Annotated in this window: 60 protein-coding genes, 3 pseudogenes and 1 riboswitch (2 of these 64 only partly in view); of the genes and pseudogenes, 23 read left to right on the top strand and 40 right to left on the bottom strand. The window is 34.9% G+C overall.

Annotated features, from left to right (window positions below; genetic code table 11):
* The 6 genes from C2I06_RS24780 to C2I06_RS24765 all read left to right on the top strand — a co-directional run.
* Positions 1 to 283: the end of a YheC/YheD family endospore coat-associated protein gene (locus tag C2I06_RS24780; RefSeq protein WP_095330121.1), read on the top strand. It extends 1082 nt beyond the left edge of the window; only the last 283 of its 1365 coding nucleotides appear in the window; its start codon lies beyond the left edge, outside the window; its stop codon occupies positions 281 to 283.
* A 74-nt stretch (positions 284 to 357) separates the two neighbouring features.
* Complete coding sequence (locus tag C2I06_RS24775) at positions 358 to 1494, top strand: YheC/YheD family endospore coat-associated protein (protein ID WP_164463784.1); 1137 nt, start codon at positions 358 to 360, stop codon at positions 1492 to 1494.
* A gap of 11 nt (positions 1495 to 1505) precedes the next feature.
* Positions 1506 to 1682: a hypothetical protein gene (locus C2I06_RS25290; protein ID WP_164463783.1), complete on the top strand. Its 177-nt coding sequence runs from the start codon at positions 1506 to 1508 to the stop codon at positions 1680 to 1682.
* Between the two features lie 22 nt (positions 1683 to 1704).
* Complete coding sequence (locus tag C2I06_RS25285; RefSeq protein ID WP_164463782.1) at positions 1705 to 2547, top strand: hypothetical protein; 843 nt, start codon at positions 1705 to 1707, stop codon at positions 2545 to 2547.
* Positions 2548 to 2584: 37 nt separating this feature from the next.
* The gene (locus tag C2I06_RS24770) at positions 2585 to 3487 is read left to right on the top strand and encodes a PucR family transcriptional regulator (RefSeq protein ID WP_095330125.1); all 903 of its coding nucleotides are present in this window, start codon (positions 2585 to 2587) and stop codon (positions 3485 to 3487) included.
* A gap of 174 nt (positions 3488 to 3661) precedes the next feature.
* Positions 3662 to 4759, top strand: coding sequence for an ABC transporter ATP-binding protein (locus C2I06_RS24765; RefSeq protein ID WP_095330126.1), 1098 nt, complete (start codon positions 3662 to 3664; stop codon positions 4757 to 4759).
* 64 nt (positions 4760 to 4823) lie between these two features.
* On the opposite strand, the gene C2I06_RS24760 is transcribed toward C2I06_RS24765, so the two are convergent.
* The gene (locus C2I06_RS24760; RefSeq protein ID WP_095330127.1) at positions 4824 to 5066 is read right to left on the bottom strand and encodes a hypothetical protein; all 243 of its coding nucleotides are present in this window, start codon (positions 5064 to 5066) and stop codon (positions 4824 to 4826) included.
* Between the two features lie 322 nt (positions 5067 to 5388).
* On the opposite strand from C2I06_RS24760, the gene C2I06_RS24750 reads away from it, so the two are divergent.
* Entirely contained in the window at positions 5389 to 5592 is a 204-nt protein-coding gene (locus C2I06_RS24750; RefSeq protein WP_123259080.1) for an alpha/beta-type small acid-soluble spore protein, read from the top strand.
* A gap of 51 nt (positions 5593 to 5643) precedes the next feature.
* On the opposite strand, the gene C2I06_RS24745 is transcribed toward C2I06_RS24750, so the two are convergent.
* From C2I06_RS24745 to C2I06_RS24725, 5 genes are all read right to left on the bottom strand, one after another.
* Positions 5644 to 6405, bottom strand: a complete 762-nt coding sequence (locus C2I06_RS24745) for an alpha/beta hydrolase (RefSeq protein ID WP_123259079.1) — start codon at positions 6403 to 6405, stop codon at positions 5644 to 5646.
* Positions 6406 to 6415: 10 nt separating this feature from the next.
* A complete protein-coding gene (locus tag C2I06_RS24740) occupies positions 6416 to 7408 on the bottom strand; it encodes a FecCD family ABC transporter permease (protein WP_123259216.1) in 993 nt (330 codons plus the stop codon).
* Positions 7409 to 7433: 25 nt separating this feature from the next.
* Entirely contained in the window at positions 7434 to 8456 is a 1023-nt protein-coding gene (locus tag C2I06_RS24735) for a FecCD family ABC transporter permease (RefSeq protein ID WP_095330131.1), read from the bottom strand.
* Between the two features lie 297 nt (positions 8457 to 8753).
* A complete protein-coding gene (locus C2I06_RS24730; RefSeq protein WP_123259078.1) occupies positions 8754 to 9710 on the bottom strand; it encodes an iron-hydroxamate ABC transporter substrate-binding protein in 957 nt (318 codons plus the stop codon).
* Positions 9711 to 9813: 103 nt separating this feature from the next.
* A complete protein-coding gene (locus C2I06_RS24725) occupies positions 9814 to 11433 on the bottom strand; it encodes an ABC transporter substrate-binding protein (protein WP_123259077.1) in 1620 nt (539 codons plus the stop codon).
* Positions 11434 to 11560: 127 nt separating this feature from the next.
* Here C2I06_RS24725 and C2I06_RS24720 point away from each other — a divergent pair, with 127 nt between their 5' ends.
* The gene (locus tag C2I06_RS24720; RefSeq protein WP_123259815.1) at positions 11561 to 12370 is read left to right on the top strand and encodes an alpha/beta hydrolase; all 810 of its coding nucleotides are present in this window, start codon (positions 11561 to 11563) and stop codon (positions 12368 to 12370) included.
* A 150-nt stretch (positions 12371 to 12520) separates the two neighbouring features.
* On the top strand, positions 12521 to 12643 hold the full coding sequence (locus C2I06_RS25905; RefSeq protein ID WP_268926828.1) for a hypothetical protein: 123 nt from the start codon (positions 12521 to 12523) through the stop codon (positions 12641 to 12643).
* Between the two features lie 182 nt (positions 12644 to 12825).
* On the opposite strand, the gene C2I06_RS24715 is transcribed toward C2I06_RS25905, so the two are convergent.
* The 6 genes from C2I06_RS24715 to C2I06_RS24690 all read right to left on the bottom strand — a co-directional run bounded on the left by C2I06_RS24715 (position 12826) and on the right by C2I06_RS24690 (position 20717).
* A complete protein-coding gene (locus C2I06_RS24715) occupies positions 12826 to 14838 on the bottom strand; it encodes an ABC transporter ATP-binding protein (protein WP_123259075.1) in 2013 nt (670 codons plus the stop codon).
* Entirely contained in the window at positions 14835 to 16595 is a 1761-nt protein-coding gene (locus C2I06_RS24710; RefSeq protein WP_095330137.1) for an ABC transporter ATP-binding protein, read from the bottom strand. The genes C2I06_RS24715 and C2I06_RS24710 overlap by 4 nt, the downstream gene beginning before the upstream one ends.
* Positions 16596 to 17015: 420 nt before the next feature.
* Positions 17016 to 18305 (bottom strand): MFS transporter, encoded by a 1290-nt coding sequence (locus tag C2I06_RS24705; RefSeq protein WP_095330138.1) that lies wholly within the window; start codon positions 18303 to 18305, stop codon positions 17016 to 17018.
* 110 nt (positions 18306 to 18415) lie between these two features.
* On the bottom strand, positions 18416 to 18646 hold the full coding sequence (locus C2I06_RS25280; protein ID WP_095330139.1) for a hypothetical protein: 231 nt from the start codon (positions 18644 to 18646) through the stop codon (positions 18416 to 18418).
* Positions 18647 to 18728: 82 nt separating this feature from the next.
* Positions 18729 to 19181, bottom strand: a complete 453-nt coding sequence (locus C2I06_RS24695) for a helix-turn-helix transcriptional regulator (RefSeq protein ID WP_095330140.1) — start codon at positions 19179 to 19181, stop codon at positions 18729 to 18731.
* A 237-nt stretch (positions 19182 to 19418) separates the two neighbouring features.
* On the bottom strand, positions 19419 to 20717 hold the full coding sequence (locus C2I06_RS24690; protein WP_164463781.1) for a methyl-accepting chemotaxis protein: 1299 nt from the start codon (positions 20715 to 20717) through the stop codon (positions 19419 to 19421).
* 311 nt (positions 20718 to 21028) lie between these two features.
* Here C2I06_RS24690 and C2I06_RS24685 point away from each other — a divergent pair, with 311 nt between their 5' ends.
* The 3 genes from C2I06_RS24685 (at position 21029) to C2I06_RS24675 (ending at position 25099) form a co-directional block, all read left to right on the top strand.
* A complete protein-coding gene (locus C2I06_RS24685) occupies positions 21029 to 21577 on the top strand; it encodes a GNAT family N-acetyltransferase (protein WP_095330142.1) in 549 nt (182 codons plus the stop codon).
* 307 nt (positions 21578 to 21884) lie between these two features.
* Positions 21885 to 23216 (top strand): hemolysin family protein, encoded by a 1332-nt coding sequence (locus tag C2I06_RS24680; protein ID WP_235850264.1) that lies wholly within the window; start codon positions 21885 to 21887, stop codon positions 23214 to 23216.
* 506 nt (positions 23217 to 23722) lie between these two features.
* Positions 23723 to 25099: a hemolysin family protein gene (locus tag C2I06_RS24675; protein WP_123259072.1), complete on the top strand. Its 1377-nt coding sequence runs from the start codon at positions 23723 to 23725 to the stop codon at positions 25097 to 25099.
* A 196-nt stretch (positions 25100 to 25295) separates the two neighbouring features.
* Here C2I06_RS24675 and C2I06_RS24670 read toward each other — a convergent pair whose 3' ends face one another.
* Positions 25296 to 25994 (bottom strand): response regulator transcription factor, encoded by a 699-nt coding sequence (locus tag C2I06_RS24670; protein ID WP_047945011.1) that lies wholly within the window; start codon positions 25992 to 25994, stop codon positions 25296 to 25298.
* Between the two features lie 219 nt (positions 25995 to 26213).
* On the opposite strand from C2I06_RS24670, the gene corA reads away from it, so the two are divergent.
* The 5 genes from corA (at position 26214) to C2I06_RS24645 (ending at position 31058) form a co-directional block, all read left to right on the top strand.
* Positions 26214 to 27161, top strand: coding sequence for a magnesium/cobalt transporter CorA (corA, locus tag C2I06_RS24665; RefSeq protein WP_095330145.1), 948 nt, complete (start codon positions 26214 to 26216; stop codon positions 27159 to 27161).
* A gap of 175 nt (positions 27162 to 27336) precedes the next feature.
* Positions 27337 to 28182 carry a YitT family protein gene (locus C2I06_RS24660; RefSeq protein ID WP_371000152.1) on the top strand — a complete coding sequence of 282 codons (846 nt, stop codon included), beginning with the start codon at positions 27337 to 27339 and terminating at the stop codon, positions 28180 to 28182.
* 201 nt (positions 28183 to 28383) lie between these two features.
* Positions 28384 to 29178 (top strand): GDSL-type esterase/lipase family protein, encoded by a 795-nt coding sequence (locus tag C2I06_RS24655; RefSeq protein WP_095330147.1) that lies wholly within the window; start codon positions 28384 to 28386, stop codon positions 29176 to 29178.
* Positions 29171 to 30085 (top strand): ABC transporter ATP-binding protein, encoded by a 915-nt coding sequence (locus tag C2I06_RS24650; protein WP_123259071.1) that lies wholly within the window; start codon positions 29171 to 29173, stop codon positions 30083 to 30085. The genes C2I06_RS24655 and C2I06_RS24650 overlap by 8 nt, the downstream gene beginning before the upstream one ends.
* The gene (locus tag C2I06_RS24645) at positions 30078 to 31058 is read left to right on the top strand and encodes an ABC transporter permease (protein WP_095330149.1); all 981 of its coding nucleotides are present in this window, start codon (positions 30078 to 30080) and stop codon (positions 31056 to 31058) included. The genes C2I06_RS24650 and C2I06_RS24645 overlap by 8 nt, the downstream gene beginning before the upstream one ends.
* 331 nt (positions 31059 to 31389) lie before the next feature.
* On the opposite strand, the gene C2I06_RS24640 is transcribed toward C2I06_RS24645, so the two are convergent.
* The 9 genes and pseudogenes from C2I06_RS24640 to C2I06_RS25700 form a co-directional block, all read right to left on the bottom strand.
* The gene (locus C2I06_RS24640; RefSeq protein WP_095330150.1) at positions 31390 to 32070 is read right to left on the bottom strand and encodes a DUF554 domain-containing protein; all 681 of its coding nucleotides are present in this window, start codon (positions 32068 to 32070) and stop codon (positions 31390 to 31392) included.
* 48 nt (positions 32071 to 32118) lie between these two features.
* Complete coding sequence (locus C2I06_RS24635) at positions 32119 to 32940, bottom strand: MerR family transcriptional regulator (RefSeq protein WP_095330151.1); 822 nt, start codon at positions 32938 to 32940, stop codon at positions 32119 to 32121.
* A gap of 252 nt (positions 32941 to 33192) precedes the next feature.
* Positions 33193 to 33330 carry a hypothetical protein gene (locus C2I06_RS25275; protein ID WP_164463780.1) on the bottom strand — a complete coding sequence of 46 codons (138 nt, stop codon included), beginning with the start codon at positions 33328 to 33330 and terminating at the stop codon, positions 33193 to 33195.
* Positions 33331 to 33585: 255 nt separating this feature from the next.
* On the bottom strand, positions 33586 to 33906 hold the full coding sequence (locus C2I06_RS24630; protein ID WP_095330152.1) for a MazG nucleotide pyrophosphohydrolase domain-containing protein: 321 nt from the start codon (positions 33904 to 33906) through the stop codon (positions 33586 to 33588).
* A 379-nt stretch (positions 33907 to 34285) separates the two neighbouring features.
* Complete coding sequence (locus C2I06_RS24625; RefSeq protein WP_235850266.1) at positions 34286 to 35341, bottom strand: alpha/beta hydrolase family protein; 1056 nt, start codon at positions 35339 to 35341, stop codon at positions 34286 to 34288.
* Positions 35277 to 35882, bottom strand: a complete 606-nt coding sequence (locus C2I06_RS24620; RefSeq protein ID WP_123259070.1) for a GNAT family N-acetyltransferase — start codon at positions 35880 to 35882, stop codon at positions 35277 to 35279. Before C2I06_RS24620 ends, C2I06_RS24625 begins: the two co-directional genes overlap by 65 nt.
* Complete coding sequence (locus C2I06_RS24615; RefSeq protein ID WP_164463779.1) at positions 35875 to 36627, bottom strand: MerR family transcriptional regulator; 753 nt, start codon at positions 36625 to 36627, stop codon at positions 35875 to 35877. Before C2I06_RS24615 ends, C2I06_RS24620 begins: the two co-directional genes overlap by 8 nt.
* 324 nt (positions 36628 to 36951) lie before the next feature.
* A pseudogene (locus C2I06_RS24610) lies at positions 36952 to 37213 on the bottom strand (isochorismatase family protein); the annotation flags it as partial.
* 28 nt (positions 37214 to 37241) lie between these two features.
* The gene (locus tag C2I06_RS25700) at positions 37242 to 37412 is read right to left on the bottom strand and encodes a DUF1272 domain-containing protein (RefSeq protein WP_123259069.1); all 171 of its coding nucleotides are present in this window, start codon (positions 37410 to 37412) and stop codon (positions 37242 to 37244) included.
* Between C2I06_RS25700 and C2I06_RS25695 the strand changes: the two genes are divergently transcribed.
* Positions 37344 to 37562 carry an Lrp/AsnC ligand binding domain-containing protein gene (locus C2I06_RS25695; protein ID WP_338134294.1) on the top strand — a complete coding sequence of 73 codons (219 nt, stop codon included), beginning with the start codon at positions 37344 to 37346 and terminating at the stop codon, positions 37560 to 37562. The genes C2I06_RS25700 and C2I06_RS25695 overlap by 69 nt on opposite strands.
* Before the next feature lie 352 nt (positions 37563 to 37914).
* Here C2I06_RS25695 and C2I06_RS24595 read toward each other — a convergent pair whose 3' ends face one another.
* The 10 genes and pseudogenes from C2I06_RS24595 to C2I06_RS24545 all read right to left on the bottom strand — a co-directional run bounded on the left by C2I06_RS24595 (position 37915) and on the right by C2I06_RS24545 (position 46439).
* Positions 37915 to 38874 (bottom strand): serine hydrolase domain-containing protein, encoded by a 960-nt coding sequence (locus C2I06_RS24595; protein ID WP_235850268.1) that lies wholly within the window; start codon positions 38872 to 38874, stop codon positions 37915 to 37917.
* Between the two features lie 339 nt (positions 38875 to 39213).
* Positions 39214 to 39753 (bottom strand): DinB family protein, encoded by a 540-nt coding sequence (locus C2I06_RS24590; protein WP_095330158.1) that lies wholly within the window; start codon positions 39751 to 39753, stop codon positions 39214 to 39216.
* A 67-nt stretch (positions 39754 to 39820) separates the two neighbouring features.
* Complete coding sequence (locus tag C2I06_RS24585) at positions 39821 to 40768, bottom strand: helix-turn-helix transcriptional regulator (protein ID WP_095330159.1); 948 nt, start codon at positions 40766 to 40768, stop codon at positions 39821 to 39823.
* Between the two features lie 389 nt (positions 40769 to 41157).
* Positions 41158 to 42162 (bottom strand): DUF3231 family protein, encoded by a 1005-nt coding sequence (locus C2I06_RS24580; RefSeq protein ID WP_123259067.1) that lies wholly within the window; start codon positions 42160 to 42162, stop codon positions 41158 to 41160.
* Positions 42163 to 43028: 866 nt separating this feature from the next.
* Positions 43029 to 43280, bottom strand: a pseudogene (locus C2I06_RS24570) (alpha/beta fold hydrolase); the annotation flags it as partial.
* Positions 43281 to 43427: 147 nt separating this feature from the next.
* Positions 43428 to 43615, bottom strand: a pseudogene (locus C2I06_RS24565) (IS1595 family transposase); the annotation flags it as partial.
* An 11-nt stretch (positions 43616 to 43626) separates the two neighbouring features.
* Entirely contained in the window at positions 43627 to 44052 is a 426-nt protein-coding gene (locus C2I06_RS24560) for a YvaD family protein (RefSeq protein ID WP_047942734.1), read from the bottom strand.
* A gap of 122 nt (positions 44053 to 44174) precedes the next feature.
* Positions 44175 to 44540 carry a DMT family transporter gene (locus C2I06_RS24555; RefSeq protein ID WP_123259215.1) on the bottom strand — a complete coding sequence of 122 codons (366 nt, stop codon included), beginning with the start codon at positions 44538 to 44540 and terminating at the stop codon, positions 44175 to 44177.
* A 1-nt stretch (position 44541) separates the two neighbouring features.
* The gene (locus C2I06_RS24550) at positions 44542 to 45096 is read right to left on the bottom strand and encodes a TetR/AcrR family transcriptional regulator (RefSeq protein WP_095330163.1); all 555 of its coding nucleotides are present in this window, start codon (positions 45094 to 45096) and stop codon (positions 44542 to 44544) included.
* A 461-nt stretch (positions 45097 to 45557) separates the two neighbouring features.
* On the bottom strand, positions 45558 to 46439 hold the full coding sequence (locus C2I06_RS24545; protein WP_047942737.1) for a LysR family transcriptional regulator: 882 nt from the start codon (positions 46437 to 46439) through the stop codon (positions 45558 to 45560).
* A gap of 110 nt (positions 46440 to 46549) precedes the next feature.
* Here C2I06_RS24545 and C2I06_RS25995 point away from each other — a divergent pair, with 110 nt between their 5' ends.
* A complete protein-coding gene (locus C2I06_RS25995; protein WP_338134263.1) occupies positions 46550 to 47299 on the top strand; it encodes a tautomerase family protein in 750 nt (249 codons plus the stop codon).
* A 294-nt stretch (positions 47300 to 47593) separates the two neighbouring features.
* Here the strand turns inward: C2I06_RS25995 and C2I06_RS24535 are convergent, their stop codons facing one another.
* The 4 genes from C2I06_RS24535 to C2I06_RS24520 all read right to left on the bottom strand — a co-directional run bounded on the left by C2I06_RS24535 (position 47594) and on the right by C2I06_RS24520 (position 51694).
* The gene (locus C2I06_RS24535; protein ID WP_123259064.1) at positions 47594 to 48391 is read right to left on the bottom strand and encodes an aminoglycoside adenylyltransferase domain-containing protein; all 798 of its coding nucleotides are present in this window, start codon (positions 48389 to 48391) and stop codon (positions 47594 to 47596) included.
* A gap of 245 nt (positions 48392 to 48636) precedes the next feature.
* Positions 48637 to 49932, bottom strand: coding sequence for an NCS2 family permease (locus tag C2I06_RS24530; RefSeq protein WP_123259063.1), 1296 nt, complete (start codon positions 49930 to 49932; stop codon positions 48637 to 48639).
* A 152-nt stretch (positions 49933 to 50084) separates the two neighbouring features.
* Positions 50085 to 50186, bottom strand: a riboswitch (purine riboswitch).
* Between the two features lie 146 nt (positions 50187 to 50332).
* Entirely contained in the window at positions 50333 to 50665 is a 333-nt protein-coding gene (locus C2I06_RS24525) for a DUF3889 domain-containing protein (protein ID WP_123259062.1), read from the bottom strand.
* Between the two features lie 24 nt (positions 50666 to 50689).
* Positions 50690 to 51694, bottom strand: coding sequence for a M14 family zinc carboxypeptidase (locus tag C2I06_RS24520; RefSeq protein ID WP_095330168.1), 1005 nt, complete (start codon positions 51692 to 51694; stop codon positions 50690 to 50692).
* A 205-nt stretch (positions 51695 to 51899) separates the two neighbouring features.
* Here C2I06_RS24520 and C2I06_RS24515 point away from each other — a divergent pair, with 205 nt between their 5' ends.
* Complete coding sequence (locus C2I06_RS24515) at positions 51900 to 52145, top strand: YhdB family protein (RefSeq protein ID WP_061797721.1); 246 nt, start codon at positions 51900 to 51902, stop codon at positions 52143 to 52145.
* Positions 52146 to 52465: 320 nt separating this feature from the next.
* Here the strand turns inward: C2I06_RS24515 and C2I06_RS24510 are convergent, their stop codons facing one another.
* Positions 52466 to 54004 carry a bifunctional GNAT family N-acetyltransferase/carbon-nitrogen hydrolase family protein gene (locus C2I06_RS24510; RefSeq protein WP_095330169.1) on the bottom strand — a complete coding sequence of 513 codons (1539 nt, stop codon included), beginning with the start codon at positions 54002 to 54004 and terminating at the stop codon, positions 52466 to 52468.
* A gap of 210 nt (positions 54005 to 54214) precedes the next feature.
* Between C2I06_RS24510 and C2I06_RS24505 the strand changes: the two genes are divergently transcribed.
* Positions 54215 to 54661 (top strand): disulfide oxidoreductase, encoded by a 447-nt coding sequence (locus C2I06_RS24505; protein WP_095330170.1) that lies wholly within the window; start codon positions 54215 to 54217, stop codon positions 54659 to 54661.
* Positions 54658 to 55131 carry a thioredoxin family protein gene (locus C2I06_RS24500; RefSeq protein WP_095330171.1) on the top strand — a complete coding sequence of 158 codons (474 nt, stop codon included), beginning with the start codon at positions 54658 to 54660 and terminating at the stop codon, positions 55129 to 55131. The genes C2I06_RS24505 and C2I06_RS24500 overlap by 4 nt, the downstream gene beginning before the upstream one ends.
* A gap of 101 nt (positions 55132 to 55232) precedes the next feature.
* Here C2I06_RS24500 and C2I06_RS24495 read toward each other — a convergent pair whose 3' ends face one another.
* Positions 55233 to 55640: a DUF5365 family protein gene (locus tag C2I06_RS24495; protein ID WP_095330172.1), complete on the bottom strand. Its 408-nt coding sequence runs from the start codon at positions 55638 to 55640 to the stop codon at positions 55233 to 55235.
* Positions 55641 to 55814: 174 nt separating this feature from the next.
* On the opposite strand from C2I06_RS24495, the gene C2I06_RS24490 reads away from it, so the two are divergent.
* On the top strand, positions 55815 to 56738 hold the full coding sequence (locus C2I06_RS24490) for an RluA family pseudouridine synthase (RefSeq protein WP_095330173.1): 924 nt from the start codon (positions 55815 to 55817) through the stop codon (positions 56736 to 56738).
* 65 nt (positions 56739 to 56803) lie between these two features.
* On the opposite strand, the gene C2I06_RS24485 is transcribed toward C2I06_RS24490, so the two are convergent.
* Both C2I06_RS24485 and C2I06_RS24480 read right to left on the bottom strand, forming a co-directional pair.
* Positions 56804 to 57058 (bottom strand): GlsB/YeaQ/YmgE family stress response membrane protein, encoded by a 255-nt coding sequence (locus C2I06_RS24485; RefSeq protein WP_061797736.1) that lies wholly within the window; start codon positions 57056 to 57058, stop codon positions 56804 to 56806.
* A 259-nt stretch (positions 57059 to 57317) separates the two neighbouring features.
* Positions 57318 to 57671, bottom strand: the 3' portion of a protein-coding gene (locus C2I06_RS24480) for an aldo/keto reductase (RefSeq protein ID WP_095330174.1). 477 nt of this gene lie beyond the right edge of the window; 354 of the gene's 831 nt are visible here — the last part of the coding sequence; its start codon lies beyond the right edge, outside the window — the gene reads right to left on this strand; its stop codon occupies positions 57318 to 57320.

Genomic DNA, 57671 nt, shown 5'->3' with positions numbered 1-57671 from the left:
TCATTGCGAAGAAATAAGCAATAAACTATCGAAGGCGTCCTTGCAAATAAGTAAGGCCATGGAAAAACAAATGGAAGGATATATAGGAGAAATCGGCTTTGATTTAGGATTGGACCGAAAAGGACGCGTATGGTTATTCGAAGCCAATGCAAAGCCGGGAAGAAGTATTTTTAAGCATCCTTCTCTTAAAAAATTTGATTTAGAGACTCGCAGAAAATCGCTCGAATACGCAGTCTTCCTAATGGATCAAAGTATTAAAAATCTTGAGGATATCTACCAATGAATATTTATTATGATTCCGAAAAAGAATGTTGGTATACGGCCTCGCGGGATACTTACCTTTTTGGGGCATCTAACATGTGCTTAGCTAATTTAATGCCAGCTGCCAACCATGCAGCTTTCCCAATTGTCCCACATGAAGATAAGGTTGGTCCATTAATCGGAATTATGATTGCAAGAAATAAACATAATAAATTAATTGGAAATGGCGAGCTCTTTAAACAGCTACAGGAAAAACTTCAACAACATGCGGGAGGAATTATCGTTATCTTTCCTCCTGAAAACTTACAGACAGAAAAACTAACGGGATATATATTTTGTTCCAGCAGAAACAGTTGGATAAAAGCGATTACTCCGTTACCAAACATTGTCTATAATCGTGTTCCTTTTCGAAAAACAGAGAAGCAGGAACCCTTTCAGACTGCCGTGTCCTTTTTAAAAGAACAAGGAATCCCCTTTTTTAACGCTTCATTTATTAATAAATGGGAGCTTCATCAATTGTTTCGTGATTCCCCTTTCTTAAAAGAGCATTTGCCTAAAACAACTCTTTTAAAGCAGAAGGAAGACTTTGCTGATTTTCTGCTTACGTATAAAAATATTTACTTAAAACCAGTAGAAGGCTTTAAGGGGAAAAATATTTACCGTATCAGATTAAAACAAAACGATTCTATCCATGTCAGTACAACCGAGGAGACCAAATACTACTCAAGTTTAAATCAAGTCTGGGAACAGTATCAGCAAGATTGGCTCCAAAGAGAGTACTTGCTCCAAGAAGAAATTGACGGAGCCTTATATAATGGAAATCGCTATGATTTTCGCCTATTAGTTACCTTTGAAAATCGCTATGTCCTTACTGGAGTGGGAGTGAGACAATCAACCCAGCAGAATGTCACAACCCATATACCTTCCGGCGGAAAATTGCTTTCTTATCAGGAAGTACAACAAAAAGAGCATGACTTATTTTTCAAAAAAATAGTTGATCACTGTGGAATCTTGTTAACCCAAAAATATGGTTTTACGGGTGAGTTTTCCATCGATGCCTGTGTCGATAAGAATGGCCAGTATTATCTTTTCGAGGTTAATGCCAAACCGATGTTATTTGACGAAAAAGAAATTGAAGAAAAACGATGCCAGCAGCTAATAAAGCTTTTTTATTCATTAACTAATTTCCCCTTTCAGAATAAATCGCAGGAGATGACCCATCCTAAAACTTAGGAGGGATTATCATGAAAAAAGCTAAAAAAGATCTCCCATACGAGGGAAAAGAAAAAGCTTATTTAGATATTGATCGAATCATAAATGAAGGGTTAGCAGGTGGAACAGTAATAAATAGAGAAAATAACACAAATATGGAGGAAGCAAGGGAACTACCGGAAGAAGAACCCCCTCATCTAATCGAATAAACTGTTTAGGCATCCCCTCCTTTTGTTTTTATTGGCAAAGGGGGTGCTTTTTTGCTCTCATTCGATTGATTTTATGATTTTGTCAGCTAATGTGGAGGATTTTCCAGCCGGATTTTTATTTTATCAGCCAAATCTGTGGTCTTTTCAGCCAAACTTTTGGTTTATCAGCCAAATCTGCACTCTTTTCAGCCAAACTTTTATTTTATCAGCCAAATCTGCACTCTTTTCAGCCAAACTTCTTGTTTATCAGCCAAAACACCATACTTTTCAGCCAAACTTCTTGTTTATCAGCCAAAACACCATACTTTTCAGCCAAACTTCCTTTTTATCAGCCAAAACACCACTCTTTTCAGCCAAACTTCCTTTTTTATCAGCCAAAACACCATACTTTTCAGCCAAACTTCCGATTTATCAGCCAAATCTGCACTCTTTTCAGCCAAACTCCCTTTTTATCAGCCAAAACGCCACTCTTTTCAGCCAAACTTCTTGTTTATCAGCCAAAACACCATACTTTTCAGCCAAACTTCCTTTTTATCAGCCAAAACACCACTCTTTTCAGCCAAACTCCCTTTTTATCAGCCAAAACACCACTCTTTTCAGCCAAACTTCCGATTTATCAGCCAAATCTGCACTCTTTTCAGCCAAACTTCTTGTTTATCAGCCAAAACACCATACTTTTCAGCCAAACTTCCTTTTTATCAGCCAAAACACCACTCTTTTCAGCCAAACTTCTTGTTTATCAGCCAAAACACCATACTTTTCAGCCAAACTCCCTTTTTATCAGCCAAAACGCCACTCTTTTCAGCCAAACTTCCTCACCACAAACCATCTTCATCACTTGCCCCTTTTCTATAAATCGGTATAGAATAAAATTATGAAAACATTTCGGAGGGACCCATCCATTGAAGCATAAATTATTAGCCTATTATAAACATAGCTTGGAGCAAGCAGTGCCCCCATCTCCATCACAGCTTTCCGATTACTATTGGTTTAAGGTTGATTTTCAAGATGATTGGATTGGGATTCAAAAACAGGAGATTGATGACTCTCAGCTAGAATTATTAAAAGCTTGCTATGATTTTTTTCAACCAGATGAAACATTAAAAAAGGAAGAATACAGTTGGAATCAGTACCTATATTTTAACGGAGAACAGCCTTCTTTCAAAAATATGGAGACATTACGTTTCATCCAGTTTCATATTAAAGGTGATACTACTTCCATTGAAAGAAAATTAATTGAATCGGCATTTGATGGTTTTATTCATGAAAATAGCCTTATTATTTGGAATGGCTCCAATGAAGGGGTTGTAATAGAGCAAAATGCACAATATTTAGAGGAGGAAGATTTCACTGCTCTTGCTCAAGCTTTGCAATCTGATTTCTTTTTTTCCATTTGCTTTTACATGGGAAAAGAGCTGAAACTAAATAGTTCTATTCCTGTTATTTTTGGACAAGAACGAAACTTTTTTTCAAAAGGTTTGGCATTTATGCCGAAATCCACCGTTCTTAGCTTAGAAACGATTCTGCCTAACCTGTTAATCAGCAGACTGAAGGAAGACGAACTTGATTTATTTAAAGAATGGTTTTCCATTTTTGAAGAAGACAAGGAACTACTGCTTACTATCAAAACATTTATTGAAAACAATGGACACAGCACTAATACTGCAAAACAATTGTTCATCCATCGCAATACCTTACAATACCGACTTGATAAGTTTACAGAAAAAACAGGTCTGAACCTAAAGAATTATCATTCTTATATCACCACCTATCTTGCCTGCCTATTCTACACTAGCGGGAAGTAGCTTAAAAAGCCAATATTGGCTTTTTTTACTGGGAAGTTTTATAGAAAACTGGCTATACAAGCTCTTAGGCATTTTGCTCAAAACTCTGTAAGCGTTTTTCATGCATTTTGCCGATTTGAAAACGGTATCAAAAATGATAAAGTAGAATTATCAAATTGGTAGGGGGAGAACAAAATGGCAGAGCTAGTGTTAAAAAATATTTATAAAATCTATGATGAAAAAGTTGAAGCGGTTAAAGATTTTAATTTACACATTCAGGATAAAGAATTTATCGTATTTGTTGGTCCTTCTGGTTGCGGTAAGTCTACAACTCTACGGATGATTGCAGGTCTTGAAGATATTTCAAAAGGTGATTTCTATATTGATGAGTTACGTGTAAACGATGTTGCACCTAAAGATCGTGATATCGCAATGGTTTTCCAAAACTATGCTCTATACCCACATATGACGGTTTATGATAATATGGCATTTGGTTTAAAGCTTCGTAAATTCCCTAAAGCGGAAATTGAAGAAAGAGTAAATAACGCTGCAAGAATTTTAGGATTAGAAGAATATTTAAAAAGAAAACCAAAAGCATTATCCGGTGGACAACGTCAAAGGGTTGCACTAGGTCGTGCCATTGTTCGTGATGCGAAAGTATTCTTAATGGATGAGCCATTATCCAACTTAGATGCTAAATTACGTGTGCAGATGCGTGCTGAAATTTCAAAGCTTCACCAAAGACTGCAAACTACTACTATTTATGTAACGCATGACCAAACAGAAGCAATGACAATGGCTTCAAGACTTGTTGTTATGAAAGATGGAGTTATCCAACAAGTTGGTGCTCCAAAAGAAGTATATGAAAAACCTGAAAATGTTTTCGTTGGCGGATTCATTGGTTCACCAGCAATGAACTTCTTTGAAGGAAAAGTAGTAGACAATAAATTAGTACTCGGTAATAATGCTTTCATTATTCCAGAAGGAAAATTAAAAACATTACGGGAACAAAATTATATCGGTAAAGAAGTTATCTTTGGTATCCGACCAGAAGATATTCACGATGAATTAGTATTCTTAAACAGTTCAGAAAATACAAGTTTTGATGCAAAAGTAGAAGTGTTTGAATTAACAGGTGCAGAAAGCCTTGTATATTCTACTCTTTCTGACAAGGAATTTGTTGCTCGCTTAGATTCTAGAGCAGACCTTCAAGCTGGTCAATCTGTGAAATTAGCACTTGATATGAATAAAGGTCATTTCTTTGATAAAGAAACAGAACTTCGTATTCGCTAACAAAAAAGTTAAATTTAAAGCTTACCTTGCTGATGCATGGTAAGCTTTTATTAATGGTTAGCCTCTATTCCTGGATAAACAATACCTCTTCTTGTCCACATTGTGGACAAAGCACAAGATGGGGACATAAATGTGCAGATAAATCCTGATAGCCGTTTTCTAGCTTCATTTGATCAATCGGCATATAGGCACTATAGTCATCATAATAATCCATCACTCTGCCTTTGTCCTCTACACGATCTCCACAATTAGAACAAACGCTTTCTAAATTTCCTAAGCCATTACAGATAGGACAAATGGAGCCCATTTCAAATTCACCTCTCTATATTCTACCCTAAAAAAATCAGCCTTTTTTGCGTTGAATTTATTCTTACGTTTAGTTTCTCTATTGTATTTAGAAACTATCCAGCAGGAATAAAAGGAATTAATTTCCTTGATTTTTTCTAGAATAAGATAATGAAATCCAACCATAATAATAGTACAAGCAGCAACCAAGGCGAGAGCAAACATAAACAACTACTACTTTCCATATTATTGGGTTATACCTAGTGGTAGTAAGATATTTCTTACAGACTGGTGCAATTCCAGTTAACCCAACCAAAAAAACAACTAGAAGGAGCTGGAACACAATGGCAAACAACAATTCTTCAAATCAACTTTTAGTACCAGGAGTATCTCAAGCTCTAGACCAAATGAAATACGAAATTGCATCTGAATTTGGTGTAAACCTTGGTGCAGAAACAACTTCTCGCGCTAACGGATCTGTTGGTGGAGAACTCACAAAACGCTTAGTACAAATGGCTGAAAAGCAACTAGGTGGATTTCAAGGCTAATTGAAAATTTAATATAATGGCTAGAGCCCTCCTAATTTAGGGGGGCTTGCTTTATTTAGGGTATAACCACTTTATCGCATGGAGAAATTGTTTAATAAAGTGCTCTCTATTATGATCCGCATTTTCTCCCAGAATAAATTGATACTGTTCCTTTGGAAGTTTTTTAAAAAACACTTCATTTACCAGCGAAACATTTTCAACCATATACCTTTGAATATTAACCTTGCTTTTCCCCTCTTCCTCCCCAACATACAAAAAAACACTATTTTCCATCTGCATCTCATTTTTTTGCACATAGGAAAGGCTGTTCGGATACCATAGTGATGGGGAAAGGAGCCCAAATTTAGAAAAATAATCAGTAAATTCATACATAGCATATAAAGAAATGAGCCCTCCTAGTGAGGCTCCTATCATACCTGTGTTTTGTCGATCTGCTTTAGTATGAAAGCTTGTATCGATATATGGCTTAATCGTTTGCGTCACAAAGGATAAATAGGCCTTTCCTTCCCCCTTAAATGGTGGAAAAGTGGGACTAAGACTAGGTGAATACCAAGGCGTATACTCATGAAGTCGTTTTTTGGGTTCAATTCCCACAAGAATTACTTCCTCTGCTCTATCTAAAGAGAATAATTCTTCTAATTCATGTAAGATAGGATGAAAAAGATTTCCTCCATCATGAACGTAGATTACTGGAAAACTACTTGATAATTTATTATAAGAAGGTGGCAGGTAGATACTCAAAGTTCGAGTTTGTATCTGGACCTCCCTTACCGTTCCCCTTATATTTCTTTTCCTATTTCTGTAACTATCCATTTCTCAACCTCTACACTTTAGCTTTTACTAATAAATAAACAAAATAGGGTGCACCAATAATACTTAAAATAATTCCCGCTGAAATTTCTGCAGGTGCGACAATTGTTCTGCCGATTAAATCTGCTATTAACATGAAGAGACTGCCAATTAACCCACAAACTATCAAGGAATTTCGATTTTTTAATCCAACTAGCAGTCTTGCCATATGTGGTGACATTAGTCCAATAAAACCAATGCTTCCTGAAACAGACACACATGCTCCAATCATGCCAACAGCACATAATAGCAAGAGCCATTTTTCTTTTTCCACTTTTACTCCTAAACCAATCATTACTGTTTCTTGCAATTGAAATAAATCAAGCGAGTACGCCTTTCGAATAATAAATGGAATGATTAGTAAAAACCATGGTAGCATTGCAAGAATAAATAGCCAATTGGCATTATAAATACTTCCAGTCAGCCATACTGTCGCCATTTCAAAATCCTGTGCTTTCATTTTTAAGGACATATACATGGCCAAAGAACCAAACCCAGAATTTATGGCTATTCCAGTTAAAATAAGTTTTTGCGAGTCCAGTCTTTCTCTATCTTTTGCTAATAAAAAAATGACAAATGCAGCAATAAATCCACCAACTAAGCCAATAAGCGGCATACTTAACACAAACCATAAGCTATCCTTATTAAGATTAAGCACTCCTTGAAAGAAAAACATATAGGCAACAATCGCAGCCCCGGCTCCACTGTTAATTCCTAATATTCCAGGATCCGCAAGACCATTTTTCGTTATACTCTGCAGGATAGAACCTGCAATCCCCAATCCGAAGCCAACAAAAATGGCCAAAATAATTCTGGGCAGACGGAACTCAAATATAACTAAATCCGTATTAGCATCAGGATGATAACGAAAAATACTCCTTCCTATCTCTTGAAAAGAAAGAATATATTCTCCTTTGGATAAACTAATGAACATGACGATGAGACATAAAGCAATTAATACATACATCGATAGATAGGTTCTTTTTCTTTCTTTATCCACGTTGAGTATTCCCTCCTCCCTTTGTCTTTATTAAATACAAGTAGAAAGGGACACCTAAGAAAGCTGTTACTATGCCAATTGGCGATTCAAAAGGGTAATTAATGAATCGACTGAGAGTATCACATATGACGAGAAATATGGCCCCTATAATTCCAGAGCATGGAATTATTTTTCGATAGTCAACCCCAACCATCATTCTTGTAATATGGGGAATAATTAAACCGACGAATCCTATTTTGCCCGCTAGCGAAACAGAGATCCCCGTCATCATCACAACAGATGCCATCGTTAAAAGCTGAATAATGAATGTTTTCTGACCAAGTGATGTAGCAATTTCTTTTCCTAACGATAAAATAGCAATTGATTTGGAAAGCGATAATGCCAAAACAATTCCAATAATGGCTAATGGAAAGCAAATAAGCAATAGATCATTATTAAGCTGGTGCAAGCGGGCATTATACCAGAAGCTCATATTTTGAGATACTTGAAAATAGGAGGCAATGGCAGAAGATAAACTGCTTAAAAAAGATCCAAAAACGGTGCCTATAATGGCAAGTCTTAAAGGAGAAAAACCATTCTTCACAATGGAAGCTAAACCTAAAACTAAGAAAACACCTAAAGCAGATCCGATAAAAGAAAAAGCTACCATTTGAAAGGAATTTAGTCCTGGAACAAATACAAAAGCAAGTGTTATCATAAATGCAGCACCATCCGAAACTCCCATTATGGATGGCGATGCTAAATAATTCCTTGTCATTCCCTGCATCATAGCTCCGGACATTGCCAAAAGGCCGCCTATTAATAAAGTTCCTACTGCTCTAGGAAGTCTGGCTGTCCGGATAATGGTATGCTCCACATTTTCTGCATCAAAATAAAAAAAGGCATCAAAGACTTCCTTTAATGAAATATTCATTGTCCCTAACGAAATAGATAAAAGAATAACTGCAATACATAAAAAAGGCGCACTATATATAATCGCATATGCTCTTACTTTCTCTTTATCCAAATTTGACATCACCTGATCGAATGAACCTCCTTTCAAAAAGATAATGGTATGCTCCACATTTTCTGCATCAAAATAAAAAAAGGCATCAAAGACTTCCTTTAATGAAATATTCATTGTCCCTAACGAAATAGATAAAAGAATAACTGCAATACATAAAAAAGGCGCACTATATATAATCGCATATGCTCTTACTTTCTCTTTATCCAAATTTGACATCACCTGATCGAATGAACCTCCTTTCAAAAAAAGACCCCCACCAAGATGGAGAAATGAGGTGGGGATAATTCCGTTTCCTTGTTCGCTCTCTTATTTAAATAAATCGGCAAAAGCTTTAAGAAAAGTTGTTTTACTCCATGCAGTTCCCCCAGCTGCCAATGGATCGACTACATTTTCATACACTTGATTATTTTTAACAGCATCGAGGCTTTTCCAAATAGAATTATTCTCTAAATCAGCTAATGCTGTTGGACTATCGGTGTTTTCTGTTTCCTCAAACTGAATAAATAAGTAATCTGGATTCATTTCCGCTAATTTCTCTAATGAAATCATTTCCTGTGCTTTTGCTTTTTTTACTTCTTCAGGAACCTCTAAACCAAGGTCTGCATATAGAACAGGGTTAAAATATACCGTTTCAGGATAAATATATAAGCTGCCCCCTCTTAATCTCAGCATAACAACTTTTTTTCCTGCCAGCTTATCGTGAATGCTTTCTTTTGTCTCTGTAACGTTTTTTTCATAATCCGCAATGATTGTTTCTGCCTTTTTTGTTTCATTTGTCAATTGCCCTAGTAATAATAAATTATCTTTCCAGTTTGTTGAAATGTGAGAAACAGGAATCATTGGTGCCACTTTATTTAAGTTATCCGCCACTTCTGGTTGAAATTTACTTGTGCCCAGAATAACATCTGGTTTTAGCTGCAAGAGCTTTTCTACACTTGGCTGCATTTTTTCGCCAATTTGCTCTGCTTCCGACATCGAGTCGCCTAGATAAGCAGGGAATTTTCCAGCTGTTGCAATGGCACCTGCTGGTTTAATACCCAGCATCGCTGCATCTTCCATCGCTTCTTGGCTTGCTGTTACAATTGTCTCTACTTTAGCTGGAATTTCATATTTTTCCCCTAAATAGGTAACCTCTTGAGTCGTACTTTGTCCGTCCCCTTTACTATCTTTTATCGATGAAGATGTATTTTTTTCTCCCTTTTGACTACAAGCTGTTAATAATAAAAAAGCCGCTAGGAAAATAAAAAATAAATTCTTTTTCATATACTCTCTTTCCTTTCTCTATATAATCCTAATTGAGATTGATAACCTTTATCAATTAGAATTATACTGAAAAAAGCTCCGATTATAACATGGATAATTTCCGCTAATATGCTTGTACTTTTTCCTTCTCTATCATCAGCTCTCGGAGATTATCAAGAACTCGTAAGTGGGAGCTTGCAGAATACTCATTCCATGGATCTGAATGGATAAAAGCAACTTTCTTATTTTTAACTGCTGCTATACGATTCCATTCTGTTGAGCATTTCAGTTTGTCCCAAGCGCTAATTGTCTCCATATCCTGGCGAATATTAACAAATAAATAAGTTGGATTTAAGCTTACCAAGTCAGAAAGTGTAATGGCTTCGCTTAATTGAATATCTTCTTCAGGTTGTGCTGACGTAAATCCTAAATCTTTATACACGAGATCAATAGCTGTTCTAGAACGATTGAGGACTAATGTATTTTTAAATAGGCTAACTACTAAAACAACTTCGCTCTCTAATGATTCCTTCCATAACTTTCTTGTTTCCTTTACTTTATCTTCATATCTTTTTAAATAGTTTTCTGCGTCTATTTCGCAATTAATATAGGTTGCTATTTCTAGCAATTGGCTTTTCCAACTGCTATTTTTGAATGAATAATAATAGACTGGTGCTATTTTTTCGAGTTCCTGCTTCTCTTCAGCTGATATGTCATCCTTCGCGATTATTTTATCTGGTTTCTCTGCAGACAGTTTTTGGATGTTGTTTTCCCATTCTGAATGAATCTTGTAGGTATTTAAATGAATAGGAATATCATCTCGAAAATGCTGATAATAATAACTGGTCCATTTAGGATGCAGTGGAGCTGCGTAGGGAATTATCTGAAGTGCAAGTAAATGACCTGTTGTTGAAAAATCATAAGAAGCAATCTTCACCTCTCGCTTCTTTCTATAATTCGTTGGGGGAATCCCGACGATTTTTTTGAACACTCTACTTAGATAAAATTCATCAGCATAACCAACACTTGCTGCAATCACTCGTAAACTATTGGATGTTTTGATGAGTAATTCTTTTGCCCTGCGAATACGGATTTCTGTTAAAAAATCTTGTACACCTATTCCATACTCTTTTTTAAAAAGCTGGGAGTAGTATTTAGGGCTTACCCCTGCTCTTTTTGCTAATAAAGCGGTAGAAATGGTATCAGCATAATGCTTCTCCATATATCTTTTGGTTTCTTCTATCGCAATCATTGTATTTTTCGGAATTTTTTGCGGTTGATTGGTCACAAAATAATGGAAAATCAGCGAGCGTTTTGCCTTTTTTAAAAAATGATTATTTATTGATTCGTCTTGTTCTAATTTGAACAGGTCCTCCATCATAGGCTGAATTGTGTCAGCTGACTGAAAAACAAATGATTTCATGATACTGTTCTCATTCTTTAGCGCTACTTTTGTATATGTATCCCTATTTATAGCTTTCGTCTGATACAATTGAAATGGCAGCAAATAATAGTCTACACAGCAAGTATTTTTAAATTGAAGATGATAGGTGCTTTCCGCTGGAATAAATAATAGATCCCCTTTACTGAAAAGAAACTTATCGATATCAATCGATAACATCCCTTCACCACTATTAATATAAATAAATAGATAACTAGTCGATAAAACTCGCTCTATCTTCTTGGCATATAATCGTTCTATACGGCCATAGTTTATTTCGATACTCTCCCAGTTATAAATCATCTCATTTTCCTCTCTTGTTATTTTCGTAATTTATATGTACAATATATTCACCTAATTAATATTGATAATCATTATCACTTATTTTACCAAATTATTGCATAGAAAGAAATAGGTGGCGATATCCTTGATGAAATGGAAAGAAAGCTTTTATATTCCCAATACAGAAATTTGGACATATTCTATTGATGAGACAAAAAAATATAAAATCTTTGTCTATATCCCAAATATCCCCGTTCCTGAAGATGGATTTCCTGTCCTCTATCTTTTGGACGGCAACGCTAATTTTGGTAGTTATGTAGAAGCGGTACGCTTGCAGACTAGAACACGTGAAAAAACTGGATTACATCCTGCTGTTATCATTGGTATAGGCTATGATACTGCTGAGCCTTATAGTGAGGAAAGATATTTCGACTTTACCTTTCATGCAGACCAGACACAGCTTCCTAAAAATCCAACTGGCTCACAATGGCCGCCTCTTGGTGGCGGCAAACAATTTCTTTCCTTTATCGAACAGAAATTAAAGCCATTAGTAGAGCAGAACATTCCGATAAACACAAAAAAGCAAATGATTGCTGGTCATTCACTCGGAGGACTTTTTGTTCTTTTTACACTCTTCACGGCCCCTTCTTCGTTTCAATATTATCTGGCAAGCAGCCCATCCATCCATTGGAACGAAGAGCAGCTGTTAAAAGAACTAGACTTTTTTCCAAAAAGGCTAAACCCTCTAGACACAAATAAATTGCTGCTTACCGTTGGAGAAAAAGAAAAATCACATTTTACACAAATGCATCAAAAGGCAATTACTCTCTCTGAGAAATTGCAGAATTATCATTCTCCTTTCTTCCAGCATATTTTTCATGAATTTAAAGAAGAAGACCATCTTACTGTATTACTGCCATTAATCAATAAAACGATACGTTTTATAAATGATAAATGAATTTTACTAAAAACAGGTTTTAAAGCAATCAGGTGGGCTAATCCCTTTTTTGGAGGTTAAATCGGATAGATGAGATGGAGGCATGGTTATTATCAAAATTAAAATGGACTTAAATGTGGAAGAAGTGAATGCGCAGAAGGGACAGACTTTATGCCTATTAAAACAAACAAAATGTCTATTAATGGAGCAAATAAAATTTATACATTTTGTTTAGACTATGGGGAATTCGATTCAATCCGTCTTGATAATACAACAATGTTTAAAAAGAAATAGAAATATCAAAAACGTTGAATACTAAGTGAAGGGAGTCTTCCCTTCACTAAAAAACTGGCACTATCATTTGGAAAATAATAGACTAAGTTAAAGTAGACTGCAAAAAAACACCTGAGGCTTGCCATATAAAACTAATTCGGCAAATCTCGGGTGTTCCTATTTCTCCATAAAGATAAACTTTCCTAGCTTACTAAACTTTCCCCTTGCTGCAACTGATACATCTGATAATATTTTCCCTTTCTTGCCATTAATTCATCATGGTTGCCTTTTTCTACTATCTCTCCATGATCAAGGACAAGTATTTGATCCGCATTGCGAATCGTTGATAAACGATGGGCTATAATAAAAGTCGTTCTGCCTTCTTTTAGGACTTCCATTGCATGTTGAATTATTTGTTCTGTTTCTGTATCAATACTGCTTGTTGCTTCGTCTAGAATTAGGATTGCTGGATCAAAGGCCAGAGCTCTTGCAAAGGAAATCAGCTGTCTTTGTCCGCTAGATAAAGTACTTCCCTTTTCTATCACTGGCTCATCATATCCCTTTTCTAAATGCTTTAACACTCTATCTGCGCCAACATCCTTCAATGCTTTCTCCACAGTTTCTCGTGAAATAGAAGGATCATTTAAGGTGACATTGGACGCGATGGTTCCTGTAAATAGAAAAGGATCTTGGAGAACAATTCCCATATATTTACGAAGATCTTGCTTTGAAAAAGACATAATATCTTTTCCATCTATCTTAATCTTTCCTGATTGAATATCATAAAAACGGAATAAAAGGTTCATAATCGAGCTTTTTCCTGATCCCGTATGACCAACTAAAGCGACTGTTTCACCTTGCTTTGCTTCAAAAGAAATATTTTTTAACACATAGTCGTTATCTTTATAGGCAAAGTTAACTTGATCAAAAGTGACATTTCCTTTATATCTTTCTAACGTAACATCTTCCACATCTATTCCATCTTCATCCAATAATTCAAATACTCGTTCCCCTGCAACAAGTGCTTGTTCTAAATTGGCCAATTGATTGACAATTCCTTGTACTGGCTGGAATAGTCGGTTTATATAATCAACAAAGGCATAGAGCATTCCGAGAGAAAGTGCAGCTGTTACTGATAAAGACTGACCAGCAACATACCAGATGAATATAACAAATACGATGTTTCGTAACACGTTCACTAAGTTATGGGAAGTAAGACTGTTTAACCGCAGCATCTTATTTTGATAGCGAAAATGCTCGTTATTTAAATTCTCAAATTCTTTTCTCGTTTGTTTTTCTTTGCTAAATGCCTGAATGATATGCATCCCTTGAATAGATTCATTAACCATTCCATTAATATCACTAATTTTCGCTCGAATAACATGATTGTACCGGGAAGCAAATTTGCGATATCCGATCATCCATATATATAAAATCGGCAGTAAAATTAAACATATTGCCGCAAGCGGAGGATTTAAGATAAATAATGCAATATAAATTCCAATAATATTAATTCCACTAGAGAAGAAGTTAGATAGGACTGTTACATATAGTTCCCTAATTGCTTCTGTATCGTTTGTTACTCTAGCAACTACTTTACCTGCAGGAAGATTATCGAAATATTTGATAGGCAGCCGCTGAATTTGGGCAAATACATCCTCGCGCATTTTCTGAATAATTCGGTTGGCTGATTTTTGTAATAAATAGTGCTGGCCATATTGGAAAATGGCAGAAATAATGACTAATCCAAAATAAAAAGATAACAGCTTTAAAATAGGTGTAATTTCGGGTTTATAGAAATCAAATACTTCCGCATTTGTTAACAGCGTGGCAGGATATGTTTTTGCATCTGTCCCTTTCCTTATAGTCAATGTTCCGTCATGAAACTCGCGACTTCCATCAAATGAAATCTTCCCTTCCACAAAAAGAAATTGTCTTCCCACTTGGAGGATTCTTACTTCTGCAAGCTTTTCTTTATCGGAATCAAGATATTCTGCTTTTTTGTAGAAATTCCCCTTATATTTTACTGCCTCTTTTGTTGGTTCTGTTTGATACCATTGTGATTCAATCCCTGTTATATGATCATCAATTACCTTTTTTGCAACAAATGGACCAGCCAGATCGGCGATAACAGCAATTGTCAGCATGATTAACGCAGCAATAATAATCCCTTTGAATTTCAATGCATATTGAAATAATCGTTTACCAGTAGTCATGCTTTCACCTCCACTTCATCTGCATCCACTTTTGTCTGTTGCGTTATATATTGTTCCTTATACCAGCCATTTTGTTTCATTAACTCCTCATGTGTTCCATGTTCTGCAATATGGCCATCTTCCATCACAATGATATGATCGGCATGCTGAACAGCAGTCATTCGATGAGTCGAAATAATCGTTGTTTTTGCTTGTCGTTCTTGCTTTATATTCGTGATAATTTTTTGTTCTGTTTTTGCATCTACCGCTGATAAAGAATCATCTAAGATGAGAATTTCCGGTTTACGGATAAGTGCTCTCGCAATCGATATCCGTTGCTTTTGTCCCCCTGACAAAGCTACTCCTTTTTCCCCTACAAGTGTTTCTAACCCCTCTGGAAGCATTTCGATATCCTGATCAAAAGAGGCAAGACGAATTGCTTCTTCTAATTCTCCTTCCACAGCACCTTCTTTTCCAAATAAGATATTTTCTCTCACTGTTTTTGAAAAGAGGACATGATCTTGGGGAACATAACCAATCCATCCTCTTAATGTATGCAAATCAATGGAATCAATGCTATTCCCATTAATCACCAGCTTCCCTTCTCCTTTCGGATATTCGCGAAGCAGCTGTTTAATCATTGTCGTCTTTCCACTACCTGTTTTCCCAACAATCCCAACTGTTTCTCCTCTTCTTATGGTTAAATAGATGTCTCGGAGATTCTCTTGTTTAGACGATGGATATTGAAATTGCACATCTTGGAATTGAATAATTTCAGGAACTTCTTCTTTCTTTCCATTCTCCGGATTCCTTACATCTGCTTTGTAACTTAATGTTTCCTGGACCCGATCTAAAGAAGCATTGCCTCGCTGCATAATATTCATTAATTCACCAACAGCAAACATTGGCCAAACAATCATTCCTAAATATACATTGAAGGTAACAAGCTGCCCAATTGTCAACTGCTGTTGAAACACTAAGTAAGCACCATACCCGAGTCCAATTAGATAGCTTAAACCAACAAGAATTCGCACAGTTGGATCAAATAAGGAATCTATTTTAGCGACATGTAAATTCTTCTTATAGACATCTTCTGTAAAATGATGAAATTGTTTTTGTTCTTCTTTTTCCAATACATAAGCGCGGATTACTCGAACTCCTGAAATAGACTGAAGAACACTATCATTCATATCACCGAATGCGTCCTGGGCTTCCATAAAGCGTTTATGGATTCTTTCCCCATATATTTGCATGATAATGGCCATAATAGGCAGTGGAAGAATTGCTGCCAATGTTAATTTCCAGCTTACGGTAATCACCATTGTAATTAAAATCGTCAGCATAAAAATCGTAGAATCGACCAATGTCAAAATTCCAAATCCTGCTGTAACGGAAACAGCCTTTAAATCATTGGTCGCTCTGGCCATTAGGTCGCCTGTTTTATTTTTTTCAAAAAAAGTTGGCGTCATCTTAAATAGATGATTCATAAATTTACTTCTTAACTTCAATTCTAAAATATTGGCTCCACCAAATAGCTTATACATCCAAAAATAAGTGATAATATACGTACTTATGGTGATCCCTGCTACCCCAAGTATATAGACCAATGTCTTATTGCTCGTTAATGATCCAATTGTTAGTTCATCAATAAACATCCCGAGGATTCTTGGCGGTAACACTTCTATAAACCCTACAAAAATTAAAAGAATAATAGCTATTGTATAACTCTTCCAATGTTCTTTAAAAAACCATTTTAATTTAAAAAATATCGAAAACATTCGCTCATCCCCTGTCTCTCTTCATCTGCAACTAGCCACTTTCTAAGTCCTTTAATGCCTTTCTTGCTTCTTTGATCATAACAATCATTACCTTCTCCTCCTTTATTTTTTGAAAACAAATGTCCATCACCTAATTAAGCATTTTTCCACAAAAAAAGAGACAGACCGCAACCATGCGATCTATCTCTTTTATGACAGAAAACTACACAGGCTACCTATAGTGGCAACCATCTACATCCGCATTAAAATGATCAAAAAGAAAGCAGAAGGTTACCGACATATGAAGTTATAAATACATCATGTCTATTTAGTCTTCTCATCGGTAACTCCTCCTTTCTCTACATTTATTTTCCAATATAATTGAGATTAACATGTAGGTTTTATAATGTCAATTGCCATTATTCCGAAAATTAAAGATTTTTAATAATTTAATTGAACTTCTTCTTTTCCAGCTATTGCGTCTTTTGCCTCCTTTTCTTTTGCCAATTTAGGTAATACTAGGCTGTAATAAAAACCGACTACAAGGAAGCAAGCACCGACAAACCAGTATATTATTTCAATAGAAAACCATTGAGGATAACCAATAGAGATAAGTCCTAATGTAATAGACTGTGACAGCATCATTAACGGGGTTATCCACCCTTGAACTCTTCCCATCATCTTCGGCTCAATAATCGTCGGCATCCAGCCTCCTATTGCAATATTAATCAGCGGAAGCCCCAGCGCTAAGAAGAAACAGATGGTTAAGAAGACTAAGATATTCGGTGAATAAGATGCCAAAATAGTCATTATGGCAATATAAAATGCGCCCGTGATAATCAACTTATACAATTTAACCTTCTGTGCAAGAAGAGAGGAAAGGAAACTTCCAATCATAACCCCTGCTCCAAAGACAATTCCAAAATAAATCGATACTTGTTCGTAATTATCAGGTGCTAGTTTATATTTCAAAATAAAGACCTGCATGACGCTAAATCCACCATTGACCACTCCAAAGGCAATAAATCCATATATTAATGCCATCAATAACTTATTAGTCAAAATGTATTTTAAGCCAATCATAAAGTCACTCCATATAAAGCGAATATTTAATTCCTTTAAAGTATGACTGCCATTAGGTTTTCGAACAGTTTCATCCAGCTTCATTGATTTAATAAGCAATCCACTAATCGTTAAGGTTGCTACATCCACTAAGATTGCACCATATATGCCTAGTGTCCAATAGACAAATATTCCAATCGCATTACCAAATAACATGAAGATACTATTCACTAATTGATTTAACCCTGCAGCTGTTGTAAAATCATCTTTTTTTAATACGCCTTGAAGAATACCTTGTTCCGCTGGAAAAAAGAATTTTTGAACGGCACTTCTTAAAAACAACATCATAAAAATAAGTGGCATCCAGCCAATAAGAACAGCTCCTAGCACACATAGTGACAATGCAGCTGCGATCATCTCACAATAATAGGCAATCTTTTGGCGGTCCATTCGGTCTGCTACAACTCCGACTAAAAAAAACACAGCTAAAGTTGGCAAAGAAAACATTAATTCAGTCACTGTTGCATAAGCAGGCTGCTCAGAAAACCGATCGAGAATATAAAACATAAAAGCCGTTAAACCAATAACACTGCCCATCTGAGAAGTGACATTGGCAATAAAAAGTCTAGTAAAGCTCGCATTTTTGAATATTTCTGCAAATTTCTTCATCTATTATCCCTCATCCTTTAGTTGATGAGTTCATTTTAGCTTTCATCCATTGAATTAAGAACATACATCCGATGGTTTCTTCGTCGGTCTGCAGACGGAAAGAAATTCCATTATAAAGGCTGATGCCCCTCCTTTTCACTTGTGTAAGGAACTTTATCTGCAAGGCGGGAGGCTGTGCTTCTCTGTTCCCATTTTTCTTTGTTCTGCTTTCTTTCGGTAACAGAGACCGGTCCTCTTTTCCCTTTTTTTCTTTGCTTCTCTTTCTTTCGGGCATAGAGAATGCTTCTGTACCCCTTCGCAAGCAAAACTGGAACGGAGATATCCCTTTTTCTCCAAAACAAATAGGCTGTCCCTAAATTAGCCTTGAATTGGTAAGGTATTCAAGATTAATTTAAAAACAGCCTATATCTCATTTCACTGTGCTTATTCCCCTAAAAGTTCCTTAAAACGATCTTTTGATTCTTTTTCATCAAAGCTAGAAAAAATCCGGAAATGATCTTCATCAATGATACGAAAATGCTGACTAATGATATTCTGCTGCAGAATAAACCCGTTCTTTTTTTCTACTTCTCTCCACCATACTTTTCCGCCCAATGTTTTCTCTTTTCGGTAATCCATTCCATCACGAGCAACGGTCTCCAACACCTCTAAAGGTTCATTACCAAATAAGAAGCGAACTGTTTCGGTTTCTCTAAAGAGTGCGCAAACTGCTACTACAGTCGACCAGCCAGCATATAGCCTACCTTTCTCAATTTGCACTAACGTCTTTTTTGATAAGCCAATGACCTCTGCCATTTTATCTTGGGTATATCCCGCTTCTGTGCGTATTAATCTCATCTTTTCTGATACACTCTCAATAATTTCTTCTCTAGTCAAAGTTTCTTCATTCCCTTATTAGTTATGTGTAATTTTACACCATATCTATTATATTATAAGCTTCCTTTATACAAATTTCAATTTAAAACTATTTGTTATTTAAAATTAATTTTTATCCCCTATTTTATTTGACTAAATATTTGCTTTACTTCCTAAAAAAGGAACTAGTAAATAAAAAGGATAAATAACCATAAAAAAAGCCTATGTTCTCCATAGAAAACAAGGCTTTCCTATTTATTATTTTGCTAGATTGTATTTCGTCAGTGAATCCTTTAATTCCTCGTTACTGCTCTTCATTATTTCTGCTGTTTTTGCGACATTTCCAATAGCAGAAGTTTGTTCATCTGTACTAGAAGCAATTTGTTCCACTGCTGCCGCAACTGACTCTGATACTTCTGATACTTTTGCAATAGAGCTAGAAATATGATTATTTTGCTCTACAACTCGGTTTAACTCTACTGTCATTTCTTTCACTGCTTCAATACTATTAATTACAGCTCTAGCAATCGCTGTAAATTCTTTTTCCGTATCCTTTACGGCAACATCTAATTCAGCGGTTTGATTGGTTGTTTCATAAATGGACATAACCGTGCTTTCCATTTCTTTCTCGATATTTTGAATCATATCTTGAATTTGTTTAGTAGCCGAATTGGTCTCTTCAGCTAAATTACGCACTTCATTGGCAACAACCGAGAAACCTTTTCCATGCTCACCTGCTCTAGCAGCTTCAATACTAGCATTTAAAGCAAGCAAGTTTGTTTGTTCTGCTATTCTATTAATAGTTGAAGTAATTTTAGAGATATCTAAGACCTTTTGATATAATCCACTAATTCCAATACTTACCTCATTCGTTGATTTGCTAGCATTTTCATTACAAATTTTTAAAGTATTAATGGTCTTTTGTCCATTATGTGATGCTTCTTGAGCATTTTCAGTTGCTTTCTTAATGATTTGATTTTTCCCTTCCATATTGTCGATGGAATTGGTTAAGCTATCTATTTCTCTTTTCACTTCTTCTAATTCGGAAGCCTGGCTAACAGCGCCCTCAGCAATTTCAGCCATTGCTCTACCAATTTCTTCGGCACTTGCCAATGTTTCTTCAGCAATTACAGATACATCACTTGCTTGACTTATTCCTGTTTCATTTACATTTTTCAAGCTTGAAACAAGAAAGGAAAACTTTTCTTGCAATTGGCTAATAGAACGATTCAGCTGGCCAATTTCATCTTTCGAAGTATCTTTGAATTCAACAGATAAATCACCATGTGCCAACCTATGTACCTTGTCATTAAGACGGGATAAGGCTTTTAATTTCCCCATCATTAACACATTAAAAACAAGTGCGCTTAATATAGTAAGAATAATTACTGCAGCTACTATGATTAAATAATCACTATAAGTGAAGGAAAACAAGCCTTGCAAGTTTTCGTTTTTAGCAATAAAAAATCCGCTAAAAGCACTAATACATGTAGTTATAAGGATAAGCATATTAAATCCAATAAGCGATTTTACTTTAAAACTATCTTTCTTTTTCATTTGAAACATCCTCTCTTCCGCCGTCCATAATAAGGGGCCATTTCCTTAGCAACACTTTTAGATATTCTTAAAACGCTTTCACATATAATAACTTAGTTTTTTCTCTATGTCTTTAATATCGGTAATTTCTACCCATTTTTAAGCCTTTATTTGTAATTTTTTTATAAATATTTTTACAGAAATAAAATTAGTAAAATGCCTAATTTTTAGTGGATTCATGTAAGAATCGGAAAGTTTGCGAGCCAAATTCTTTTCTACGCATAAAATACAACGATATCTCCTTCTTAGAAAATTAGAAAGGATGACCAATGTTGTTTAATATATTTGTAGATCAACAGATTAGATTACGTTTATTAGAGCGGACGGACTCTCATGAACTATTTCAATTAGTGAATAAAAATAGAAATTATTTAAGAAAATGGCTTCCATGGGTGGATCAAATAACTTCTCCTTATCAATATCAAACCATCATTCCCATTTGGCATCAACTTTTCACAGAGCAAACAGAACTAAATGCAGGTATTTTTTTTAATGGTAAATTAGTAGGTATGGTCACATTACAACAAATTGATTGGGCAAGTCGCAAAGCTAGCATCGGCTATTTTTTAGCTGAAGATGCACAAGGGCATGGCATTATGACAAAATGTGTTGTCGCTATCTTAAATTATGCGTTTTATTATTTAAAGCTAAACAGAATCGAAATACAATGCGGGGTAAAAAATGGCAAAAGCCAAGCAATTCCTGAGAAGCTTTCCTTTAAAAAAGAAGGAATAATCAGAGATGGCGAATTTCTTTATGACCATTTCCATGATCTTTATTCCTATAGCATGCTAGCCAGAGAATGGGCAGCCAAATATTAGATTTCTATTCCACATATACATGTGGATAAAGAAATTTTTATCTGCAGGACGTATTTCTCCTCTTACTGGAAGTTTATTGCACTTAACTATCTTTACGGGCAAGTTTTACTAACACACATTTTCTATTTTAAGCCGTTTTATTGCCCGTTAAGAGTGGAATACTAACAAAGAATCGCTTGAATCCTCTTCCTCTCTTTATCTTCCAAGATTTTATTTTATAAAAGAAAAGGTATAATATAAGAAAATAGAAGCTTTAGGATATAAAAAAATTGTAAACTAATACTTCTTTGACAACAAAAGAATGGTGATGAACGAAATTATGATTGGAATGCAACTACTATTAATTGTCATACTAACTGCTTTTTCAGCTTTTTTTGTAGCAACAGAATTCTCTATTGTTCGTGTGCGACCTGCAAGGATTGAACAGCTTGTAGAAGAAGGACATAAAAATGCGCGTACTGTAAAAAAAATCATTGAGAATATTGATGCTTATCTTTCGGCTTGCCAATTAGGAATTACTATTACTTCTTTAGGATTAGGCTGGTTGGGACAACCTACTATTTTAAAATTGATTCAACCTTTAATGAATGAGTTGGCTGTACCAGCTGCTTTATCACAAGGTTTAGCCTTTGTTTTATCTTTTTCTATTATTACATATATTAATGTAGTGATTGGAGAGCTCTTTCCGAAGTCTGTTGCTATTATCCTTACAGAGAAGGTCTCTTTATTAGTGAGTAAACCATTAATCTGGTTTTATAACATTATGTATCCTTTTATATGGATTCTTAATAAATCATCAAGACAAGTGGCGAAGTTATGGGGAATTACCAATCCTACAACCAATAGTGACGCCTTGTCAGAAGAAGAACTGCAGATTGTACTAAAGGAAAGTTACAATAATGGAGAAATTAGTTTATCTGAATACAACTATGTTAATCGTATTTTTGCTTTTGATAACCGGCTAGCAAATGAAATTATGATTCCAAGAACAGAAATGGTTACTTTATCAGACCATTTATCCATTGATGAAGCAATAAATATCATTCAAAAAGAACGCTATACGAGGTATCCACTTACCAAAAATGATGATAAAGATAGCATTATTGGCTTTATCCATATTAAACAATTACTAACGGACTGGTTAAAAAATGAAGGTTATGAAAATAAATCATTATCGGACTATGCACAGCCGATTATTCATATAATCGAAACAACTCCAATTCAAGCTGTTTTCTTGAAGATGCAGAAGGAAAGAACATCTATTGCTATTCTTCATGATGAGTTTGGTGGAACAGCTGGTCTAATTTCCGCAGAAGATATCTTAGAAGAAATTGTTGGTGAGATTAGAGATGAATTTGATGAAGAGGAAACGCCTCTTATTCAAAAAATTAATGATCATCACTATATTCTTGATTCCAAGCTTCCCTTAACAGAGGTAAATAAGGTATTATCACTATCAATCGATCGAGAAGATATTCATACACTTGGTGGATGGATTTTATATCAAAATCCGAATTTAAAAAAAGGGGAAACAATCGAATACAATGGCTGCTTATTCAAGATTGATAAAATGATTCGACAGCATATTTTCACCTTTGATGTTCAAAAAATACCTGCTCACTTAACAGAAGAAAAATAAGCTTCTTGCCGTACGATGAGTCGTTTCTTGTGAAAGAGCGATTCATCGTACCACTTTTATTCCCTCCTCTTTTATACCTTAGGAAATAAATAGACAATTAACATGAAATTCCGCTTTTCTTATCTATTTATATTATAGACAGAAAATTTAAAAAAGTAATCGTTGTCAAGTTTGACTTGATAGTTTGGCTTACCGTATAATAATTAGTAAAATTAAACAATTGCGAGGTGGTATAATGGGATTGTTTATCTAAATAAAGAACTTCATATTAATTCTTTCATGCAAACGATTATTATACTAGCTTCCGCATCGGACCTACTTTATGAACCTAAATCTTTTGATAAAATATAATCACTTGAGCATTCTCGCATCTGGAAAAATTGTGATTATCTGCGGAAATTAAAGAACTTTATTACGAGATTGTACTCGATAGAGATTTCACTCATTTCAATCTGAAATAATCAGGAGGTGACTCCTTACTCGGTAAACGAGATAAGGAAATTTATTTGGACATATTTAACTTGGTTATAATAGCCATTTTAATTGCTTTGACTGCTTTTTTTGTAGCATCAGAGTTTGCTATTATTAGAGTTCGTAGTTCAAGGATTAATCAGCTTATAGAGGAAGGTCGTAAAAATGCCCTTTCCGCCAAAAAGGTTACTAGCAATCTCGATGAATACTTATCTGCCTGCCAATTAGGTATAACTGTTACAGCGCTCGGTATTGGTTGGATTGGCGAAGAAACAGTCCAGCACGTTTTAGCACCATTACTACAAATTATCCATGTTCCTGCTACAGTAATAACCGTCTTATCCTTCTCTTTAGCATTCGCCTTCATTACTTTTTTACATGTAGTAGTCGGTGAACTTGCTCCCAAAACATTCGCGATTCATAAGGCAGAACAAATTACTTTATGGGTAGCAAAACCATTAATCCTATTTTATAAACTGCTTTATCCCTTTATATGGACCTTGAATGGCTCCTCTAGAATTATTACAAGAATGTTTGGATTAAAGGCTGTTTCAGAGCATGAGTTAGCGCATACAGAAGAAGAACTTCGGATTATTGTCTCTGAAAGTTATAAAAACGGTGAAATCAACCAATCGGAGTTTAAATATGTAAATAATATTTTTGATTTTGATGATCGAATAGCTAAAGAAATTATGGTTCCACGAACAGAAATTGCTTCTCTTGAACAATCAAGTACATTAGAGGAGTTGCTTAACCTTATCCAAAAAGAACAATTTACTCGATATCCAATCACAGATGGGGATAAAGATCATATTATCGGCATGATTAATGTAAAAGAAATCATGACAGAATTGCTTAAATCAAGAAATCTAACGACTAAAACATTAAAACCATATATAAGGCCTGTCATCCGTGTAATTGAAACCTATCCTATTCAAGATCTATTGTTAAAAATGCAAAAAGATCGTATTCATATGGCCATCTTAATGGATGAGTATGGTGGAACATCTGGATTAGTTACGGTGGAAGATATTATTGAGGAAATTGTCGGCGATATATGGGATGAATTTGATCAGGAAGAAGTCCCTACTGTGCGCACCATAAAGGAAAATCATTATATCTTGGATGCTAAGGTGCTAATAAATGAAGTAAATGCTTTACTGCAAATAGATATAAACGATGAAGTCATCGATACATTAGGCGGCTGGATTCTCACTTCTAATTACGAAGCGTCAGAAGGGGATACGGTTATGTTCGAATCTTACGCCTTTAAAATTTTAGAAATGGAGGACCATCATATCAAATACGTCGAAGTAAAAAAAATATCCGATTTCCCGGCACAGCAAACAAAGCATATTTCAGTGCAACAATCTATCCCCTCTCCTTCGTCTGAGGCTGAGATTGTGTCCTAAAACATTTAATACCAACTTAAACAAACCCAAACAATGTACAGAGATGTTTGGGTTTGTATTTATTTTAATCTTGAAGCTTCCCCAGCCTAAAACATTTCGCTTTCCATAAGGTTCTCGTTAACGCTATGTTCTCCTTCTAGCTGTTCATTCAAATAGCCTTAACAGATTTAAGCAGAGTGGAAATAAATTTTCTTCTTTAGTCATTCACCATTGACTCATCAAACTTATAACCTACACCCCAAATAGTATGGATAAAAGGTTGTTCCTTTGTGCCAATCTTATTTCTTAACCGTTTGATATGGACATCTACCGTTCTCTCATCCCCATAGAACTGATAGCCCCACACTCGATCTAATAGCTGTTCCCTTGTGAAAACTTGTTTTGGATTACTGATTAAATAATAAAGTAGATCAAATTCTTTCGGTGTTAGATTAGTCATTACTTTATTATTGTAGATGACTTCTCTTGTTTCCTTACTTATTTTAAAATGCTCTGTTGTAAGAAACTTATCATCACCCTGGTTCATTGTTTCTTTTTGATATCTTCTCGTTACCGCTTTAATTCTAGCCATCAACGTCAACGGACTAAATGGTTTTGTTACATAATCATCTGCTCCCATCTCCAGGCCGAGCACTTGATCTGATTCGCTGTCTTTTGCGGTAAGCATAATAATCGGAACAGAACTAACTTCTCTAATCTTACGGCAAATCGTAACGCCTTCCATTCCTGGCAGCATCCAATCAATAATGATAATATCCCAGTCTTGATTTTCTAGGAAAAAGTCTAATGCTTCTTTTCCATTGTGAATAAATTTTCCTTCATAGCCTTCTTTTAAGAAAAACATTTCTAGCATGGAGCAAACACTCTCATTATCTTCGATTACAAGTATTTTCATCCTAACACTTCCTATTTTCTAGCATTCCTTCTTTGCTACTTATTATAGCAGATGTGATGAGCAAGTTTCATTTCCTGCTAGCTTAAAGGAAGAAATATTTGAAATGACCAACCCCAAACGATTCAGCCGATATTTCTGCATAAAAAGGTTTTTAATTGTAGTAAACTAACAAAATGAACTATCCTAGTTAATAACACCACCTATAAAGGAGTTATTGATATGATTCATTCTCTCGCTATAAATAAAAAGAAGCAGCTACTCACTGATCTTTCCGTTGAAGATCTAGTTGCAGGTGATTATGAATGGTTTTGGGTTGACTTTGATCAGCCAATCGATGAGGAAATTGAAAAATTACATCATCCTTTTAATTTTCACCCCTTATCTATTGAAGATTGTCTTCATAATTTACAAAGGCCTAAAATTGATTATTTTGAAACCTATACCTTTTTTGTCACTCATTGTTTAAACCCTAAAACAGTGAAGAAGGACGAGCTTAATATTTTTTTGGGCAAAAACTTTATCGTTACTTTCCATCATCATGCCTCTGTGGAAGTCAATGCCGTAAAAGAAATGTTACTAAAAGAGGAAACTGCAGCATGGACACAATACACGATTCTTTATCAGCTACTCGATCACCTCGTAGATAATTATTTTCCTATTGTCTATCAAATTGAGGATTCTCTCGCAGAAATCGATGAAAATCCTACTAATAAAACGATGGAAGCATTGCTGGATGAATTATTTTCTACTAGGCATCAGCTGCTTTCCTTGCGACATACAGTCGTCCCAATGAAAGATTTATTACATCAAATGATTAATACGGAAAAACTGGCTGCTCTCTTAATGAAAAGAGAATATTATTCTGATATCTATGACCATTTATTAAAAATCAGTGAACTAATTGAATCCAATCGTGAATTAACAACAGACATAAGGGATAGTTATCTATCCTATAATTCTCATCATTCCAATCGAATTATGCAAATCCTTACGGTTATTACAACTATTTTTATGCCACTAAGTTTCTTAGCAGGCTTATACGGAATGAATTTTTTAAATATGCCGGAGCTGCACTGGAAATATGGCTACTTCCTTCTATTATTTGTTATGGTGAGCATAGGAGTGGGCATGTTTATATTGTTCAAAAGAAAAGGATGGTTTAAATAAAAATATGTTATTAAATGCAGAGCATTGATTAGCTATATTTCAAAACTATTATGATAAAATAGAATTATCACTATTTTCACCATACAGGATTATTACATAGAATTTGGGGGGATTAACGATGGAGTCATCACATTTTCAAACAGAGGCTATCTTAGAAAAACCACAGCATAGGATTATGCCGAAAAGAGTTTTAGCAAAGAGGATATTTTTCATTATTATCGGCAGTATTTTAATGGGAATAGGAATCGAGGAATTTCTTGTTCCTAATAAAATATTAGATGGAGGAATTGTCGGAATTTCTATCATTCTCTCCCATTTATCTGGCGCGAAATTAGGCTATTTTATCTTTTTACTCAATATTCCCTTCTTCTACATCGGCTACAAGCAAATTGGCAAGACTTTTACTCTTTCCACTATGCTAGGCATCACAGTCCTTTCTCTTACTACGATATTATTACATGATGTACCTGTATTTACATCGGATTTACTTCTCGCAACGGTATTTGGCGGAATTATCCTCGGCATTGGCGTGGGAATTGTCCTCCGTTTCGGCGGCTCCCTTGATGGAACAGAGGTATTAGCTCTCCTTTTCAGTAAAAAAAGCCCCTTTTCTGTTGGCGAAATCATTATGTTTTTTAACGTCTTCATCTTTATTAGTGCTGGATTTGTTTTCTCATGGAATCGGGCCATGTATTCATTAATTGCCTATTTTATCGCTTTTAAAGTCATTGATATTGTTATAGCTGGTCTAGATGAATCAAAATCGGTCTGGATTATTAGCGATCATTCAGAAATCATCGGAGAAACGATATTGGCAAGGCTTGGGCGTGGCGTTACATATCTAAAGGGCGAAGGTGCCTATACTGGTGACACGAAAAAAGTAATTTTTTGTGTCATTAACCGTCTCGAAGAAGCAAAACTTAAAACAATTATCGAAGAGTTGGACCCTGCTGCCTTTCTTGCCGTTGCCAACATCTCGGAAGTTCGCGGAGGCAGGTTCAAGAAAAAAGATATTCATTAATATTACTCTTTGTTATTGCCTAAAAAGCTAAGCATTTTTTAGGCACCCTCTTTCTACGCAATCTTCCTTCGATGGGAACTTTGGAACCTTCCAAATAACTCCATACTTAGTCAGGAAAATAGAAAATAGAAAATCAAAACCATTCCTAGGTTTATTTCTCTTCTTTTTTGTGAAAAATTTCATTTGATAGGAGGTTATGATTTGCGGAAAAACATAACATTATCGATTTTAATCGGATCAAGCATTGTTTGTTTACTCTGGCTAATTGGCTTAGGCTGGGTATTAATCGACTATAACAATCAGCCTGAAAGCAGCGCTAAAATAGCTAGTGAAGAGAAAATAAAAGAAATGGAGAAAGATGGCATACGTCTTTTAGCTCTAGGTGATTCCCTTACCCGTGGAACCGGTGATGATACGGGTAAGGGTTATGTTGGTTATCTTTCTGATGCCTTAGAAGAAAAAACAGAGGAAGAAATCACCATTACCAACTATGGGATCAAAGGATTAACGACTGATAAATTGGCCGAACAAGTAAAAGAAGACGAAGTACAAAGACAAATAACTCATGCTGACCTTCTCTTTATAACCATTGGCGGGAACGATCTTTTTCAAGGGGGAGAATCTTTATCTGAACTCAATGAAGATTCTATAAGTAAATTAATGAAAGCTTATTCCGAGCAATTGCAGGCGGTACTTTCATCGATTCGATCCATTAATAAAGACGCCCCCATCTATTTAATGGGCTTATATAATCCTTTTAATGATTTAGACAATAGTGCTTTAACTTCCCAAGTAGTCCGCACTTGGAATAATGCGACTGCTGAAATATGTGCTAAATATAAGCAAACTATTTTTGTTCCAACCTATGATATTTTCCAGCAGAATGTTCAGCAATATTTATATTCTGACCATTTCCATCCAAATAAAAAGGGCTATCAGCTTATGGCTGAACGGGTAGCATCCCTTATTTCCTGGGAGGTAAATGACAATGAGTGACATTACGTTATCAGTTTCGCATTTAACGAAAAAAATCGGAAAGCGGGCTATTATTAAAGGCATTAGCTTTGAATTAAAAAGCGGAGAAGTATTCGGTTTTCTCGGACCAAATGGTGCTGGGAAAACAACAACCATCCGGATGCTTGTTGGATTAATCAAACCTACCTCTGGTCAAATATCCATTTGCGGCTATGATGTAAAAAAGGATTTTTCCAAAGCAATGGAGCGTTTAGGCTGTATTGTAGAAAATCCAGAGCTTTATCCTTATTTGACCGGATGGGAAAACTTAAAATACTTCGCACGAATGCTGACAAATGCAGATGATAAGCGAATAACAGAAGTTGTAGAGTTAGTAGGATTAACGGAGCGTATTCATGACAAAGTAAAAACTTATTCCCTAGGAATGCGCCAGCGTCTTGGAATTGGACAGGCATTATTAAGCAGGCCGAAAGTTTTGATACTAGATGAACCAACCAATGGATTAGACCCTTCTGGGATAAGAGAAATGAGGCAGTTCATTCGTTTTCTGGCAAAAGAAGAAGGTCTAAGTGTATTAGTCTCCAGCCATTTATTAAGTGAGATTCAGCTCTTATGTGATCGTGTATCCATTATTTTAGACGGTAAAATCATCCATACTGAATCAGTATATACTTTACTGACGCAAAAGGAAAAATTAATTTGGCGATTTACCCCGTTAGAAAAGGGAATAGAAATCTTGAATAAACTTGCTCCATCTGTCACAGTCCAGGAAGAAATGGTGATTACCCCCTATATAGAAGAAGAAGTTTCTAAGTGGAGTCGTTCATTGATGGAAGCCAATGTCGCTATAAAAGAAATGAATCGGCAAATCCCTTCGCTTGAGCATCTATTCTTAGAGCTAACAGGAGGTGATTCTGTCGGTGAATAAACTCATCTATAATGAAATGCTAAAGCTCGTGAAAAGTAAACGCTTATTGGTTGTGACGATTATCATCGGAATAATGATCATGATGTTTACCTATGCACAGCATCGTGAAATGGAAAATGTCAAAAAAAGAATTGGCGATACAGACTGGCGCGTCACCCTGCAGCAATCAATTGTCGATATGCAAAACAGAATCGGTTCAAGCGGGATTTCCGAAGAATTCCGCTCCCAGTTAAAAGTTCGCATCGACCAAAGTCAGTATTATCTCGACCATAACATCAACCCGCAAGATCCAGGTGCTCCCACCTTTTTGCGCGTGTTTCTCGATAATTCCATCCAGCTGCTGCTACCGTTAATGGTAATGATTATTTCAGCTGATATGGTTTCTTCGGAAAAAAGTTTAGGGACCATTAAGCTGTTGCTGACAAGACCAGTAAGGCGTTGGAAAATCCTTTTAAGCAAATATATTACGCTTATTCTATCAGTTTCCTTTATCTTACTTATGTTCGGGCTATTTTCTTATCTTATTTCCGGATTATTCTTTGGATATACGGGATGGACTGCACCAGTGCTAACTGGATTTACCGTGGAGGCTGGTGAATTAAATACTGCCAATGTCCATTTAGTCCCACAATGGCAATACATTCTCATGATTTTTGGACTCGGCTGGTTTGTGTCTGTTGTCGTAGGGACACTTTCCTTTATGTTCTCTGTCCTTATTAAAAGTACAGCAGCAGGAATGGGCGCTATGCTCGCATTCTTGATTTCTGGTACTATCATTAGTTCGATCGCTTCTTCATGGGAATCAGCCAAATACTTTTTCATGGTAAACTTGCGTCTAACAGATTATCTCCAAGGGAATATACCGCCAATAGAAGGCATGTCCCTGCCGTTTTCCCTGATGGTACTATCTATTTGGGGACTTGCCGGGATTATTATCTCCTTCCTTGTCTTTACGAGAAGGGATGTTTACTAAGATTTAATGTTGTTATATGTACAAAAACGGAACTTGCCAACTAAAGGAGTTCCGTTTTTTATATTCTTATGCTAACGGCTTGTTTAACTACCGCCACTTAAGTTTATGTGAAAAAATCACACTATCTTCTACACTTAGACCTTAATCCTTACAGTAGCTATTTTAAAAAGTTTAATCAAAAATAGCTTAATATAAAACTCATAGTAACTATAAACCCATTTTAAAATTATGGTAATCCGAATAAATTATATAAGTTTCAGTTTTAAAAAAACTTGGTTATTTTCTACCTGTATGGATTCATAGCCGCGCACGTTAACTTAATAGCCCTCTTTTATTTAAATAAGACCAATCCAACAAACCAAAGTACAGGTATAAACAGCGCTGGCAGCATATTTAACGATTTAGTTTCCTTAATCTCTAAAATCGATAAACCTGAACCTAGAATTAAAATTCCTCCAACAATTGATATTTCCGTCATTAACGCATTCGTTAAAAATGATTCTAAGTATTGGGCACATAAGTAAATTAACATTTGCCAAACAAATAATACTCCCGCAGTAAATGCTATCCCAAAACCATATGTCACTGCTAACGCCATCGATGTCACCAAATCTAAGGTAGCATTGGTAAATAAATAAGTATAATTATTGTGTAACGCACTTTCTATAGGACCTAAAATAGACAGGGTACCCATACAAAAAAGTAAAATCCCAGTTGATAAGCCTTTACTTAAATCAGATTGCGAAAATCGATTAACGAGCTTTTGGAAATGTGCATCGATTTCGAGAATAGTTCCTACTAATCCTCCGATAGCTAAACTTACGATAAATAGTACAGGATACTCACTATTTGACATATTTTGTACAACAGCGGTGATACCAAGTGCGACAGCTGCAAATCCCATTGCTGTAAATAAAGCTGATTGGTATTCGTCTTTAATTCCCTTTTTTAAAAAGCCACCTACTGCACTACCAATTATAATGGCGATGGTATTCACAATTGTACCAATCATGTTATCACCTCCTCTGCGATAATCATAAACCTTCAAGTAACTTGAAGGTCAAGAAGTTATAACAGGAATTTGGATTTCGGTGACAAACTTGTTTGTATTATTCGATAAACCATAATCAATATGTGTCACTTCAACAGAGTCGCCTATGATTTCATAGTGTTTTTGTTTTATATACTGTAAAAGCTGTTCATAATACGTACTGGCAGCAGCGTGTGTTCCTTGAAAGCGCAATGTAACATATAGACCTCCCGGAATTTCCTCTTGTACCGCTTCATCTACAGCCTCATTTTCTAATAATAAAAAGATGGCATCATAAAAATCAAATTGCCCCTTTTCTATTTTTTGCTTCGCAATTGACATACCAATTTTCCCTAAAAAAACGGCCGATTGTAATTTAGAGCTATTTTCAAGATTGCGAATGAAGAGTTCTAAATCGGCTCCACTTGGAATAGTTTGGCGTAACACCACCATTTCTCGTATTGGGAAGATCTGTTCTTTAACGACTCCAATATCCTGCTGTGAAAGAGCATCTTCAATTTGTTGTATTCGATTATCTATTTTTTGTTTAATTTCTTGTAATTCTTTAATTTTTTGATGTGTAATTTCACGTTGAGCATGTAGTTGGTTCACTAAGTAAACCGGATCACGATTATCGACAAAGGTTTGTATTTCTTGCAGTGATAGTCCAAGTGTCTGTAAATATTTAATTGTATTGAGCCGTTCAAAATGCGCTGTGGAAAAGTATCGATATCCAGTTACAGGGTCTACATAAGTTGGTGTTAGTAAGCCAATATCGCAATAATAACGAAGTGCACTGCTTTTTAACTGAAATAGTCGCGATACTTCCCCAATTGTAAAAATGTCTTTCATGTTTGTTTCCTTTCCGTCCCTACAGTTCCGAATATTCAGAATTGTTTTTCGGATAATTGTTAGCACTAAAAATCATGAGATTTCTCTCTCATTTCCCAGACTGATTCCACTTATTTTAACACAAATCTCCCTTACTTAATTAACATGGTTAACAATCTTTTCTGATTCTCGAATTCAAGTTAAAACTTAATCTTTAGCTTAACTGCCCCATAGCAAGATAATGAATGCCCGTTACTTCTATGTATCTATTCTTCATTTTTCATTGACTATCTTTGTCAATAAATCGTAGCATTCCTTTTCCAACCGATAAACGAGATCACCGCCATGTTCCTCAATAGCACTTAATTCGGTGTGTAAATATGCTCTAATTGGTTTATCGTATAATATCATATGGATCACGCCATTATATATTTATATTCTAAGTTCAATACCAACAGTTTAAATTCCTTCTTCAATAAACTCCCCGATTGTTCTATAAAAAGGTTCTCGACATTTACTACAGACGATAAAAGTACTTGAAGAAAGTGAAAATCAAAAGAGCTTAAATCCTTCTTGGATTAAACCCCCGCTCCTATTAATAGCATACCAATTAAAAAGAGAAATAGTCTAAGAAATGCTCCTTATAAAGGAAAAACACTTATTTTCCTAAACATTAGAATAACGATCTGATAGTTTCTTTTTATGTGACTGAAACACTTCTTCTAGTGGAATGTTGTACTTGTTAGCAATTACAATTAAATTACCTAGTACATCGCCTAATTCTTCCGTTAACTCTTGTTTATTTTCCTCATAAGAGCCTCTTGCTTCATCTGGCCTGTCTCTACCAATTTCAAGAGCTCTTATAGCCCGTGCAACCTCGCCTGTTTCTTCTGCTAGAAAGCCAATTCGAATAAATATATCTAGTTCAGACCAGCCTCTACTTTTATAATAATCCTTTACCCATTCCTGAAATTCCGTTACATTCATACTCATATTCATCTAACCTCCAATTCAATATTTTAAGTTTAACAAAAAAATGAAAGTTCTGTATAATCTTTAATGGTGTAATTCACTAGCAGGCGATATTTTGAAAAAGTTGGCAGTATTTTGTGGATCGAGTAACGGAGCATCTGATGGGGCTGGGACAAAACTAAAAAGGCTATGCTTAAAGCTGAATAATCATTTGTTGAATTAGACAAATGATAAATAAAATCTATTTTTGTTTCTCACACCATTTTATAAGATTAGTGAAATGGAGCGGAAGACACTCGACTCCTACGGGAAATAGAGGAAAGGCTGAGACCCCGTAGCACTGAACTGAACTGAACTGCAGTGGTCTTTTCTTAGGATTGAAATGATTTGCAGCTTATTTCAAATTTAAAATGCGGTGGACAATACTTTCACAGTAATCAAGATACTCTGTGCTAATCAATGTATCTTTTGGAGCTATAATAGCACTTAGGTTTATCAGAAGTTCTGAATTAGCCAAAGCTGGATTTATCATAGAATGTCCTACTTTAGGTATTGTTTTCACATTTAATTGTTTTTCTGACAATAAACCCCTGTAAATCTTCTCAGTTTCTTCAGAATCTACGTTTTCATCCTTCTCAGCTAATATTAAAAATATCAGGGAGTTTATGTTTTTAAGATCTTCTGTTGCATCTGACGAAATATTCTTTTGTACAAACGTATATCTTTCTTTGGACATACTGCTATCTCCTGTTTTTTGCTTATATTCCTCATAAGAGATACCAGTTTTAATCATTTCAGACTCCTCTATGTCTTTATTTAGTTCACTGCTTATTTCCTGATTTGTCCTATCCTCGCGTTTCATTTTCATCATAGTATAATATTGCCCTTGTCTATCCCAATTAATTGCCGGAGCTACTAATATAGAAGCAGTAATATCTTCTCGATTCTTCAGTACTTTAGGAATTACCCAGCCAGCCTGGCTGGCTCCCCAAATAATAATTTTCTCTGCATTAAAAGTCTTCTGCCCTTTTGCCCATTCAATTACTTCTTCTACTTCTCTCGCTCGATCGTCCATCGATTGATTTAACCAATCTCCAGATGATCCTCCCACACCAAGTTTATTCCAGGAAATAGAGGCAAAACCATGTTTTGCAAAACGTTCCATTAATGGCTTGTAACCACCATCTTGTGTTGCATTTTGCGCACCATCTCCATGAACAAATATAACTACTCCCTTGTTCTCTGTTTTGGGAAGAGCAAGATAGCCAACTAACGTTCCTTGCTCTGTTTTGATCGTCACCTCTTTCTCCAGCATATCGTAACTATTTTCATAAAGGAAACATCCAATAATCACCAACAGAATCAACGCAATGCCAATAAGTAATTTAAATCTCTTTTTCATTGTTATCAATTCCCTTCCACTCCATAAAATACCATTGGTTAATTCCATGTAAGTGCCTTCCTGCTATGCTTGTTCCTTCTTTCACTATTCGAAACCCAAGTCTTTCATAAAGTTTTCTAGCAGCATTATTATTTTTAGAAACATACAATGTTACAAATTGACTTTGATCCGCTGAGTTTTTAACCAATTCAATAAGTTCCGTTCCAATTCCCGTCCCTCTATATTCTTTAGATACAGTGATAAAGTCTATATGAATTTCGTTCTCTTTCTTCTCGTGACTGAGTGACCCGAAAAAAAGGAGTATTTTGACAAATGATTTAAAACTCAGCTCTTTGAACAAAAGGTTCGAAAATTCTCCTAAGTACCATTTTTTCGGTTTCATTAATAAGATGCCTTGGATGTTTTCATTCTTTATTATCAGCAAGTTTTCACTATGTTTTTTTAGAATATGTTCTGCGAGACAGTGCAATAAATACTCATATTCTCTATTTGGTAAATTTAAGGTTTTAAATTTGCCTGCGAATCCTTCCATTAATAGAACTGCTATATCCTGTATATCTTTCTTTGGATTTACCATCGTACTATGCATTTCGCCTTACCTCTAAGCTATATACCATTGCTTCCTTATAGAAAGCGGATAACTGAACTTCTTCGGTTAATAACAATGGATCTTCATATTTGGCATCTCTCCCAGCAAGCTCATCATAAAAATGCTCGATTTCTTGAAGCAACTCTTGCTCATTTTCTATACATATCCGCTTACAATAATAGGTTCCTGCTGAGAAGAGATAATCTCCTTCTAGCTTGCTTGATTCATACATTACTTTGACCTTACTTCCATCCTCCAGAATTAAATAAGAGATTTCATCCAAAATCTTTATAGAGCCATCTTTCCAGTTTGCTAACTTTTTTAACTTAATATTGTATGAATCATCTACAAATTTATCATCTAGAAAAGTAAAACACCGTTCTTCTTTATCTTCTATATTTAACTTATATGTCTCTTTTTGCTTAAGCTCTAATACTGTTTGAACATTTTCTTTTAGTCTATTAAGATGCTTAATGTCGTTTTCTACTTTTAACAGCACATCTGATAAAGCTTCTTCATAATTCATTTCCTTATCCAAAATACTTTTTATTTCTTTTATAGAAAAACCTAATTCTCTTAGCAGCAAAAGATGGGACATAGCATATACTTCTGATTCGCCATACATATGATAACCATTCCCATCAATAAATGCAGGCTGTATTAATTGTTGTTCTTCATAATGCCGAAGCAAATATTTCGTTATGTTAAGTAATTTAGCTAATTCCCCGCTTGTTAAATATTGCATCCTACTCTCCTCCTTTGATATCAATAGCATAAACTATGTGGCTACCACACAGTCAATGGATTGATCAAATTTTAAAATTTATAGTAATGAATTTATCAATAATCATAACGAGGAGAAATTCATCCTCCATTGTAAGAGCCTGATTGCAACACAAAGAGAATAACTACCATAAGAAAAGGACTTCCTATTATATAAGGAAATCCCCTGTTTGTTTGTACCATTAAAAAATGACTACAACGTAAAAAAATGTATAACAATTATACAAAAAAACCTATTTTCTTTTAAAATCAGGGTTCTTGTATAGTTGAGATAAATTACTAGATTTTACCTAAATGAATCATGAATTGGTTGAAACAGGTCATCCGTTGAATTTCTAATAACTGAAAAGTGTTCCACATTGTAATGTCCATGAAGAGTTGTATTATGGTGCTTGATGATTTGTTCTTCATTTATTACATCATTCATTGCCCAAAGTAGAGTGTCCATCACCTACTAACGTTACATCAAAACCACTTATAGTTGCTGTCCGGAAAGCACTATCTATACAATGTTGGGTTTCACAACCCATAATTACTAAATGTTCTATATGTTTGGAATTCTCCTCCACAGTTAGGTCATACATAATTTATATGCAATGTACATTCCTTACAAAAAGTACATTCTTGTGTACAAATGTATGCTAAAGAATTATTATTGAGTCCCTTGTTGCATTTTTCATAATTACTTCTAAGTGTGAACAATTTGTTGAGTTCTGCAAAAATAATTCTAATGTTATTGAATGTCATCGCCTGGCTGACTCATATAATTATTCAATAAAAGTTTTAACTAGTTCTGTCCCATCTTTGGAAAGCTTCATTGATGATTCCATGTCATTAGGACAGCCCTCTACATTAATAAGACTCTCGTTAACTGTTGATAGCAGATTAATACAGTAAAACCTATTGATGAGACATATTGCTGTATTAATAATCATCATTTCATTATGTTTATTCTAAAAATGAATCTATCACCGGCGTTCCTTTTAAGTCATAAAATAGATTCTGCACAAAGACATAAACCTTTGAATCAAGAACAAAATGGTTATAAATAACTCTTGTTAAAAATATCAACCATTATAAGTGGTCGTGCTATTTTTCAGCTTTTCTTTTTCTACTAACCTTCCCTTTTCTACCATAAGGAAGATACTACTTATTACATGTATGCTGTTCCTAGCAAAATAAAATCAGCTGCCAAATTGACAGCTGATCTTTAATATAAGAAACAGCCGTTTAAATATAATGCTTGACTCTATTCGAACAATGGCATAATGTACTTTCTAATCAATTCAATTCTATCCTTGGCACGTGGCATAAAGCGGGATGCAATCGTGACTACCATTTCCTTTTTAGGGTTAATGAAAATTACATTTCCACCATCACCTAAAGCAGCGTAACAATCATCAAGTATCCACCACAAGTAACCATAGGACAACTCTCCCCACCGGCTTTTCTCCTTTGTGCTTTCCTCTATCCATTTAGAGGAAAGGATTTGTTTTCCGTTCAATACACCCCCCTTTAAATATAACTCCCCAATTTTCCCCATATCCCGTGGTGTTAAGGTAAGGCCCCATCCAGCGGTGTTTACGCCTGTAGGATCTACTATCCAACCAGTTACACATTTATCCTTAAGAAAAGTGAAATAATCATCTTTATTTTGTATAGTCGTATTAATGGGAGCTGTGATGCCAAGCGGCTTAAACAAGGTTTCTGAAGCGAAATCAAGCACAGATTGACCAGTTGCATTTGTAAGAACTCCTGATAAAATATGTGTGCCAACGGTAGAATATTTATACTCTCCAATACTGCCTTTTCCCCCTAGCAAATCCAATGCAGCTTTTACCCAGTCATCACTTTTGTAAATTTTTGTATAAGGCTCTGACTTATATTTATATGGAGCAGTCATTGTCAACATATTTTGTATTGTTATATTTTGTATTGTCTTTTCGCCCCGCCTAATTGTATAATCCGGAAAAAATTCTAATACTTTTTGATCTATATTTTTAATATATCCTTTATCAATTGCGATACCAATAAGAATTGATATTATACTCTTTGTTACAGATGCTATATGCAATACATCCTCTTTGGTATATCCATCAAAATATTTTTCATAAACCAAACTTCCGTCTTTTTTAACAATAATGCATGCTATATTTGAATATTCTTTTTTTATTAAATCCTCAAGATTATAAATCGGATTATTATTCATAATTATCTTTTCGTATTGACACATTGACGTCAAATATATCAATACATTCCTTTCGATAAATTATTAATCAATATTGATGTAATAAAGAATAATTTATTATAAAAATATTTACAATTCTTTTTTTATAATCGAAAATATAAAGGAAAAGATTTACACTATCAGTCCTTGCATCTGCTAGCAACCACACCTTTTAACAAATTGCGTTGGAGAATAGTTCAGAAGAAACATACCCTAAAATTATTAATAATAATGAAGATAATGTAATGCTACAATGTTTCATAACGCTTTGTTAGTTCCCATCACTTAAGCTTTTTCATTTATCCGCCATGCCCCAATCCCCTATTCCTCAACTGCTAAACTCGTTTTCAGCCGATCTAGTTGTAAGAAATGATGTCTGTAATGCATTACAATCAACAAAAACCACTCCTGTGCGTTTAATGCACCAAATGCCGGATGAAGCATCTTATTACTTACGACCGATTGATGTAAAATTGACTCCATATTCCTCATCCGTTCTACAACCCTATGAAGCCCATCTACCAGGTACTCCATGCTCTCGGGTGGTTGCGGAGTATAATTCGGCGAAGCAGGGACCTTAATACGAACGGCAGGAAATTGTTCTATTTTAAACACTGCCTTCCCCTGCTCCGTTTTTTCCATCGCTGGATTCAATGTCGATTCGCTGCCATCTAAACATTGCTCGGCATTATGCAGATGAATAAAAGCTGATTGAATTAAATGTACATACATCTGTCCAATGGACCAATCTTCCTCGTTCAACTTTCTATTTAATTTCTCCATATTGAGTTTTTTTAGTTCTTCCAAATATTTTTCGACTGTAAATTCAAATGACTTCAAAACTTCCTTTGTACTACTCATCCTTCTAGCAACTCCTCATCATTTTGATATATTCATAGTATAAAAAAACACTACTGACAGCTGTATGTCAGTAGTGTTCTAAAATTTTTCTCGCTACTTCTCGAATCTTGTGACGCAAAGATTTCGGTTCAATCACCTCGATATCTTCGCCAAAGCCAAGTAAAAAATGCAATATTTCCTCCGGATATCGAACACGAAATTGAAAGATAACCTCCTTCTCCCGCTCCTCAAAGGTATCAATATAAAAATTAACTGCCTCTATAATCTTGTCGGCGATTTCTGGGGTTGCCCTAATTAAGATTTTTTCATCTCGATTGTCAGGTGGCCGATAGCTGCTTAGGTCAAAATTATTTGGCAAAAGAAATCGTTCCTCCAACACAGAAAGTTCAGTCATCCGTGACAAGCGAAAATGACGTATATCTTGTCTCAAATCACAGTGTGCGATTAATATCCAATTTCCATGGACTAGTGTTAATCCATATGGAGAAACCTTACGCTTATTTTTCCGCTTCCCATCCGTTCCTGGCATATTTTTGATATACACAAAACTGATTTTGCATTGTTTCAATATTGCGTCACGAACTTGATTAAGATAAGTTCTTACCCTATCTTCAGTTGATGGTTCACCTACATGAAGCAGTCGCATGGTTTCCCGAACAAGTGTTGATTGGTTGCGGACTGATTCCGATAAAGTAGCCTCGATTTTTCTTTTAGCAGTCTTAGCATAAATACCGTAATCAGTATCCAACCTTTGTTCAATAAAATCAGCTCCCATGAGCAGAGATACTGCCTCTTCTGCTGTAAAACTAACCGGGGGCAGAAAATATCCTTCCATTAAGGAATAACCCAGACCAGGAGCGCCTAAAATCGGAACCCCAGCCTCACTTAGTGCTTGAATGTCCCTATATATCGTACGGACACTTGTCTCAAATTGAGAAGCTAAGTCTTCTGCCCTCAGCGTTTTGCTTCGCTGTAATTCAAGCGTGATTGCAAGCTGCCGCTCAGTTTTATTCATTTTTTCTGTCCTCCACAATTTATCTTTCAAAATATATTAATGATCCGTCATAGTTGAATAGCAGTATGCAGATCTCTAAGAGAGGATCCTCTTCGCAATGTATACGCGCTAAATGCTTCGATTTGTTGCCTCGTAACGATTCTAAATTTCGCTATCCAACTAAAATTCCCCATAGCAACTCTCGGGTTTCCATCCATGTTCACCAATTCTTAATCTAACAAATATTCTTCAGCAGAATTAATCATCTCTTACCTCAATTTGCAGATTTATTTCTTATAATATCATAAAAAATTTTGTACTAAATGCCCCGTTATTCCAATAAAGAAAAATGATACAGCTTACATTAACACAAAAGCGTTGTTGAACTGAGATCAACAACGCTCCTCGTTTTAATATCCCCCTAATTCTTTTCTATTTGGGGCATGTGGTGGTTCCTCCATCCATCCCCTGTCCATTAAAATATCAGCCCCATCCTTTCCAAACTTCAAAATTTCAGGAATTAATTTCAAATATTCAGTAGACAGGTCAATTCGTGATGTGATAGATAATGCATGCCCAATATAGGTCAACCCTTGCGTATTAAGCGTGGTTACAAGGTTCATAATTAACTTTTCCGAAAATGGAGATATAGTAGAAGTTGAAACTTCGGTATTAATCATGATAGTGCCAAGTAAATCATCTTTAATTAAGGCATCATTCAGAAAGCGTATTTGTTTTTTAGCTAACTCTTTTCCTTTAATTAAATAATTTTTTATCTTTTTATCTTTTACAACTTGAATAAAACCTGTGAGTAAGATTAAACCAAAATAGTTCCTTTCAATGTTAAAAAACATTTCAGAAATTTCAAGTACATTTAGTGGCCGTTTTGGTTCAATAAATTTAGACAGTAGGCCTTCTTTAGTAACAAACTCGACTGAATCAGGATATGGAATCATTGTTGGTCTATCATATATTCCTTTAGATAGCATCAGATCAACTGATTTATTATAAAGGTCTAATGAAGAAGTCAAACAATTAGAGAAAAAAGTTCTAATATCTTCTCTTGCAACATTAGATAGCAGTATACTATAGTTCATTAAACCCATCCGACTCATACCATAGATGTAGCTTACTGAAAATAAATCAAAAAACAAAGATGGTGCTGTGAGGTCAAGATCATCATCTGAAAATCCCGCTGGAATAGGAAAACCTTCACTTTTAAATATGCTTTCTATTTCTTCTATATGTTTTTTAGATATATCTAAAGTTAGTTGAATTAGAGGGTTAACATCTGTGTAGTTCGAATGATGTAAGAAATGCTTTGTAAGACAGATGGACAAGCTATCAGATATATAAGTTCCCCACAAACCTGCAATTTCAGTTGATGATAAGCCTACTGAATGTTTTGGCTCCATTGAAAATCTCCTTTTCAATAAAATTTTTTCTAATTTAAGTATGCTCAGTTCAAAGCTATATATACCGTGAGATCGAGTTGCCATAACATCATTCCTGTTCCGCCAACTATGCACTTCTTTCAAATAGTAAGCATTAATCATGTAAATGAGCTGAATAATAACAGTATAACTACTGATTTAAAGATCGTTTCTTTCTGCCGCATGTAAAAGACAACAACCCTCACAGTTAACAAAAGTTTATGGAAATCCATCCCTTTAAAAAGAATGGTTTCGGCCCTCTGCCTAACTGTCTATGCTTAAAGATAACTTTATTCCTCCAAGCCCCTCTATATGGATACCACGAACAATTGCATAATTTGTTCAACATTTTCTTGAGTACTCCGTCTTTATATAGTGAACTGACTTTCAGAATTAATAAACTGGAATAAAAAGACTCTAAAATAAGCGATGGAAACTAGGTGCCTAGAATGGAAAGAACCAACTCAATCTCGAGTTGGATTATATAATAATGCAGATAGCGCAAAAACTGTTCAAATGATAATCGATACAATAAAAAAAGAGATAAAATGGTCGGGAAACCAACTTTATCCTACATGTGAAAAGAGGTTTTTTATTACCTCGCTAGAAGCTCTGGAATCCCTGCATAGTCACGCGCTTTCAAAACCATAAAAAGATGCTTTCCTTCTTTCAGGAAAGCATCTTTTAGCACAATAATAAAAGTGTTTTAAATCAAAGATTTATAATTAAGGCTCTGTTAAAGCTTAATGTTGATATTAATAGAAAAAACGGAAGTTCCATAAAAATGGAACTTCTATTTGATTTTATTGTCTTATTGAACTAACGCACCCAATCGTTGAATAACCTAACTACCATCTTTCTCTAATCTCTTTTATGACAACTTCTGGATTATCCCAATGTAACATATGAGAAACATTAGGTACTAAATTTACAGTTGCTCCTGTTTTTTGTGCAAAGATGCCTGAAGTTATATCCCTATACGTATCTTGTGACTTAGGAAGGGTTGCACGGAGTAATAAGATATTTAAGTTATTAGGGAGTTTTTCATAGATATCCTCCGCTTCATCTTTGTACATACCTTTAATAATGTTACCAGCACTTTCTTAGGATAATTAAGTATATAGAATAAAGAAACAAAACTTCCCCAAGAATGAGATAAAAACTGACCCATAGTTGAATAAAAGAAAAGCCCTTTATACAATAAGCTTAAATAATCTAAGTTTATCATATGTTTCTGCATTTGGAATTTAATTCCCTTTTACTATTATATCGTTCTTAGTGACTTCATTTTGCTGATGATGATTGCTCTCTAACAATTGAAACCACCAAGATAGTTGTTCAGATACGTGGTCGCCACGCCGTTAAAAAGCTGTATCCAACCTTTCAGTCTTCGGTGGTAGTTGTTGACGTTCTTGATGTGATATAGACCCTTGGTGTAGGTATTAATTACACTGTATCTACTTTACAAGGCAACTCTTTAGAAGTTGATTTGTCACTATTAATAAAAAAGGGAATAAAAAACAGTGGGTAAATCATTAAATACAAATTTACTGCCCACCAGCTTATATCAAACTCTAAACTAAATCCCCAAAATGCAATAGCCTGCAAACCCGAACAAAAGGTCAGCACTAATGAAATTAAGGCATACGGCTTCCATTTTGCACTTGTTTTCTTATATAAGTATAAGCTATAGAGCCCTGTTGCTGAGATGAAAATATCTAAAGGAAAAAACGACCAGTTCCAAGCAATAATAATGGGATTATCATAATCCTTAAAGGCCCATTCTATAGGAATAAGACTGAAATATGTAATAATCCAATATATGATAAAGCCTATATCGGTGACGAGAAAAAAAGGCTTTAAATATTTCATTAACAAAATCCTTTCTTATTTAAATATTTCTTTACTGCTGAAATAAGACCAAATGTAGTCACAGTTACAATAAACAATTATAAGAGTTCATTCCTACAGGTAATAGCATAAAATTTGAATAACTAGTATAACTTCTCGCTCATCTGAGACTTGTGATCAGATGCTTCACTATGATCGACAGTAAAGTTAAGAGTTACAACGCCGATTATAATAAGAAAAATCGCAGTAATTTTCACAAGACTTAAACTCTCATTAAAATAATATACTCCAATAATTGAAATAATTAGGATTCCTATTCCTGACCAGATTGCATAAGCCACAGAGATTTCGATCGTCTTTAATGCCAACGTTAAAAATACTAAACTGTTCAGATAGAAGAATATTAATAAAATACTTGGTAATAACTTTGTTAAGCCTTCAGATAATTTCATACTTGTTGTACCAGCAACCTCAAATACTATTGCCAAACATAAATATAGCCAAGTAATATTAATCACCTTCCTTATATTTCGAAATGCCATTCAACAATATATCCATAACTGCTTCTAATTTTTCTTTAATTGTTAATGAGCTTTGCGAAGCATAAATTTGATTTATAGCACCTAGATACAACTCAATAAAGATATCTAGATTAATATCTCGAAGGTTTCCTTGTTTTATCCCTTGCTTCATCAAAGTAAGAACAGTTGACCATTCTTCTCTTAGGAAAATATCTAATTTCTCCCATTGTTGAAAATGGTGCTTTTTTAAATCGGACAATAAGCGAATATCCATAATCCCGAACTCTTCAGGAGTACTACAAAGGATAAGTTTAATCTTATCTAACACATTTGTATTCTCATCCATAACAATCTCTTGTTCATTTTGCTTTATACTATGAATAAGTTTTTCGATAATCTCGTCAACAATCTGATCTTTTGAAGAAAAGTATTGATAAATTGTTCGTTTGCTTGTTCCTAAATTAGCAGCTAACTCACTCACTGTAAAACTAAATCCTTTTACTTGAATCAATCTAATTGTTTCATCAATAATTCTATTATGCAAAAACAGACCTCCTACCAATACGAATGAAACTCATTCGGTTTTATTGGTACCAGTATAGTATAATATCTAAAATTGCACAATAGTTTTATAAAATGTAATAATGACAGATACTCGAACTCTATTTCCGGAATGAGAGGCGCTGCATTATTTAGTCAAATAAATAAACAAGAACTTCTACTTATGAATGATTCTGAGCCAGCGTCTTCATAGAACAATTTCAATCGTACAATCCACCTTCAGTTAAAAACTATCTTAATAGCTAATCAAATTTGATCATTAAAAGAAACCATCAAATATTAGATGGTCCCTTGTTCATATTTGCAATTATTATCCCTTGAATATATAAAGAACAGTTATTTATCATGTACGGATTTCTTTATTTGTTGATAAAGAAATACCTTAAAAATACTAATTATCTCATCATATTAAGTGAATGATTATCTTTAAACGCACCTCTCCCTTTATTTAACTCTTGAAAGGCTTTCTATTAAGTAGTTTAAAAGTAATTGTTTGGAAGAAGTCATGTTATCATACCTCAAATTTCTCATAATACCTATCTTAATATCTGAATTGTTAATCTCTACATCTAATTTTTTACAGTTGTCGGGAATAGGCATGGAAGAGACAATTACGCCTATTGCTCCATCTATTGATATAATAAACTGTGGGATTATCGATAATTGGCTAATTGTATAGCAAAAGGGCTTTTTAGAAATAGTTAGTAATTCTTTTTCTAACTTTAACTGATAAATGCAGTTCTTTCCTCCTGTAACAATTGGATAATCGCACAGCTCTTCTAAGCTGTACATTCTACTTTTATTAGCGAAAGGGTGTATATTGGAGACTATAAATGCTAGCTTCTCTTCATATAAAGATTCAAATGTGTATGGAAACTGTCCAGCAATTTCTGCACATATGGCAAAGTCTATTTCGTTTTTCTCCAGAGCTGCTGCTAAAGAATTTGTATTTCCTACAACAAAGTTGCAAACGATTTTAGGCTTTTCCCTACTAAATCGAGCTAGAATACTTGGTACTATATTCGTTATTGAGTCAATAATCCCTATATTAATAGTTCCAACTTCTTCTTTTTGTATTGCCTTTGCCTGCTCCGTAACAAACTTCCAATGGTTGATAAGATCATCAACTTCTTCCGCAAATATTTTCCCAGCAGGTGTTAACTCAGCCTCCCATCCTCTATAAAAAAGGCTAATTCCCAATTCCTTTTCTAATCTTTGAATTTGATTCGTAATTGTTGATTGTGCATAATGCAGTGATTCTGCAGCTTTTGAAAATGTCCCTTGTCTTAGTATCGTTTGAAAAGTAATTAGTTCTTTTAAATCCATTATCTTCCCTCTTCATCGAAATTATCGAATTATGTTATTCAATTAATTCAATTATATAGATCAAGAGTTATAAACTACAATGATATTAATAAGATAGAGGAGGATATAATATGCCATTTATTAAAATTAGTTATCTTGAAGAGCAATATAATAAGAAGGAATTAAAATTTATTAGTACACAAATAATGAATTCTCTAATCAAAGAATTTAATGTCCCATATGATGATTTTTTTCAAGTATTTGATTCACACAAAAAAGAACAGTTCCATTTCAATTCCCACTATTTAATCAATGCCAAAAGAACTAAAAAACTTTTGTATATTCAAATTACATGCGGAATAGGCAGAACTATTGAACAAAAGAGGAATCTATACCATACACTAACTGATAATCTTAGTGAAAAAAATATTGTCACTAAAGAAAATGTTTTTATCATTCTTAATGAGACTCCATTGGAAAATTGGTCATTTGGTATGGGAGAAGCACAGATGGTTACTAATTGGAACGCTGCTACTACCATAATAAAAGAAAATCATTTATCTAAGAAAGAAATAAAATCAAATATTAGAAGTACGCTAGGAGATTTAGCTCCTGCATTTGTAGACTATACTGAAAGTGTGCTTTTCGGTGATTTATGGAAGAGAAAAAACTTATCGATGCGAGATAGAAGTCTAATTACGCTTTCTTCCTTAATTACAGCAGGTAACATAGAACAATTACCATTTCATATCAATTTAGCGATGGAAAATAAAATCAAAGAAGATGAAATAATCGAGTTAATTACGCACCTTGCCTTCTATACTGGTTGGCCTAAGGCAGCTTCTGCACTGGATGCAGCCAAAAAAGTATTTTCATCATAATCTGTATTGGCTAAAAGTGTGTTGAGCATAGTTCAACACACTTTTACTGTAAACATTCTATTTTATAAAAAAGCCATACTTATTTTATCTATTTTGCTAGATTGATTATTTGTAAGATTCTCCATTGGAAATTATAATCCTGCTACCAATTAGCACTTATCAATAACGTAACTTAATAGTTTTTTTTATAGCTAAAGTTCCCCATTCTTTTCCTATGTATCCAAAGATATTTTCATTTTGTATAACATAATCGAAGATGCTTGATTAGCAGTTAATCTCCCATATAAACATCCGTTAGCTTAATAGTTTTTGAACCTTATCGGCAATATAATCTCTTAATGAGATAAGTTCGTCTTTCTCAAAAGTCTTAGTACCATTTCCATTTTTATAAGAATCGACGACTTTACGAATGATGGTCCTTACATTCTTCGGAAATGTTTTAAGCCCCCAATTACCAGCTTCTTGCTTGGAGGAAACGACTCCTTCTTTAAGAAACCAAAATACTCTTATTAAATTTAACGAACAATAAATGGGGTCTTTTTCGATATTTTCCAAACAATCGTAATAGTCACCTAGTATGGACGATATATAATCTGCGCTTGGAACTAAAGGAAATACTTCCTTTATAGGTTTACCTTCTACACAAATGCCTCTTTGATAAGTAATCGTTAAATGAGCTGCTAAATCGGCATCTGAATGAATGTCACTATTTAGATACTGATAGGTACCATTTAACAAATCTCTTTCGAAGCGTTCTCTCCAAAACTCACTATAATGGAAGTCAAATGCAGATGGATGCTGCCAATGCCGTAATTGATCCGTATTTAGAAAACTTATTTCAATGGGATATGGAGAATTGGAATAACCTAATAAGAACCGCGCTAATTTTCTTTTATCTTCTACTTCTAATGACTGATGCGTAATAACCAAAGCATCCACATCGCTGCTTTTAGGATTAAATCCTCCCATAGCCAAAGAACCATGTATATAAAAACCAAGGTAATTGTCTTTTATAATTTCCTTCATACTTTTGTTTAGATGAAAGACAAAATCCTTCACTTCTGAAGAACATGTTTTCCAAACATCCCCCATCTTTCTCCCCCCTGTTCTTACTCCGTTACCAATATGCTTATTTGTTAAAAATAGTAATTTTAGTTAATATTAATACTAACTATCGCCAATGTAAACATTTACAACTATCATATTGCTGTTCTGTGGGGAAATAAGAATATCGTACAAAAAAAGGATAGATAGAGCGAATTCCTTCCACTCTTCTATCCTTTTTCTTTCAATGCATATACTGTATGATATTTTATCATCCTTCCCTACTTAAAGCTTCACACGATAAAAGCAAAGTATAAAATAAATAACAAGCAAAGTACATACATAATTGGATGAACTTCTTTATAACGCTTTTGTGATACTAAACATATTGGATAAAAAACAAATCCTAATCCAATCCCGATTGCCACACTAGAAGTAAGAGGCATCATAATAATTGTTAAAAAGGATGGAATGACAATTTCTAACTTCGTCCAGTCTATTCTCCTAATTTCCATGGCCATTAATGCCCCTACCACAATTAATGCAGCAGCTGTAACTTCCACTGAAATAACGGCAACAAGTGGTGAAAAGAACAATGCGATTACAAAACAAGCTGCAATGACGACAGACGTAAAGCCTGTTCTTCCTCCGACAGCAATACCTGCCGAAGATTCAACACTCGTTGCAGGTGTCGATGTGCCTAAAATAGCCCCAATGGCACCGGCAGCAGAATCGGCAAGCAGCCCTTTACCGATATTAGGAATCTTATTATCCTTCATCATTCCAGCTTGACTAGTTAAGGCAATTAATGCACCTGCAGTATCAAAGAAGGCAACAATTAAAAAGGTAAAGATAACTGTCAGTATTTCTGGCGTAAAAATCTCATCTAAATGAGAAAATACAACACCAAATGTTGGTTTAAGGCTTGGTATATCTCCAACAACCGAAGAAGGAACTTCTATTAATCCAAAAATCATTCCCACAATCGTAGTAATGACCATGCCATAAAAAATCCCGCCGTTAATGCCGCGTACTAACATAACAATTGTAATGACAAGACCTATAATTGCCAGCAGGGTCATAGGAGAAGTAAAATCACCAATCGAGACAAATGTATCTGGATTACCAATAATAATTCCACCATTTTTCAACCCAATAAACGTAATGAAAAATCCAATTCCAGCAGCGATTGCATGTTTTAAACTCGCTGGAATGATATTAATAATCTTCTCGCGGATTTTCATTAAGCTTAATAGCATAAAAATGATGCCTGCAACAAAAACACCCGTTAAAGCGACCTGCCATTCTATTCCCATTCCAATACATACAGAAAAAGTGAAGAACGAATTCAGGCCCATACTAGGTGCGATTGCGATTGGAAAGTTAGCAAGTAAACCTATAAGTAATGTTCCGATGATCGCCGTGAGCGCAGTTGCTGTGAATACAGCCCCGCTATCCATTCCGGATTGGCTTAAGATAATTGGATTTACAACTAATATATATGCTATCGATAGGAAAGTTGTTATTCCTGCAAGTGTTTCCTGCGCATAAGAAGTGTTCCGTTCTGCAAATTTAAAAAAGTCTCTCATGTTGTAGTCTCCTATTTGCTAAATTATAGATCGATAGGGAGTGATTCTAAGATTAGTTTTACCACTAATTCATTTTATTTTCCCATTAGATAATAAAAAAAACTTTGACCCTTATTTGGTCAAAGCTTTTCTACAAAACGGAATAAAAATGTTATAAAATTCCCATTCCTTGTAGACAAGCTATTTATTGGTAGCTGGTAGAAACTTTCAAGCCATATTCTTGAATTTATACAAGGTCTATCTATTCTTTTTAAAAACAATAGGAGAATGATAACAAGATTAATTTATTATGTCAATAGTATAAATTGGAATAGAATTGTCTAGTAACAAATGCAAAATACTGAGAATTGAAAGCAAACCAACTCGGAAAAAGCCATAAAAAAGACCATTTCGGTCTTTTTTATGGCTTTGCTTCTTCTACTACTAAGGAGATGAATTTATCATTTTTTGTATTATGATTCACCGCAACAATAACTGTTTTTTCCTTTCCACCCTCTTTTACAAGAAATTGAAAGGAATCTTGTTCTTCTTGCGGAGATATTTTTTTGCGCCCTAAATATTTATAATCAGTTACAGACTCTTCTGGATAATCTGCCTTTACTACAGCCATTGCAACAGACCCAAATTTCTTATAATCTAACTCTTGGACAGCTAAATGATGGGATGGAAACATAAATGCCATAACTAATACTGATATGGTAACAATAAGAACGGATAAAGATTTAGTCTTCATATTTACCTCCAATGTTTTTTCTTATTATGAATCTCCCAGCATTTTTTTATGTATCGCATCTATTTTTTTGGCTTCCTCAATCAGCGTTCTGGGAATGGTTTTATTTCTGGCCCATTCTTTAGAAAAGTTTGTCAAGGAAGGGTGGCGCTCATCTACCAATGGACATATTTCAATTGTATATGCGGGTAAATGATAGGTCGTAATAAACCAATCTGTAAATCCACCCCCTACGGCGTCTTTAGGTGGAACCCCAAGCTTGTACCCAGTTTCTTTTGCGAGAACTTCTGCAATCATCCGATCTCTGTCCTCATTCACTCCATTATTATATTGCCAAAAAATCTCCTGACCAGAAGAATGGTAAGCAACCGCAATCGTTGGTTTTATTTTTTCTGTTAACTCGACAATGGCTTGTACCTCTTTTGCTTCAAATGGAGCTTTCCCTTTATAATTTTTATAAAAAGGTTCTTTTTTGGAATCCTTTATATACTCCCATCCAGCAGGATATTGTCGATTTAGATCCACTCCTAGCCCATTACTTTTCCAACGCGTAAAATCATTTAGACCGCCATTCATCTTCTTTATTTTTCTTTTCGAGAAAAACGGAAATTTGTTGATTTTCCCCTGTTGAATGGTGACTCCATCTGGATTGATCATTGGTACAATCCAAATCGAATAGGAACCAAGAAAATTGTCTCCATTCTTTATTGTCCCTGCAATATCCTCTGCCATTTTCATCGTTAATAAAGAAGTAATCCATTCCCTTCCATGATGTGCACCTGACAAAAGGATACTTTTCTTTCCTGTCCCTATTTGAATCGCATAAATTTTTCGACCAAATTCTGATTTTCCAATCGTATGGACTTGGAGCTGTTTCTTATATTTACTTTTTAAAATCCAAACATCATCTTGAAAGTTTTCGTATGTATACACTTCACTCGTATCAACAACTGATTTCGCATAGGACTCCTTTGTATTTACACAAAGAAAGACTGAGATTGCAGTTAGAATAATAATAAGTCGCCTTTTCATAATAACCCCTTTTTTCTTTATATTGTGGATATATAGGAGTCCTTATTCATATTACGTTGAATTAATTCTCACATGAAACCACAAGAATTATACAGGTAAAAACAGAAAACCCTTTTAAATCAATATAGCCAACTTTTAGTGGGTAACATTCTTACCTTTATCCATATAATATAATCATCTCCTTCCCACATAAGGAGGCATAAAGATGAACAAAACAGATTATGATCGAGCCCTATACTATACTCATCGATCAGAGTGGGATAATCTTCTCATATTGATGGTAAGAACCCATGATAACTTTCTCTCAAAAAAAATTGAACAATTTCTGCATGCCTACAACTTTGAACATGATTATTCTGTCATAGAAAAACATTTATATTCCTTATTACGCTACATCGATCACGCCAACGATTTAGCCGAAGAAGAATGGATTCACACAACTACCATGTAATAGATAGAATCCCACCAAAAAACCACGACACTTCAGTCGTGGTTTGAGTTTGTCGACAAAAAGATATTGGCGAAGTAAGAATTACATTTTTATGTGTTGATTGGAGTGGAGGGGGTGAGACTCCTGTGGGATTAGCGAGACAGTCTGAGACCCTGCAGGCTGTAAGCAGACCGCGGCTCAGCGCGAGCCCCACGGAAAGCGAACCCCCGAAGCGGAAAGCAACATCCTAATAATTCAAAGAGATTAGTTTGTCTACAGGTAAAACCACGACTCTTCAGTCGTGGTTTTACCTGTTCATTTCATATTACATCTATAATTGATTACTTCTTATATTCAATTCGGTATACGTCAAAGCGTCTATCTTTTAATTGGCGGACTGTTCCTCTTTGTCGTTGTCTTCTTAGTATTTCTAAATCTACATCTCCGATCATAACCATTTCTATATTTGGGTTTGTTTCCCCAACAATCCCATCTCGTGCAAATTCAAAATCAGATGGCGCGAAGATAGCCGATTGGGCATATTGAATATCCATATTTTCTGTTTGTGGTAAATTACCGACAGTCCCAGCAATCACCGTATAAACTTGGTTTTCTACAGCTCGAGCTTGCGCACAATACCGGACACGTAAATAACCTTGGCGATCTTCTGTACAAAACGGGGTAAAAATAATTTTCGCCCCCATATCGGTTGCAATCCGGGCTAGTTCTGGAAATTCAATATCATAGCAAATTTGAATCGCAATTTTCCCACAATCTGTATCAAAAACCCTGACGGCATCTCCTCGTCTTATCCCCCACCATTTCCGCTCATTAGGCGTTATATGTAATTTATATTGTTTCTCAATCGTGCCATCACGTCTAAAAAGATAGGCAATATTATAAATTTCTTCATCATCTTCTTTCACAAAATGAGAACCACCGATAATATTAATGTTATAGCGAATTGCTAAATTAGTGAAAAGCTCAATATACTGCTCTGTATATTCTGTTACCTTTCTAATAGCCGTACTTGGAACACGTTCATCCATAAACGACATTAATTGCGATGTAAGCAATTCAGGAAATACAACAAAATCTGATTCCCCATTGGATGCTACATCTGTATAATACTCTACCTGATTGGCAAAATCCTCAAAACTCTTTATCTGTCTCATCTTATATTGAACAACGCAAATCCGCACAGGATAACTGCTTTTGAAAAAACGTTTAGATTTTGGCATGTATTCTACATTGTTCCATTCCATAATCGTTGCATAGCTTTTCGATTGGGCATCATCTGGTAAGTAATTTGGATTAATCCGCATTAACGTAAAACCATTTAATAATTGAAAGGACAGTACTGGATCATATATTTTATGATGAAGTACTTCTTGAACATATTCTCTTGCTGTCATTTGGTCTTCATATTTATAATAATTCGGTATTCTACCGCCAATGATAATACTTTGTAAATTCAGCTGACGCACTAACTCTTTTCTCGCTTCATAAAGACGGTGTCCTATTTTCATTCTTCGGTATTCTGGATCTACCATTACCTCAATTCCATAAAGATTATAGCCATGGGGATTATGATTTGTGATATATCCGCCATCTGTCACTTCATCCCATGTATGGCGGGCATCATATTCGTCAAAATTTATAATCAAGCTAGAGCATGATCCAATAATTTCCCCATCATATTCTGCAACAAATTGTCCTTCTTGAAAAATCTCAATATGGCTTCTTAATTGATCCTTTGTCCACGGATCCATGCCTGGAAAGCACTCCGCTTGAAGCTTCATGATTTTATCAATATCCTGAAATTCTGTGTTTCGGATAATGAGTTTTTTCTCAAATTTCGATAAATCCAATTTTGGCATACTATTTTACTCCCTTATGTATGATCTTCTTAATCCATACTCTACATTTTATTTACTATTTTTACATTTCCCCATTTTTTTCAGATATAATCTCTCTCCTTTTGGAATTCTAGTTTGTTTACATCAATTCCGATTACCTTTATACTTTTTTTATAGTGAAAATATTTCTATCAATTTTAGGAATCAATAAACACAATAAAGGAGAATCTTATGGAGGAAAAAACAAAGCAAAAGGATTCACGGGAGAACATTTTATATTTGGCATGGATTGCAGCTGTCCTCAGCATGTTTGGCAGTCTCTACTTTTCCGAAATTAGAGAATTTGTTCCATGTACTTTGTGTTGGTATCAGCGTATTTTAATGTACCCGTTTGTGATTATTTTAGGAATTGCGGTAATTCGAAAAGATTACAAAATCAGCTTTTATACCATGATTCTTTCTGGGATTGGCGCATGTGTTTCCATTTATCACTATTCCATCCAAAAGTTAGCTAGCATCTTTGAATCGTCATCAGCCTGCGGACCAGTTTCTTGCACAGGTGAGTACATAAATTGGTTAGGTTTTATCACGATCCCCTTTATGGCGCTAATTGGATTTATCATTATCTTTACTTGCAGCCTTATTATTTGGAAAAAAACAAAGGAGATGAATGAATGAAAAAAGTCCTGTTTTTCCTTGTCTTTATTATTATTTTATTTGCTGGGGTAGCTTTTTTATCTCATATGAAAAAAGAAAAAGCTGTGGAAGGCAATATCTATAAGAAAGCAGATCTGGAGCCAGCTACAGTTGAATTATTAGAGAATCCTAATTACCAAAATATCATCCTTCCTGATGAACTCGAGGAAAAATTAAAAAACGAGGAAGATGTGACCGTCTATTTCTTTAGTTCAGAATGTCAATATTGTTTAAAAACTACTCCTGAATTAATGCCACTTGCAAAAGAATTAAATGTATCGATTGATCAATATAATTTATTGGAATTTGAGGAAGGCTGGGATAAATACAATATCGAGTCAACTCCTACTATTGTCCAATACAAAAATGGAAAAGAAGTAAGCAGAATTAATGGCTACAAAGAACCTGCAGTCTTTAAACAGTGGCTCGAAGAATACAGTGTGAAAAAATAAGGGTGCTAAAAAATTTTGTATAAAAAAGGCCATCGTCTTTCTATTGACTGCGATGGCCTTTTTCCTTTCCTAAAGAATAAGCAATAGGAAGTTAGAAAAAATTAAAGTAAGTATGAATTATTTGCCTCTGCATACATACTAAAATTCACTTGATTGCAGGAATCCCCGTTACTGCTTGATCTAAAATTATCTAAATGGAAGGGAAAGAATATATCCAATTCCTCGAGAATGTGGACATTTTTTGCAAAAACTTGTTTATATTTGTGCTTATTCTCTGGATCCTCCAATATGTTCACAAGGGTTTGAAGACTGGCAATTACTTGATAAGATGTTTTTAATGTGCTTAATAACTGCGCTTTTTCTGGAGTAATAGCTAAAACCTTTAATCGTTCGAATTGATTAATTTCCTCATCTGAAAAGTAAAAAGGAAATACCTTCGAATAAAAGGTCTGAATCAACTCATTAATTCTTTCCTCTTGTGTTGGTGTTGATGCAAATACGACTTTCATGAAATGAAACACCCTCTTTATTTCTTATAAATTTACTCAACCTAACTGTTACCCATAGTCTAACATATCCCCAAAAACCATTTCTGTGGTAATTAAAACCATGATATGATAACTAAGTTATATTTAAGACACTTTTATCATTCATTCGTATAAAAAACAAAGGAGATTTTATGTATGATATATGAAAGAAAAGGAGACTGGCTACTGCTTAAAATCCCTGTGCAATGGGAAGGATTATCAATCGAGGAGTTCTTTTCACAGGTTTTACTTGCTTCAAAAAAGCAAATTCATCTATTTAAAATGGAGAAAAAAGTTCAATTAAATAACCAAAATGTTCCATGGAATTCCATGCTTAAGCAGGAAGATATTTTAAAAATTAATCTCTTTCAGCAGCAACCTAACAACATTATCCCAATTTATATGGATCTTTCTATTCTTTATGAAGATGATTTCCTTTTAGTCGTAAACAAACCTGATTCCATCGATACCCATCCTCATTCTCCCGAAGATACTTCTTCCTTATTAAATGGTGTGGCCTATCATCTATTATTAAGTGGAGAAGAAAGACAATTAAAGCATATCCACAGATTGGATCGGGATACTACCGGGTGTATTCTTTTTGCCAAACACGATTTAGTCGCTAACATGCTTGATTATCTATTAAGAGAAAGAAAAATTAAAAGAACGTATATCGCTCTTATTGAGGGTTTTTTAGCACAGAAAAAAGGAACGATTAATAAGCCGATTGGGAAAGATCGACATCATAGCAGCCGTCGAAGAATTTCAGAAACAGGCCAACAGGCAATCACCCATTTTAAACGAATCAAGCGGCTGCCGTCTGAAGATTTAACCCTTATCTCTTGCACTTTAGACACGGGCAGAACACATCAGATTAGAGTCCATTTAAGCTCCATTAAGCATCCCCTTGCCGGAGACAAACTTTATGGCGGGAAACCAATGTTCCATCGACAAGCACTTCACGCGGCGAAAATTCAATTCACCCACCCTATCTCGCAGGAACAAATTACAGTCTTTGCTCCGCCATTAGACAATCCGCCGATATTCCCTAATGAAGATTGGGAAGAATTGCTAAGTTAAAGGGCATGTTTTCAACAAAAAAAGGAAATGGCTTAAGAAAGCTCATTTCCTTTTTTCTCTATACTTTATGTTGTTTTACGCATACCACGCATAATCAGGCTTAGAATAAATACTAAAACGACTGCACCGATAATGCTCGGGATAATGGCGAAATCAGCAATGGATGGACCCCAATCTCCTAAAATTAATGATCCTAACCAAGCTCCAACAAAACCGGCAATAATATTACCAATAACTCCACCAGGAATATCTTTACCAGTAATTAATCCTGCTAACCATCCTATAATACCACCTATTATTAATGACCATAAAAATCCCATATTTAACACTCCTTTTTCTTATAGTGTTGATATTTTTCAATGAGATAGTGAAAAACATGCTGCAGCAATGATTTTTCCGTACGGTTTATTTTCACTATCTGCTTGTACTTATATTTACCACCCTTTGAGTCTTTTAAACATAACTATTACATTCATTGTTTTAAGAAGATTCATTTAAGTGCTTCCTAACAAAAAATCTACGCCTAATTAATTAGGCGCAGACCTTTTGTTTGTTCCGTTTTATAGTCTTTAAATTTAATTAAAATAATAATTCATCTGGATTACTGCCAAGTCTTTCATTCATATTTAAGCGATCGATTTGATCCATTTCCACTAAGCTTAGTTGAAAATCAAATATCTCTGCATTTTCTTTGATTCTTTCTGGATGAACAGACTTAGGAATTATAATATTTCCATGTTGCAGATGCCAGCGTAAAATAACTTGAACAGGGGTTTTCTCATGCTTTTTCGCAATATAATTAAGTGTCGGTTCATTTACTAACCGACCTTTGGCAATCGGCGACCATGCTTCCACTTTGATATCTTTTTTCTTGCAATATTCTCTTACGCTCTCTTGGGAAAGCCTTGGATGTAATTCAATCTGGTTAACAGT

This window comes from Niallia circulans (assembly GCF_003726095.1).
GTDB classification, from domain to species: domain Bacteria; phylum Bacillota; class Bacilli; order Bacillales; family Cytobacillaceae; genus Niallia; species Niallia circulans_A.
The sequence above is the reverse complement of the archived record's forward strand: the minus strand, read 5'-3'. Positions and strand labels throughout refer to the sequence as shown.

What these genes read in the sequence shown, in the direction of transcription:
- C2I06_RS24620 (WP_123259070.1), bottom strand. Translation starts at nt 35,882, where the DNA reads ATGCATAGTACGATGGTAAATCCAAAGAAAGATATACAGGATATAGCA.
- C2I06_RS24495 (WP_095330172.1), bottom strand. Translation starts at nt 55,640, where the DNA reads ATGAAAGTCGTATTTGCATCAACACCAACACAAGAGGAAAGAATTAAT.
- C2I06_RS24545 (WP_047942737.1), bottom strand. Translation starts at nt 46,439, where the DNA reads ATGGATTTAAAAGAACTAATTACTTTTCAAACGATACTAAGACAAGGG.
- C2I06_RS24730 (WP_123259078.1), bottom strand. Translation starts at nt 9,710, where the DNA reads ATGAAAAAGAATTTATTTTTTATTTTCCTAGCGGCTTTTTTATTATTA.
- C2I06_RS24590 (WP_095330158.1), bottom strand. Translation starts at nt 39,753, where the DNA reads ATGAGTAGTACAAAGGAAGTTTTGAAGTCATTTGAATTTACAGTCGAA.
- C2I06_RS24760 (WP_095330127.1), bottom strand. Translation starts at nt 5,066, where the DNA reads ATGGGCTCCATTTGTCCTATCTGTAATGGCTTAGGAAATTTAGAAAGC.
- C2I06_RS24505 (WP_095330170.1), top strand. Translation starts at nt 54,215, where the DNA reads ATGGAGGAAAAAACAAAGCAAAAGGATTCACGGGAGAACATTTTATAT.
- C2I06_RS24490 (WP_095330173.1), top strand. Translation starts at nt 55,815, where the DNA reads ATGATATATGAAAGAAAAGGAGACTGGCTACTGCTTAAAATCCCTGTG.
- C2I06_RS24520 (WP_095330168.1), bottom strand. Translation starts at nt 51,694, where the DNA reads ATGAAAAGGCGACTTATTATTATTCTAACTGCAATCTCAGTCTTTCTT.
- C2I06_RS24710 (WP_095330137.1), bottom strand. Translation starts at nt 16,595, where the DNA reads ATGTTTTCGATATTTTTTAAATTAAAATGGTTTTTTAAAGAACATTGG.
- C2I06_RS24585 (WP_095330159.1), bottom strand. Translation starts at nt 40,768, where the DNA reads ATGAATAAAACTGAGCGGCAGCTTGCAATCACGCTTGAATTACAGCGA.
- C2I06_RS24625 (WP_235850266.1), bottom strand. Translation starts at nt 35,341, where the DNA reads ATGGAATTAACCAATGGTATTTTATGGAGTGGAAGGGAATTGATAACA.
- C2I06_RS25275 (WP_164463780.1), bottom strand. Translation starts at nt 33,330, where the DNA reads ATGATATTATACGATAAACCAATTAGAGCATATTTACACACCGAATTA.
- C2I06_RS24670 (WP_047945011.1), bottom strand. Translation starts at nt 25,994, where the DNA reads ATGAAAATACTTGTAATCGAAGATAATGAGAGTGTTTGCTCCATGCTA.
- C2I06_RS25290 (WP_164463783.1), top strand. Translation starts at nt 1,506, where the DNA reads ATGAAAAAAGCTAAAAAAGATCTCCCATACGAGGGAAAAGAAAAAGCT.
- C2I06_RS24525 (WP_123259062.1), bottom strand. Translation starts at nt 50,665, where the DNA reads ATGAAGACTAAATCTTTATCCGTTCTTATTGTTACCATATCAGTATTA.
- C2I06_RS24745 (WP_123259079.1), bottom strand. Translation starts at nt 6,405, where the DNA reads ATGGATAGTTACAGAAATAGGAAAAGAAATATAAGGGGAACGGTAAGG.
- C2I06_RS24580 (WP_123259067.1), bottom strand. Translation starts at nt 42,162, where the DNA reads ATGGAGCCAAAACATTCAGTAGGCTTATCATCAACTGAAATTGCAGGT.
- C2I06_RS24680 (WP_235850264.1), top strand. Translation starts at nt 21,885, where the DNA reads ATGAACGAAATTATGATTGGAATGCAACTACTATTAATTGTCATACTA.
- C2I06_RS24535 (WP_123259064.1), bottom strand. Translation starts at nt 48,391, where the DNA reads ATGGGGGATGTTTGGAAAACATGTTCTTCAGAAGTGAAGGATTTTGTC.
- C2I06_RS24725 (WP_123259077.1), bottom strand. Translation starts at nt 11,433, where the DNA reads ATGATTTATAACTGGGAGAGTATCGAAATAAACTATGGCCGTATAGAA.
- C2I06_RS24615 (WP_164463779.1), bottom strand. Translation starts at nt 36,627, where the DNA reads ATGCAATATTTAACAAGCGGGGAATTAGCTAAATTACTTAACATAACG.
- C2I06_RS24775 (WP_164463784.1), top strand. Translation starts at nt 358, where the DNA reads ATGTGCTTAGCTAATTTAATGCCAGCTGCCAACCATGCAGCTTTCCCA.
- C2I06_RS24595 (WP_235850268.1), bottom strand. Translation starts at nt 38,874, where the DNA reads ATGAATAATAATCCGATTTATAATCTTGAGGATTTAATAAAAAAAGAA.
- C2I06_RS24735 (WP_095330131.1), bottom strand. Translation starts at nt 8,456, where the DNA reads ATGTCAAATTTGGATAAAGAGAAAGTAAGAGCATATGCGATTATATAT.
- C2I06_RS24530 (WP_123259063.1), bottom strand. Translation starts at nt 49,932, where the DNA reads ATGAGAGACTTTTTTAAATTTGCAGAACGGAACACTTCTTATGCGCAG.
- C2I06_RS24650 (WP_123259071.1), top strand. Translation starts at nt 29,171, where the DNA reads ATGAGTGACATTACGTTATCAGTTTCGCATTTAACGAAAAAAATCGGA.
- C2I06_RS24640 (WP_095330150.1), bottom strand. Translation starts at nt 32,070, where the DNA reads ATGATTGGTACAATTGTGAATACCATCGCCATTATAATTGGTAGTGCA.
- C2I06_RS25905 (WP_268926828.1), top strand. Translation starts at nt 12,521, where the DNA reads ATGCCTATTAAAACAAACAAAATGTCTATTAATGGAGCAAATAAAATT.
- C2I06_RS25700 (WP_123259069.1), bottom strand. Translation starts at nt 37,412, where the DNA reads ATGACATTCAATAACATTAGAATTATTTTTGCAGAACTCAACAAATTG.
- C2I06_RS24515 (WP_061797721.1), top strand. Translation starts at nt 51,900, where the DNA reads ATGAACAAAACAGATTATGATCGAGCCCTATACTATACTCATCGATCA.
- C2I06_RS24630 (WP_095330152.1), bottom strand. Translation starts at nt 33,906, where the DNA reads ATGAATGTAACGGAATTTCAGGAATGGGTAAAGGATTATTATAAAAGT.
- C2I06_RS24560 (WP_047942734.1), bottom strand. Translation starts at nt 44,052, where the DNA reads ATGAAATATTTAAAGCCTTTTTTTCTCGTCACCGATATAGGCTTTATC.
- C2I06_RS24510 (WP_095330169.1), bottom strand. Translation starts at nt 54,004, where the DNA reads ATGCCAAAATTGGATTTATCGAAATTTGAGAAAAAACTCATTATCCGA.
- C2I06_RS24500 (WP_095330171.1), top strand. Translation starts at nt 54,658, where the DNA reads ATGAAAAAAGTCCTGTTTTTCCTTGTCTTTATTATTATTTTATTTGCT.
- C2I06_RS24715 (WP_123259075.1), bottom strand. Translation starts at nt 14,838, where the DNA reads ATGACTACTGGTAAACGATTATTTCAATATGCATTGAAATTCAAAGGG.
- C2I06_RS24765 (WP_095330126.1), top strand. Translation starts at nt 3,662, where the DNA reads ATGGCAGAGCTAGTGTTAAAAAATATTTATAAAATCTATGATGAAAAA.
- C2I06_RS24750 (WP_123259080.1), top strand. Translation starts at nt 5,389, where the DNA reads ATGGCAAACAACAATTCTTCAAATCAACTTTTAGTACCAGGAGTATCT.
- C2I06_RS24705 (WP_095330138.1), bottom strand. Translation starts at nt 18,305, where the DNA reads ATGAAGAAATTTGCAGAAATATTCAAAAATGCGAGCTTTACTAGACTT.
- C2I06_RS24660 (WP_371000152.1), top strand. Translation starts at nt 27,337, where the DNA reads ATGCCGAAAAGAGTTTTAGCAAAGAGGATATTTTTCATTATTATCGGC.
- C2I06_RS24635 (WP_095330151.1), bottom strand. Translation starts at nt 32,940, where the DNA reads ATGAAAGACATTTTTACAATTGGGGAAGTATCGCGACTATTTCAGTTA.
- corA (WP_095330145.1), top strand. Translation starts at nt 26,214, where the DNA reads ATGATTCATTCTCTCGCTATAAATAAAAAGAAGCAGCTACTCACTGAT.
- C2I06_RS25995 (WP_338134263.1), top strand. Translation starts at nt 46,550, where the DNA reads ATGCCATTTATTAAAATTAGTTATCTTGAAGAGCAATATAATAAGAAG.
- C2I06_RS24690 (WP_164463781.1), bottom strand. Translation starts at nt 20,717, where the DNA reads ATGAAAAAGAAAGATAGTTTTAAAGTAAAATCGCTTATTGGATTTAAT.
- C2I06_RS24720 (WP_123259815.1), top strand. Translation starts at nt 11,561, where the DNA reads ATGAAATGGAAAGAAAGCTTTTATATTCCCAATACAGAAATTTGGACA.
- C2I06_RS24485 (WP_061797736.1), bottom strand. Translation starts at nt 57,058, where the DNA reads ATGGGATTTTTATGGTCATTAATAATAGGTGGTATTATAGGATGGTTA.
- C2I06_RS24740 (WP_123259216.1), bottom strand. Translation starts at nt 7,408, where the DNA reads ATGTATGTATTAATTGCTTTATGTCTCATCGTCATGTTCATTAGTTTA.